Raw genomic sequence first — 57,671 nt, forward strand, 5'->3', positions numbered from 1 at the left:
GGGCCCAGGCGAACCGGACGGACGGCCGCCCAGGCCTCCCCCACTTCCGGGCCGACAGCAGGACGACTCCGGCGAGCAGACAGGCGAGCGCGATGCCGGCACTCCAGCCCGGCGGAGCATCGAGGACCAGGGCAGCCGTCGCCCAGGCCGCGAGTGCCGACGGCACCAGGCGGAGGTCGGTCGGGGCCGGTGGCTGCTGCTCGGCGGGGCCGCTCATGGCCGCACCATGGTCCGCAGGTCGGCGAAGCGGCGGTCGCCGATGCCGTTGACCTGGCGCAGCTCGTCCACCGAGCGGAAGCCGCCGTGTCGGGTGCGGTAGTCGATGATGTGCTGGGCCAGCACGGGACCGACTCCGGGCAGGGTGTCGAGCTGGTCCGCGGTCGCCGTGTTGAGGGAGACCGGGGCCGTGGGTCCCGTCCCCGCCACTCCTGGGCCCGCACCGCTGCCGGGTCCGGGCGGGGCGGCCGCCGCTCCCGCGGACGCACCGACCAGGACCTGTTCGCCGTCCACCAGGAAGCGGGCCCGGTTGAGCCCCTCGGTACTCGCACCCGGCCGCACCCCGCCCGCCGCCCGCAGCGCGTCGGCCACCCGCGAGCCCGCCGGCAACCGCCGGATCCCGGGCCTGCGGACCTTGCCGCTGACGTCCACGACGATCTCCCCGCCCGGCGTCGCCGAGGCGCTCACGGCGCCACCGGACTTGGTGTCCTCGTCCCTCCTGGCGAACGGTGCCTCGGCGCGCACCACTTGGGGAGCGCTCACGGTCTGCGTCCGGCCGGCCCAGAAGTGCTGGACGGCGAACACGGCGGCCACCAGCAGCACCACAGCGAGCGCGACCACTCCCCGCCGCTCCACCCCGCACCGCACCTGCAACCACACTGGCAACCGCTCCCGGAGAGCGAGCCCGGCCCGCTCCCGCAGGCCCGGCACGACAGGTTCCGCTGTCTCCGAGTGGCCCGCCGGGCCGTCCAGTTGCTCCTCGGACACCCTGGCCGGACCTGACCGAGTGGACAGCGTGCGTGCCCCGCCGAGTCCGGGCAACGCCGTACTCACCCCTGGCGCCGCCCCCGTCGCGGTCCTCAACCCGGGCGCCACCCCCGTCGCCGTCCTCAACCCGGGCGCCGCCCCCACCGCCATCGCCGTACGCGCGGGCGACTGCCCGTCCGGCGGAGCATTGCCCGACTCCCGCCATTCCACGGCTCGTTCGCCGAAGAGAATTTCCGCGCGACGGCGCAACTCCTCCGCGGGTGCGGGCATGCGGTGGCGGGCGTGGCGCCGGTCGGTGGAGCGGCGGCGGATGCGCCCGTCGGAGGTGGGGCCGCGGCCCGGCCCGCTGGTCGGGGTGGCGGTGCGTGACCGTGATCGAAGTGCCATGCGACGAGGATGGGGCATCTCGCCGCTTCGCGATGATCTTGGTCAATTCCCGGGGATTACTGCCCAGTTGTGGAAAACTCCACCACTCACACGAGTGACGGCAGCCCGCGAGACGAGGGCGTCAGCGCGGCGAGACGACCGCTCCCAGCAACCCGGGCCCGGTGTGTGCCCCGATCACCGCCCCGACTTCGCTGACATGCAGATCGGCCAGTCCGGGCACCCGCACCCGCAGCCGGTCGGCGAGGGCGGCGGCCCGCTCGGGGGCGGCGAGATGGTGGACGGCGATGTCGACCTCGGCGCCACCCGCACGGTCGGCCACGATCTCCTCGAGGCGGGCGATCGCCTTGGACGCCGTACGGACCTTTTCGAGAAGCTCGATGCGGCCACCGTCCAGCTGGAGCAGCGGCTTGACGGCCAGTGCGGAACCTAGCAGGGCCTGCGCGGCGCCGATGCGACCGCCGCGGCGCAGATAGTCGAGCGTGTCGACGTAGAAGTAGGCGGAGGTGCCCGCGGCCCGCTTCTCGGCGGCCGTCACGGCCTCGTCCACCGTGCCGCCGGCCTCCGCCGCCTCGGCCGCGGAAAGCGCGCAGAAGCCCAAGGCCATCGCGACCATCCCGGTGTCCACCACCCGCACCGGCACCGGCGCCTCACGCGCCGCGACGACCGCCGCGTCGTAGGTGCCGGACAGCTCGGCGGACAGATGCAGGGAGACGATGCCGCTCGCGCCGGACTCGGCGACCCTGCGGTAGGTCTCCGCGAACACCTGGGGGCTGGGACGGGAGGTGGTGACCGGCCGCCGCTTCTGCAGCGCCTGGGCCAGGGAACGGGTCGAGATCTCGGTGCCCTCTTCGAGCGCCTGGTCGCCGAGGACGACGGTCAGGGGCACCGCTGTGATGCCGTGGCGCTCCATCGTCCGCGGCGGCAGGTAGGCCGTTGAATCGGTGACGATCGCGACATGGCGGGACATGAGCTGGAGGTTACCTGCCGTAGCGCTCGTGCGGCAGCCCGGCCCCTGTCTGCCGGTCCGGGAGCGGACAGGTCATGTGGTGCTCTCCGGGCGCGGCTTCTTCTCCCAGGGGTAAGCGGGGCGCTGTGTCGGCGGGGTGATCGCGGGGGCCGTCGGCTCCTTGGCGGTGCGGGAGCCGGGCGTCTCCTGCCAGGTCTGCCGCTGTCCCTCCGGACCGCCGGCGGCGGCCGGGGCCTCGGGCCACGGCGGGGGCGCCGGGGTGGGTTCGGCCCGCGTCCAGTGGCGAAGGGCCCCTGCCTCGACGTCGATCTGGGCGCTGAGCGAGTCCAGGTCGTCGTCGGAGAAGCGGCGGGCCCGGTCGCGGGCGGCCCAGCGCAGGGAGTCGGCGGACTCGGTGATGCGCTCGGTGCGGCCGCGCAGCTCGGGCAGTCGCGCGGTGAGCGTGGCCCGGTCCGGCTCGGACTCCAGACGCTTGAGGTCGGCGTCCAGCTCGTGACCGTGCGCGCTGAGCCGCTCGAAGAGGCCGAGGGACTCCTTCAGCGACTCGTCCTCGGCTACGCCCGCGTGCAGCGCGTCCTGGGTGGCGCGCATCGAGGTGCGCAGCCGGAGCCGCAGCTGGGCGATCTCCCCGGCCGGGCCGAGCTGGGCGAAGGACTTGGCGCGCAGGGTGTGGTCCTCGACCGTGCGTCTGGCCTGCGCGATCGTACGGTCCACTCCGCGCTTGGCGGCGCCGACCGCCTTGACCGTGGCGTAGGCGCCGAGGCCGATGAAGAGCAGGAAGAGCAGGGCGAACACGGTGATCACTGTTTCCATGACGCTCCTCCTCCGCACGATGCGGCACGAGCCGCTGTGTTCTCCACGGTAAACGCAGCGGGCAGGCCCGGAGTTCCAGAAAAACCCCGAACCTGCCCGTAGGGGACTACCCCGATGCTCGCGCCGGACCCGTGCTTACGCCGGAACGATGCCTGCACGGGAGCGATCCTTATCGAAACGACGCTTACGCCGGAACGATGTTGACCAGCTTCGGCGCCCGCACGATCACCTTGCGGATGCCCGCGCCGTCCAGCGCCGCGACGACCTTCTCGTCGGACAGCGCCACCTTCTCCAGCTCCTCCTCGGAGATGGCCGGCGGCACCTCCAGACGGGCCTTGACCTTGCCCTTGATCTGGACGACGCAGGTCACGGTCTCGTCCACCACGTACCGCGGGTCGGCGACCGGGAAGTCCTGGTGGACGACCGAGTCGGTGTGGCCCAGCTTGCGCCACAGCTCCTCCGCGATGTGCGGGGACAGCGGGGCGACCATCAGGACCAGCGGCTCGGCGACCGACCGAGACACCGCGCCACCGGCCTTGGTCAGGTGGTTGTTCAGCTCGGTGACCTTGGCGATGGCGGTGTTGAAGCGCAGGCCCTCCAGGTCCTGACGCACGCCGTCGATCGCCTTGTGCAGGGCACGCAGCGCCTCCTCGTCGGGCTCGGCGTCGGTGACGGTGACCTCGCCGGTGTTCTCGTCGACGACGTTGCGCCACAGCCGCTGCAGCAGCCGGAACTGGCCGACCACCGCGCGCGTGTCCCAGGGACGGGAGACGTCCAGCGGACCCATCGCCATCTCGTACAGGCGCAGCGTGTCCGCGCCGTACTCGGCGGCGATCTCGTCCGGAGTCACCGCGTTCTTCAGGGACTTGCCCATCTTGCCCAGCAGCCGGGTGACCTGCTCGCCCTCGTAGTAGTAGGCGCCGTCGCGCTCCTCCACCTCGGCGGCCGGCACCGCGATGCCGCGGCTGTCACGGTAGACGTAGGCCTGGATCATGCCCTGGTTGAACAGCTTGTGGAACGGCTCCGCGGAGGAGACGTGCCCCAGGTCGTACAGGACCTTGGACCAGAAGCGCGCGTACAGCAGGTGCAGCACGGCGTGCTCGGCGCCGCCGACGTACAGGTCGACACCGCCGTGCGGCTGGCCCTCGCGCGGGCCCATCCAGTACTGCTCGATCTCGGGGTCGACCAGCTTCTCGCTGTTGTGCGGGTCCAGGTAGCGCAGCTCGTACCAGCAGGAACCGGCCCAGTTGGGCATGGTGTTGGTCTCGCGGCGGTACTTCTGCGGACCGCGCCCGTCGCCCAGGTCCAGGGTGACGTCGACCCACTCCTCGTTGCGCGACAGCGGCGTCTCGGGCTGGGTGTCGGCGTCGTCCGGGTCGAAGGTGCGCGGCGAGTAGTCCTCGACCTCCGGCAGCTCCAGCGGCAGCATCGACTCGGGCAGCGCGTGGGCGATGCCGTCCTCGTCGTAGACGATCGGGAAGGGCTCGCCCCAGTAGCGCTGGCGGCTGAACAGCCAGTCGCGCAGGCGGAAGTTGACGGTGCCCTCACCGATGCCCTTGCGCGCCAGCCACTCGGTGATGCGCGCCTTGGCCTCGGCCACGGCCATGCCGTCCAGGCTGATCTCGTCGTTCGACGAGTTGATGATCTTCGCGTCGTACGACCCGAAGGCGTTCTCCCACGTCGAGGTGTCGGTGCCACGGCCGTCGGTCGGCTCGACGATGCAGTGGATCGGCAGCTCGAAGGCGCGCGCGAACTCGAAGTCGCGCTGGTCGCCCGCGGGGACGGCCATGATCGCGCCGGTGCCGTAGCCCATCAGGACGTAGTCGGCGATGAAGACCGGGATCCGGTCGCCGTTGACCGGGTTGGTCGCGTACGCGCCGATGAAGACGCCGGTCTTGTCCTTGGCCTCGGCCTGGCGCTCGACGTCGGACTTCGAGGCGGCCTGCGCGCGGTAGGCGGCGACGGCCTCGGCCGGGGTGGCGTGACCGCCGGTCCACACCTCGTGCGTGCCCTCCGGCCAGGCGGCCGGGGTGAACTTCTCGACCAGCGGGTGCTCGGGGGCCAGCACCATGTAGGTCGCGCCGAACAGGGTGTCGGGGCGGGTGGTGAAGACCGTGATCCGCTCGCCGTCGATCGGGAAGTCGACGCGGGCGCCCTCGGAGCGGCCGATCCAGTTGCGCTGCTGCAGCTTGATGGCCTCGGGCCAGTCCAGCTCCTCCAGGTCCTCCAGCAGCCGGTCCGCGTAGGCGGTGATGCGCATGTTCCACTGGCGCAGCTTGGACTTGAAGACCGGGTAGTTGCCGCGCTCGGAACGGCCGTCGGCGGTGACCTCCTCGTTGGCCAGCACGGTGCCCAGGCCGGGACACCAGTTGACGGGCGCGTCGGAGGCGTAGGCCAGGCGGTACTCGCCCAGGACGTCGGCGCGCTCGGTGGCGGTCAGCTGGTTCCACGCGCGCCCGTGGTCACCCGGTACGGCGCGCTCACCGGACTCGAACTGGGCGATCAGCTCGGAGATCGGGCGGGCCTTGCCGGCCTCGTCGTCGTACCACGAGTTGAAGATCTGCAGGAAGATCCACTGGGTCCACTTGTAGTAGTCCGGGTCGATCGTGGCGAACGAGCGGCGCTTGTCGTGGCCCAGACCCAGCCGACGCAGCTGGACCTTCATGTTCTCGATGTTGGCCTCGGTCGACACGCGCGGGTGCGTGCCGGTCTGCACGGCGTACTGCTCGGCGGGCAGTCCGAAGGCGTCGAAGCCCAGGGTGTGCAGGACGTTGTGGCCGGTCATGCGCTGGAACCGGGCGTAGACGTCGGTGGCGATGTAGCCCAGGGGGTGGCCGACGTGCAGGCCCGCACCCGAGGGGTACGGGAACATGTCCATGATGAACTTCTTGGGCTTCGCGGCCAGCTCCGGATCGCCGGCCAGGTCACCCTTCGGGTTCGGCGCCGCGTAGGTGCCGTCGACGTCCCAGAAGTCCTGCCAGCGTGCCTCGATCTCGGCAGCCAGGGCGGCCGTGTAGCGGTGCGGCGCGGCCACCTCGGCGGTGGCAGCGGGGTTCGTCTCGCTCATGATCCTCAAAGCTCCATCGATCGTCTCTGCCTGCAGAAATGAAAAATCCCCTCGCACAGGAGGGGACGCCGCGCCGATGCCGACCCACCCGGTTCGACCGGGGGTCGGTACTGATCAGCGCGGCCCGCTAAGCAGAAGGCGTACGGCACGCATGGCGCTAGGGTACCGCAGCCCTTGAGCAAGCTGCGACGGACTTCCGTATGCCTTGTGGACATGCCACGAACCCGACCAGAGCTGAACGAAGGTCAAAGATTACTTCGCGTAACACCCGCTAAGGGACATCGACACAGTCGCATTGTCCTTTGATAACAACGCAATAACTCAAACCTCGTACTGATCGGTATGGCGCCACTTAGAGTTCGGCAGCGGGACCGCCTTCCCGAAACTGCTCGGAGTTGCCCCCATGAACCCTCGTCGTAGTAACAGCTCGCTCCCCAAACCGGGCCGGTCGGCCTATGGGGTGGCGTCCGCCGTCGTCCTGCTGCTCATACCCGTGGTCGTGCTGGTGGGAGGCAGCCAGTTCCGCGACTTCCTGAACTTCGGCGCGGGCGTACTGTCCCTCGTCTCGCTCAGCTGTTCGGTGATCTGGGGACTGTTCGCCCAGGACCGGATCTTCCTGAACACGCGCCAGCGGATCGTCGGCCAGGCAGTGCACCGGACGACCGCGGTCGCCTCGATCGCGTTCCTGCTGCTGCACATCACCACCAAGGTCGCGCTCGGCCACACGCAGCTGATCGCGGCGATCATCCCGTTCTCGCTCGGCGTCACCGGAATCGGCGGCCTGATCGGGCTGGGCTCGCTTGCGGGCCTGCTGATGATCTTCGTGGGCATCACCGGCGCCCTGCGCAGCAACTTCGCCACCCCGGCCCCCGTCGCCGCCCGCTGGCGTGCCATGCACATGCTGGCCTACCCGGCCTGGTGCGCGGCGCTGATCCACGGTCTCTACGCGGGTCGCGCGGCCAAGCCGATCTTCGTGATCCTCTACAGCCTGTCCCTGCTGGGCGTCATGGGCGCCCTCGCGCTGCGCGCGGCCCCGCGCCCCGTCAAGCGCAAGGTCGCCGACCGGCTCGTGACCCTGCTGGGCAGCTCGGAGCGGTCGGCACTCGACGACCTGGACGCGAGCCGCTCCCGGGTCGCCGAGTCCGGCCTGGCGGGCTTCGAGGGCCGGCGCGAGCCGAAGGCCTCACCTGCCGACTCGCCCGCCCCCGCCTCACCGCTGTACCAGACGCCCGCAGCCCCGGCCCCCGAGCCCGCCTCCGGCTTCGCGGCGGCCTACCGCGCCGTGTCCACTCCGGGCCGCCCACAGCAGCCGTTCGCGGCCGGCCAGACCACACGCATGGACCTGCCGCTGGATCTGCAGGCCACGGAGGCGGTCCCGCGCGTGGACGGCCCGTCCAGCACCTCGGGCAGCTGGCCGATCCCGTCCCCGCCGCCGGTCGGCGAGGCCCCGCCGTCGGCGTACGACCCGCTCCAGGACACCGGATACAACATCCCGGTCTACGGCAATTCGGGCACCGGCGGATACGGCGGAAGTGACATGTACGACACCGGTGAGACGAACAACCTGTACGGCACGTACAACTCGGGTGACACGTACAACAGCGGTCCCGCCACTGAACCAACCCCCGGCACCTCGTACGAGACGCCGGGTTCGGGCGAACCTTGGAACACGCCTTCCGGAGGCTATAGGTGAACGAGGCCCTGCCCGACGTACCCGAAGTCCGCGTGGTCGGTCTTCCCCAGCTCACGTCGGGCTTCGACCTTGTGGAGCGGCTCGACCTGCCCATGCACCTGAAGGTGCACGGGCCGCTCGACCCGCTGGGCGGCGAACAGCTCGCCCAACTCGCCGAGGCCATCAACCTCAAGGGCCGCGGCGGCGCGGGCTTCCCCTTCCACAAGAAGCTGCGCTCGGTCGCCGAGTCGGCGATCAAGCGGGGCGTGCGGCCGGTCGTCGTCGTCAACGGCAGTGAGGACGAACCGGCCTGCCGCAAGGACACGGTGCTCATCAACCGCGCCCCGCACCTCATCCTGGACGGCGCCCTGCTGTGCGCCGAGGCCCTCGGCGCCCGCACGCTGGTGATCGGGGTCACCCGGGAGTCCACCCAGCGCTCCATGGAGGCCGCGCTCGCCGAACGCGGTCTGAGCAACAGCCGCAGATCGGCACTGCGCGCGTGGGTGCAGCGCAACCCCGTGCGCATGGTCACCGGCGCCGCCGCATCGCTGATCCGCTCGATCGACGGCGGCCCGGCGGTCCCGCCCGGCCGCAAGATCAGCGCCTCGCAGACCGGCGTCGGCGGGGCACCGACGCTGCTGTCGAACGCGGAGACATTCGCGCAGCTGGCCATCGCCGCCCGCATCGGCCCCGAGCGCTACGGCAACACCGGCCTGTACGACGAGCCGGGCACCGTCATGCTCACGGTCTCCGGCGCGGTCGCCCGCCCGATGGTGCTGGAGGTCCCCACAGGCGTCCCGCTGCGCTACGTCCTGCAGCTGGCCGGCGCCCCGCCGGTGCCGCAGGGCGTGCTGACCGGCGGCTACCACGGCAAGTGGATCGACGCGGCCACCGTCAACGAGGCGATCGTCTCCCGCAACTCGCTGGACGCGGTGGGCGGTTCGCTGGGCGCGGGGGCGATCCTGCCGATCAGCCAGGACACCTGCCCGCTGGGCGAGTCGCTGCGGGTGGCGCAGTGGCTGGCCGAGGAGAGCGCCGGCCAGTGCGGCCCCTGCTATCTCGGACTGCCCGCCGCCGCGCGCGGTATGGAGGACATCCTCAATGGCGGCGGACCCGCCGCGCTGGAGGCGCTGAAGCAGGTCGCGAAGAACGTGAAGCGGCGCGGGGCGTGTTCGCACCCCGACGGCTCCGCGATGTTCCTGGAGTCGACCATCAAGGCGTTCACCGACGACCTGGCCGCGCATGTCCTCGGAAACGGCTGCGGACGGCCCGTGGAAGGCGTTCTGCCGCTCTTCGAGGGGGGCAGGGCCCCTTCGGGCATCCCGGGCGGCGGAGAGCCCGAGGAGACCGGCTCCAGCCGCCAGAAGATCTACGTCGACTGGACGCTGTGCCGGGGCCACGGACTGTGCGCCGACATCCTGCCGGAGGTCTTCGAACTGGGCGCGGACGGATTCCCGACCGTGGCGCAGGCGCAGGTGCCGCGCTACGCGGAGGCGAAGGCCCTGCGCGCGGTGCGCCGCTGCCCGGCGCTGGCGCTGCGCCTCGAGGAAGACACGCGCGGGCAGGCGCCCTCGCGCAACCTTCCCGTCCTCTCCCAGGGCCGCGGCCGCCGCGCCCTCGGACGCTGAGCACACGAACGGCGGGTCACCCGAGCCGGGTGACCCGCCGTTCGTATCGCGCCTTTCGCATGCTCCGGAACACGCCGAAGGCGGACCTTCCGTTCGGAAGGTCCGCCTTCGACTTCTGTGGAGCTAAGGAGAATTGAACTCCTGACCTCCTGCATGCCATGCAGGCGCTCTACCAACTGAGCTATAGCCCCTTGCTTTGGTCCGCCCGGTTTCCCCGGCGGCGACGCCAACATTACACGGTCACCGGGGCGCAGTACCAAATCGGTTTCCGCTCTGCCCTCATACGGGGGCTAATGTCTGCTTTCGTGACCCTGATCGCGTTCTCCGGAGCCCGGCGCCGGGTGCCGGTGGCCGTGGGTGCGTGCCTGGTGTCGTTCACGGCGTTCTGGCTGGCCCAGAGGGCTGCGCACGTGACGATGATCGACCTGATGGTGTACCGGGCCGAGGGGGCCACCGTCCGCGCGGGGGGCGACCTGTACGCGCTGCGGGCCACCGCCGCCCACCTGCCCACCACCTACCCGCCGTTCGCGGCCCTGCTGTTCACCGCGCTGACCCTGCCGGACAGGCCGACGCTGCGGGTGTTGGCGACGGCAGGAAATCTCGCCCTCCTCGTGGTGTTCGTGCGGCTGTCGCTGAAACTCGTCGGCCACGCGCGCGTGGAGAGCGTCTGGTGGGTCGCGGCGGTGGCCGTGTGGTGCGAGCCGGTGTGGACGACGCTGCGGTACGGCCAGGTCAACCTGCTGCTGGCCGCCCTGGCGCTGTGGGACCTCACCCGCCGCCCCGCCGGCGGGTACGACCGACTGGCCGGGGCGGGGCTCGGGCTCGCCGCCGCGGTCAAGCTGACCCCCGCGCTCTTCCCGGTGTTCCTGCTCGCCGCGGGTGTCGTGGCCCGGCTCAGGGGCGGGGACGGGGGGCCGTGGCTGCGGCACGCGCGCGGGGCGGCCGCCGCGTTCGCCGGGGCGACGCTGCTCGCAGCCGCCGCCCTGCCGTACGACTCGTGGCGGTTCTGGACGGACATGGTGTTCCACGCGGACCGGGCCGGGCATCCCGAGAGCAGCGCCAACCAGGCCCTGCGCGGCGTTCTGGCCCGCCTGCTGCACACACCCGACCCGGGAGCCCTCTGGGTCGCCTCCGCGGCCCTGGCGGCCACCCTGGGGCTCGCGGTGGCGGTCACGGCCGAGCTGCGGGGGATGCGGCCCTGGGCGGTGTGCGCCTGCGCGGTCACGGCGCTGCTGATCAGTCCGGTGTCGTGGACGCACCACTGGGTGTGGTGCGTACCCCTGGTGCTCCTGCTGTGGACGCGCGGACGCCGGGCGGCCGCCCTGGGCACGGCGCTGGTCTTCTGCTCGTACGCCCCGTGGTGGGTGCCGCACGGCCCCGGACGGCCCGAACTGCAGCAGACAGGCGTCCAGTTGACGTTGTCGGCCCTCTACGGAGGGGCCGGTGCGCTGTTCCTCGCGCTGGCCCGGACATCATTGCCGAGGCCCCGGCCGCGGTCAGCAGCGCGTCAAGCGGTCACGAAGGAGTAGAACCTCTTGAGCGTGCAGTGCTCCTCGAGCAGCCGGCCGTAGATCGGCTCGCCCTCCAGCTCGCGGTAGGTCTCGATCGGGTCGCCTTTTATGATCAGCGCCCGCGCGCATTCCTCGCACCAGTACTGGTAGTCGGGATTGATCGGTTCCATGTCACGGACGATCGGTGTACCGCTCCCACACCAGTCGCACTTTCGCCTGTGTGCACCCATCGATCAGCTCCAGCTGTGGCCGCAGGCCGTGCACACGTAGGAGATTCCGCCGTTGTCGCCAAGAACCTGGGCCACACGCGCGGAACCGCAGGAAGGGCAGCTGAGCCGGGTGGTCGTATCCCGTATCAACGCCGCACCGAGGAGGTGGCCGCCCTCCTCAAGGATGCTCGCAGGCATCGCTACTCCCTCCCGTCGGGCCGCGCCCCCTTCCGGCCGTTTGATTCTGCCACGGCCGGACCAATACGGTCAGCGACGCCTCAGTACCAGTCCGGACACGGCCCCCACTGCGGCCGTTCCGGCCAGCGCCCAAGCACACACCGAGAACGCCTCCGCAGAGGTATACGCCCGCAGAGCCCCGAGTGACTCAAGCCGGTTCAGGAACAGTGTGCCGAACGCCGCCACCCCGATCAGCTGACCGAGCTGGACGACAGTCGCCAGCAGCCCGCTGGCGTCCGCGGCGTCCTCCGGCCGCACAGTGGCCAGCGCGCCGGTGAGGGTCGGGCTGAAGGCCAGCGCGAGACCGACCCCCACTCCGGCGTACCCGACGTACAGCAGCGCTCCCCCGTCGCCGCCGTCGCGGAAGGCCAGCCCCACCACGGCCGCGGACACGGCCGTCAGCGCGAACCCGGCCGGAGTGAGCGCCCGCTGCCAGGCTGCGGGCCACTTCCGCCAGGTCAGGCTGACGGCGCCGAAGACGACCGCGGTCGGCGCGAAGCTCAGACCGGCTCGCAGCGCGCTGTAGCCGAGACCGCCCTGGACGTGCAGGGTCAGTGCGAAGAGGAAGCCGGCGTTGACCGACATGACGGCCAGGATGCGGAACACGGCCAGGCCGATGCCGGGGTGACGCAGGACGCGCAGTGCGATGAGCGGGGCGCCGCCGCGCCTGGCCAGCCGGGATTCATAGCCGCAGAACACCGCGAACAGAACCACGGCGGTGGCCAGCGACAGCCAGGACCACAGCGGCCAGTCCTCCTCCTGCCCGAGCACCAGCGGCACGGTCAGCAGTGACACGGCCGCGCCCAGCAGGACGAGTCCGGGCAGGTCGAGGTCGCGCGCCCGCTCGGCCTCCGCTCCGCGTCCCGGCGGCAGCACCCGCCTGCCCAGCACCAGCAGGAACACGCCCACCGGCACGTTGACCAGGAACACCGGACGCCAGCCGGTGCCGAACAGGTCGGCGCTGACCAGCACGCCGCCCACCACCTGCCCGGCCGCCGCACCGACCGCGAGGACCGCCGAGTAGGCGCCGAGCGCCCGGGCCCGGGCCTCGCCGGTGAACGTGCGCTGAATCAGGCTGAGCACCTGCGGGATCATCAGCGCCGCGCCGGCGCCCTGCACCAGCCGGAACACGATCAGCTCGGTCGAACCCTGCGCCAGGCCGCAGGCGAGCGAGGCCGCGGTGAACAGGGCGAGTCCGGCGAGGTGGACCCGACCGTGGCCGACCCGGTCGCCGAGCCGGGCGCCGGTGATCAGCAGCACGGAGTAGGTGATGGCGTAGCCGGCGACCACCAGCTGCAGGTCGGCGCCCGAGGCGTGGAGATCGGAACCGATGGTGGGCGCCGCGACGTTCACGATGAAGACGTCCAGGGCCGCCATGAACAGGGCGGTGAGCAGGACCGCGAGCAGCAGCCGGGGCCGGTTGTCAGTGGCGGGTGCTTCACTGTGAGTGACGGGGGATCCATCGTCGGCGGCAGCTTCCGCACTGTCGGCGGTGGGGACCTCACTGTCAGTGGCGAGTGCTTCACTGGTCGCAGGGTTGGGAACGGGTGCGGGACTCGGCCCGGTTCGAGGTGTCGTCGTCATGACGTCGAGACTGACGACGGACCGGTACGGGTGCCGAGTGCCCTTTGATGCTGGTACTGGCAGCACCTGGCAGTACCAGCAGCGGGTGCCGACGATGGGGACGGGACGACGGGGGACGGGGGACTGACAATGGGGACGACGACACAGCGCCGCAGGCCGGAGCTGGCCGCCTTTCTGCGCAGCAGGCGGGCCAGGGTGACACCGGCCGACGTGGGCATGCCGCCGGGGCTGCGGCGACGCACGCCCGGGCTGCGCCGGGAGGAGGTCGCCCAGCTCTCGGGCGTGGGGGTGACCTGGTACACGTGGCTGGAGCAGGGCCGGCCGATCAACGCCTCGTCGCAGGTACTGGACGCGGTCGCACGGACGCTGCGGCTGGACCCGCCGGAGCGGGAGCACCTGTACCGGCTGGCGGAGGTGCCCTTCGAGCCGGCACCGGAAGGCCTGACCCGGCGGGCCGGTCCGGAGGTCCAGGGCATCATCGACGCCCTCGACCCGCTGCTCGCGGTGGTCTACAACTCGCGGTACGACATCCTGGCCACCAACCCGGCCTACCGCGACCTGTTCGCGGTACCGCAGACCCTCCGGATCGGTGTGCCGAACGTGCTGTGGACGTTGTTCACGCTGCCGGAGGAGACGTGTCCGGTGGTGCACCGGGACCGCGAGCTGCCGGTGATGGTTGCCACGCTGCGGTCGGCGTACGGCAGACATGTGGGCGAGCCGGCCTGGGAGGACTACATACGCGGCCTGTCGGCCGCGAGCCCCCACTTCGCGTCGCTGTGGGCGAGTGGCGAGGTGACGCCTCCGGGGCCGCGGGTCAAGACGTTCCGTCACCAGGTGGTGGGCGAGATGCGGATGACCTCGCAGTCGCTGTCCATCGACGGGATGCCCGAGTGCCGGATCGTCGTCTACACACCGGAGGACGAAGAAGCTCGCGCGAAGGTCGCATTGCTCAGAGAACAGAGGCAGCGGCTGTGGCCGCCGACGGACGGGGAGGCCGCCGAGATCATTCGTCGATGGAACACAGAAAATCCCGCCCCCTGAGGGGACGGGATCCTCATCACCGATCTTTGACAACTCAACAGAGTGTCGATCCGTGGAGCTAAGGAGAATTGAACTCCTGACCTCCTGCATGCCATGCAGGCGCTCTACCAACTGAGCTATAGCCCCTTGTGTTCTTCCCGCTCGGCGGGGGCGAACAAGAAGAACTCTAGCCTGTGACCTGCCGGAAAGTGAAATCCGGGGTCAGGGGTCAGTCGTCGTCGCCGAGGACGGGCTCCGGGAGGGTGCCAGCGTTGTGCTCCAGCAGGCGCCAGCCGCGGGCGCCCTCGCCGAGCACGGACCAGCAGCAGTTGGAGAGGCCGCCGAGGCTCTCCCAGTTCCGGGCCTCCAGGCCGAGGAGCCGGCCGATGGTGGTGCGGATGGTGCCGCCGTGGCTGACCACCACGAGGGTGCCGTCCTCGGGCAGCTTCTCGGCGTGCCGCAGCACGACGGGGGCGGCGCGGTCGGCGACCTCGGTCTCCAGTTCGCCGCCGCCGCGACGGACCGCCTCGCCACGCTTCCAGGCAGCGTACTGCTCGCCGTACCGGGCGATGATCTCGTCGTGCGTCAGCCCCTGCCAGACGCCCGCGTAGGTCTCCCGGAGGCCCTCCTCGCGGACGATGTCGAGGCCGGTGAGGGTGGCCAGCTCGGCGGCCGTGTTCGCGGCCCGCTGCAGGTCCGAGGAGACGATCGCGTCCGGGCCCAGGGAGGCGAGCAGCCGGGCGGCGCGGCGGGCCTGACCGAGGCCGGTCTCGGTCAGCTCGACGTCCGTGGTGCCCTGGAAGCGGCGCTCCACGTTCCAGGAGGTCTGGCCGTGCCGCCACAGGATGACGCGGCGGCCCCGGCCGGTTCGGTCGCTCACCTCGCCGGTGGCGCTCATCACCACTCCCCGGCCGGCTCGTCGGCGGCCTCGGCGGCCTGCAGCTCGGCGTGCTCCTTGGCCTTGCCGCGGGTGGCCTTGGCGTCAGCGGGCAGTTCGAGCTCGGGGCAGTCCTTCCACAGCCGCTCCAGGGCGTAGAAGACCCGCTCCTCGCTGTGCTGGACGTGGACGACGATGTCGACGTAGTCGAGCAGGATCCAGCGGGACTCGCGGTCTCCCTCGCGGCGTACCGGCTTGGCGCCGAGATCCTTCAGCAGGCGCTCCTCGATCTCGTCGACGATCGCCCTGACCTGGCGGTCGTTCGGCGCGGAGGCCAGCAGGAATGCGTCCGTGATCGACAGCACGTCGCTGACGTCGTAGGCGATGACGTCGTGGGCGAGCTTGTCGGCCGCTGCCTGGGCGGCGCTGTTGATGAGCTCAAGGGAACGATCAGTGGCGGTCACTACATGGCTTTCCGTCAAGGGGTCACTTGACATCAAGGGTCTCACGGACCGCAGGGCGCACCCCATGTGATTAACGGATCACATGGGGTGCCCCGGCCGCTGTCAGGAGGAAGCGGGCTTGTAGTCGCCGCCGAGGACGACCAAGACGTCGGCGCCTGAGGAGACCGTGCCCTTGGTCACGGAGCCGGCGGGCAGGCCAAGGGTCTTGGCGACCTCGGTGGCGTTCGCCTTGTCGGCGGCGTCGGCGTAGAGCACCTTGGAGGTGGCCTGGGTTCCGGACGCGGTGCCGCCCTCGAGGAAGGTGAAGCCGCCGTTGAGGAGCACCACGCGGGCCTTCTCTGTGTCGTCCTTCACACCGGTGGCGTTCTGGACGGAGACCCGCACCGCGGAGCCCGCGTCGGGGCTCTTGGCGGTGCCGCCGAGGATGTCCTTCACCACGCTGTCACTGGTCCTGGCGCTCAGTGTGCCGTCGGACTGCACGGGCAGCAGGGCCGTCTTGTAGTCGCCGCCCTTGGCAAGGTCGGCGAGCCTGGCCAGGAAGGCGCCGAGGTCCTTGTCGGTCAGTGGCGGGTCGAGGATCTGCGCGAGGGTCTGCACGGTGGTCGTGGCGCCCGTCGGGTCGGAGGACATCTTGCGCAGCACCCCCTGCATGACCTGCCCGAACCGCTCCAGCTGGGCGTTCTGGGCCTCGCCGGAGGCACGGTAGGTGGCGTAGGCGACGGCCATCTTGCCGCTGAGGGTCTGGTCCTTGCCCTGGTGGACCAGGGGCGAGGTGCCCTTCTTCTTGGCGTCCGGGTCGGGTACGTCGGCGTTGGTGTCGATGTCGATGCTGCCGACCAGGTCGACGAGGTTCTGCAGATACGGGGTGTCCAGGCGCCAGGTGCCCTGGATGTTCGTGCCGAGGACGGTGTCGAGCTGGTCGCGGGTGCCGGAGGCGCCGTCGTCGTCGACCGACTTGGCGAGGGTCGTCGTGGTGCCGTCGTCGCCGGTGAGCGCGAGGGAGTTGGGCATCAGGACGGTCGTGCCCTGCTTGGTGGTGGTGTTGTCGACCAGCAGCGCCGTGGAGGTGCCGCCCTTGCCGGTGTTGTGCAGGTGGACGACGATCACGTCGCGTTTCTGGGCGGCCGCCGGTGTCGCCGTGCCCGACTTGGAGCCGGAGGAGGACAGGCCGGGCAGCTTTCCGGCGTACCAGAGGTAGCCCACACCGCCGACGGCGACGAGGGCGAGGACGACGAGCAGGGCGATGGTCCGGCTGCGGGCGCGGCGGCGGGCCTCCTCGCGGCGCTCGGTGCGGTTCTCGGTGAAGTTCAGCCAGTCGATGACGTCTTCGGAGTCGTCGGTCGGCTCTTCCACGAAGGCGAACTGCTCGGTGTGGTAGTCGCGTTCGTGGTCGGCCGCGGGTTCCGGCTCCTCGGCCTGACCCGCCTGCTGCGGGACCGGTCCGGTCTGCTGCGGGATGTACGCGGTCTGCTCGGCGACGCGCGGCTGCTGCCCGCTGGTCGCGGTCTGGCCGTAGGGGTCGTACGTGTTCGCCGCGCCCCTGCCGCCGTAGGAGTCGTAGGAGGGGGCGGGCGCCTGGTGGCCGGTGTCGTAGGGGTCGTAGGAAGGGGCGGCGGCCTGGTTCCCGGTGTCGTAGGGCTGAGCCGACTGCTGCCCGGTGGCGTACGGGTCGTAGCCGTAGCCCTGCTGGGCGTACGGGTCGTAGGGCTGCTGCGGAACCTGCTGCTGTGGAATCTGCTGTGCCGGGATCTGCTGGTACACCGGCTGGCCGTACTCGTCGTAGCCGACGAGTTCGTACTGGCCGTCTCCGTACCCCGCGTCGTATCGGTCGTTCACCGGTGCCCCTCTCGGCTCACTCGCCGCGGTACAGCTCGCGCTTGTCGATGTAGCGCACGACTCCGTCCGGCACCATGTACCAGATGGGCTCGCCCTTGGCGACTCTCGCGCGGCAGTCCGTGGAGGAGATGGCGAGCGCGGGCACCTCGACGAGCGTGACTCCGCCTTCCGGCAGACCGGGGTCGGTCAGGTGGTGGCCGGGCCGGGTGACGCCGATGAAGTGCGCGAGGGAGAACAGCTCCTCCGAGTCGCGCCAGGTCAGCAGCTGGGCGAGGGCGTCGGCGCCGGTGATGAAGAACAGGTCGGCGTCGGGGTTGAGGGCCCGCAGATCGCGCAGGGTGTCCACGGTGTAGGTGGGGCCGCCGCGGTCGATGTCGATGCGGCTGACGGAGAACTGCGGGTTCTCGGCGGTCGCGATGACCGTCATCAGGTAGCGGTCCTCGGCCGGGGAGACCTTGCGGTGGGACTTCTGCCACGGCTCACCGGTGGGCACGAACACCACCCCGTCCAGCTGGAACTGCGCGGCGACCTCGCTGGCCGCCACCAGGTGTCCGTGGTGGATCGGGTCGAAGGTTCCGCCCATGACGCCGAGGCGGCGCTTGCCCGAGTGGGCGGGGCCGTTGCCCGGCGCGTAGGCCGGGGTCTTCACCGTGCCTGCCGCCGTTCCGGCGTGCCCGGCGGCTTCGCCGGCCGCGTGTGCGGCCGTGTCGTTCGCCGGGCCGGTAGGCATGTCCTGCTCTCCCATGCGTGCAGACCCTACCGGCCTCGGCTGAGGGCCCCGGCGGCGGACAGGGTCCCGGGTCAGCGGTCGCGGTTGAAGCGGGTGGTGATCCACAGGAGCAGCAGCAGGATGACCAGGGCGCTGCCGCCGGTGATGGCCGGGTTCAGGCTGTTGTGGTTGCCGCCGTGCTCCTCGCCCTCGGCGGCGAGAGTGACCAACTGGGCAGCGGCGCTGTGGAAGCTCATCTTCGGCAGGACCTATCGCGTGTGGGCGGGATAAAGACGTCGGCTCATCGTAAGCGGGCGGCCCGGCGGCGATCACGCCGACTCCGCCGTTGGTGCGGGCGCGGGGCGCGGGTTGACCGTCGGCAGGGAACTTTCGCCGTCGGTCAGTCGTCCTTCCTCTTGTAGCCGCGCAGCAGGAACCATGCGGTCAGTGCGCAGCCAAGGAACATCACGATGAGGACGACCCGGAGCAGATTCCCCGCCCCGTGCTGCTGGACGGCGCTCGTGGCGGCCTCGGTCAGCCAGGCGGCTGCGGGCTGGTGCTCCATGACATGGACTCCTTCGGCTGTACTGCCCGTCCACGGTATCTCCGCCTAGGCTGGCTCCTGCCTCGGGGGCACAGTGAGGCACTCACACGCACATGGGGGAAGACATGTCCGACGACGGCCGCGAGCAGACAGGGCACGAGCGCGTGCCGAGCAGGCAGCGCAGGCGCTTCCCGGGGATCTCCTCGCGTGCGTACGAGCACCCGGCCGACCGGTCGGCCCTGGTGGCGCTGCGCAAGCTGAGCGGTTTCGACACCGTGTTCAAGGCGCTCAGCGGGCTGCTTCCGGAGCGGAGCCTGAGGCTGCTGTTCCTGTCCGACTCGGTGCGCGTCTCCGAGCGGCAGTTCAAGCATCTGCACGACATGCTGCTGGACGCCTGTTACATCCTGGACCTGGAGAAGGTCCCCCCGATGTACGTCAACCAGGACCCGCAGCCGAACGCGATGTGCATCGGGCTGGACGAGCCGATCATCGTGGTCACCACGGGGCTCGTCGAGCTGCTCGACGAGGAGGAGATGCGGGCGGTCGTCGGGCACGAGGTGGGGCACGCCCTGTCCGGGCACGCGGTGTACCGCACGATCCTGCTGTTCCTGACGACCCTGGCGCTGAAGGTCGCCTGGATCCCGCTGGGCAACCTCGCGATCATGGCGATCGTGACGGCGCTGCGGGAGTGGTTCCGCAAGTCGGAGCTGTCCGCGGACCGGGCCGGGCTGCTCGTGGGGCAGGACCCGAAGGCCTCCATGCGCGGCCTGATGAAGATCGCGGGCGGCAACCACCTGCACGAGATGAACGTGGACGCGTTCCTGGAGCAGGCCGAGGAGTACGAGGCCGGGGGCGATCTGCGCGACTCCGTGCTGAAGATCCTCAACGTGCTGCCCCGCTCGCATCCCTTCGCCACCATACGGGCGGCCGAGCTGAAGAAGTGGGCCGAGTCCCGGGACTACCAGCGGATCATGGACGGGCACTACCCGCGGCGCACCGAGGACAAGGACACCTCGGTCAGCGACTCCTTCCGCGAGTCCGCCGCGAGCTACGCGGACGACGTGAAGACCTCCAAGGACCCGCTGATGAAGCTGGTCACGGACCTCGCGGGCGGCGCCGGTGGCCTGGGCGGCCGCGTCCGCCGAGGCTTCGACGGCTTCAAAAGCCCGGCTCCCCCGAAGGACGGGCCCAGCGACACCCCGCCGCAGGACGAGGAGTAACCGGTCCCACGGGAACGATCGAGCAGGGCCCAGCCCTTCCTTCCCCAGGGGCGCGGGGAACTGCGCGAGAACCCCCCACCCACCCGCACCCGCCAACGCACCCCGTCAGCCCACTCACCCCTTCGGCTGAGCCCCAACGGCCAGCGTCCCGCACAGGGCGGTGGCGCTGTCCGTCGCATACGGGTCTGTGCCTGCCGGGCCGCCTGTCCTGGCGGTCTGGCCGGACAGGAGGGGGTGGAGGTAGGAGGTGGCGTCCTCCGCGCAGGACATGGGGCCGGCCTGGGCGTAGGAGGTGACCAGCTGGAGCTGGCCCACGCGCAGGTCGTCGCGGTCGAAGCGGAAGGTCATCTCACGGCGGACCGTGAACAGGGACACGGGCGCGTCGGCGGCGGCTCCGGTCGGGCGCAGCGCGTAGACGAAGATCGTGTCGGCGGTGACCTCCAGCGTGGCCGAGTCGGTCTCGTCGGCCTGCAGGGTGCCCTGGACGCGGATCCGGTCGTCGGCCAGTTGCGCGCGGGAGGGGTCGAGGCGGACCAGCCAGCCGGTGGGGGCGTGGCGGCCGTCCGCCGCGGGGTGGTCGAAGCTCTGGTCGAACTGGTCGAGCTGGTCGCCGTCGAGGAGGGCACGGGCCTGGCGGACCTGGCGGCCGGTGAGCACGTCGGGGTCGAGGGAGGAGCGGACGAGGTAGGTCCTGGCGATGCTCAGGGCGGCCGTGACCTGGCTGTCGGAGAAGTGCGGGGTGTTGCGGGTGGCCGGCAGCGGGATCCCGGCGGCGCCGACCTCGAACTGGGCGGCGGGACTGTGCGCGTACAGCAGCTCGGCGTCGGCGCCGCCGGGCACCTTGCCCTGGGGGGCGAGCGGGATGACGGTCATCCGCAGGGCCTCGACGGAGCGCCGGGCCTGCGGGGAGCTGTAGGGGTGGCGGAGGCCCATGTAGATCGCGGTGCCGAAGGCGACGGCGAGCAGCAGGGCGAGGATCAGGAGCTGCCGGGTCAGTCCCCGGCGCAGGGCCGGGCGGCGGCGCACGGCGGGGGCGTGGTCGCCCATGCGCTCCTGCGCGGAGTACTCCTGGAGGCGGGCAGCGCGGACGAACGACTCGTCGAACACGACGGATCGGTACTCGTCCTCTCCACCTCCGGGGCCGCCCTCGGGTGTCCCCTCCGGTGGGTCTCCAGGCCCGCCCATACTTTCAGAGTAGGTCTCGTGGGCCTCGGGTAAACGCCCCGCTACGCGACAACTTCTGACAGGTTCTCAACAGGTGCGCGCGTGAACGTTCAGGGGGTTCGTGGGAAAGCCGAGACGGCCGGCGGGTAGGAGTCGGCGGAGGCCGAGGGGGGCGAGGCCGCGCCCTGCTCCAGGCCGGTCGAGGCGGGGGACGGCACCCGGTCGCGGGTGTTCGAGGAGGCGCCCCGGTAGACCGCGGCGAAGGCCAGCGCGACCATGCCGATGCCCATCACGAGGGCGAGCACCCAGGCGACGGGCCGGTGCCAGCGGACCTGCTTGCCGTGGTTCCCGAAGACGCCGCCACGGTCGCCGAGGACGTAGGCGTCGTCCAGTTCGTCGTCGTCCCGATCATGACCGAAATCGGTCCCTTCGGGGCCGTACCCGTCGTCGTAGCGCTCGCCTCTGGCGTGGGCTCGGCGGGCTTCCGCCTCGGAGGCCTCGGCTCTGGCCTGCGCGGCGGCCAGGAGGCGTTCCACGGCGGTCGGCTCGTGCACCACGGCCGCCTGTACGAAGGCCTCGTCGAAGACCACGGAGGCGAACTCTTCGTCCGACACCCCGTGGTCGTGGTCGTCGTCGGGCTCCCAGCCGTCAGGGAACGGCGTGCCCCCCACGTCCTCCGGCACGGATCCAGAGTAGACCTGGGGGGTCAATTTGGGCAGACGGTATGGAAATTCATCCGCCTGCTGAGACGCCTTTGGGCCAGGGCCGTCAGCGGCGCACGTGTCCGTCGCCGGTGACGATGTACTTCGTGCTGGTCAGCTCCGGCAGGCCCATCGGGCCGCGGGCGTGCAGCTTCTGGGTGGAGATGCCGATCTCGGCGCCGAAGCCGAACTGGCCGCCGTCGGTGAAGCGGGTGGAGGCGTTCACGGCGACGGTGGTGGAGTCGACCAACTGGGTGAAGCGGCGGGCGGCCTGCTGGGAGGTGGTGACGATCGCCTCGGTGTGGCCGGAGGTCCACAGCCGGATGTGCTCGACGGCCTTGTCCAGCGAGTCGACGACGGCGGCGGCGATGTCGTAGGAGAGGTACTCGGTCTCCCAGTCCTCCGGGGTGGCCTCGACCACGGTGGCCTTGGAGTCCTTGGCGTAGGCCAGCACGCGCTCGTCGGCGTGCACGGTCACGCCGGCCTCGGCGAGGGCGTCGAGGGCGCGCGGCAGGAACTCGGGGGCGATGTCCTGGTGGACCAGGAGGGTCTCGGCGGCGTTGCAGACGCTGACCCGCTGGGCCTTGGAGTTGATGAGGATCTCGATCGCCATGTCGATGTCGGCCTGGGCGTCGACGTAGACGTGGCAGTTGCCGGTGCCGGTCTCGATGACGGGGACCTTGGACTCCATGACGACGGTCTGGATCAGGGAGGCGCCGCCGCGCGGGATGAGGACGTCGACGAGGCCGCGGGCGCGCATCAGCTCGTGCACGGACTCGCGGCTCTCGCCGGGCACCAGCTGCACGGCGTCGGCGGGCAGCCCCGAGCCGCCGACGGCGTCCCGGATCACCCGGACGAGGGCGCTGTTGGACTCGTAGGCGGAGGCCGAGCCGCGCAGCAGGACGGCGTTGCCGGACTTCAGGCAGAGGGCGGCGGCGTCGACGGTGACGTTCGGGCGGGCCTCGTAGATGATGCCGACCACGCCGAGCGGGACGCGGACCTGGCGCAGGTCGATCCCGTTGGGGAGGGTGGAGCCGCGGACGACCTCGCCGACCGGGTCGGGCAGCTTCGCGACGTCGCGGACGTCGGAGGCGATGGCGCGGATCCGCTCGGGGGTGAGGGTGAGCCGGTCCACGACGGACTCGCTGGTGCCGTTCTCCCGGGCCTTGGCCACGTCCTTGGCGTTGGCCTCCACGATCTCGCTGGTCCGGACCTCCAGGGCGTCGGCGATGGCGAGCAGCGCGTCGTCCTTCACGGCGCGCGGGAGCGGCGCGAGGTCGGCGGCGGCGGCCCTGGCCCGGTAGGCGGCCTGGGTGACCGGGGACATGGAGTCGTACGGCGAGAGCGTGGTCATGAGGGAAGGGTAGTGCGCCGGACGGGGCCGTCCACCGCTCGTTCCACACCCCGAGACGGGATCAAAGGGGTGGAAACCCCTGTACGGGGTCAGAAGGGATGAACCCCTACCGGGGTCGCGGGCGGCGGGCCGTAGCCCTCGGCGATGCGCTGGTGGTAGGTCCCCCGGTCGATGACCTCCAGGCCGACGATCTCCCAGGCGGGGAGTCCGGCCGTCTGGCGGTGCTCACCCCACAGGCGCAGGGCCACGGCGGCGGCGTCGTGCAGGTCGCGGGCCTCTTCCCAGTAGCGGATCTCCGCGTGGTCGTTCGCGTATCTGCTGGTCAGCAGGAAGGGGTGGTCATGGGCCAGCTGTTCCAGGGCGCGTCGCAGATCCTTGAGGGGGACCTCCTGCCCGGAGACGCTGAGGGTGACATGCCACAGGCGGGGCAGGTCCCTGGGCTCCTCGTAGGTGTCCCCGGCCACGACGCTCGTCAGAGCACCGCGGGACGCCGCCGCCCCAGGGCGCACTCGTCTCACGACGACCTCCTTCACCCAGCGCTCGGGAACGTGTTCCTGAGACAAAGTTGAGCAGGCCGCAAGGCTTCGCGGGGCGGTTTTACGGAACGTCCCCCACCGGGGGCGGTCGTTACGCCCCGTTTTACGGGTGCAGGAGCACCAGGTCGTCCCTGTGTACGACCTCGCGTTCGTACGCCGGGCCCAGCTCGCGCGCCAGCTCCCGGGTCGAACGTCCGATCAGCTGGGGGATCTCCTTGGCGTCGAAGTTGACGAGCCCGCGGGCCACCGCGCGGCCGGTGCCGTCCCGCAGTTCGACGGGATCGCCGGCGCTGAACTCGCCCTCCACGGCGGCGATTCCGGCGGGCAGCAGCGACTTGCGCCGCTCCACGACCGCGCGGACGGCGCCGTCGTCCAGCGTGAGGGAGCCCTGCGGGGTGGAGGCGTGCTGGAGCCACAGCAGCCGGTCGGCGGAGCGCTTGCCGCTGGGGTGGAAGTAGGTTCCGGTGTCGCCGCCGCTCAGCGCTTCCGCGGCGTGGACGGCGCTGGTGAGCACCACCGGGATGCCCGCGGCGGCGGCGATCCGCGCGGCCTCGACCTTGGTGACCATGCCGCCGGTGCCGACGCCGGCCTTGCCCGCGGTGCCGATGTCGACCCCTGCGAGATCCTCGGGCCCCCGCACCTCCGCTATCCGCGAGGTCCCCGGCTTGCTGGGGTCGCCGTCGTAGACGCCGTCGATGTCGGAGAGGAGCACCAGCAGGTCGGCGTGGACGAGGTGGGCGACGAGGGCGGCGAGGCGGTCGTTGTCGCCGAAGCGGATCTCGTCCGTGGCAACGGTGTCGTTCTCGTTGACGATGGGGAAGGCGCCCATGGCCAGCAGCTTGTCGAGGGTGCGGGAGGCGTTGCGGTGGTGGGCGCGGCGGCTCATGTCGTCGCTGGTGAGCAGGACCTGGCCGACGCGCACGCCGTAGCGGGCGAAGGAGGCCGTGTAGCGGGCGACGAGCAGACCCTGGCCGACGCTGGCCGCGGCCTGCTGGCGGGCCAGGTCCTTGGGGCGGCGGCGCAGGCCCAGCGGAGCGAGGCCCGCGGCGATGGCGCCCGAGGAGACCAGCACGATCTCCCGCTCTCCCCCGCTGCGGATCTTGGCGAGGACGTCGACCAGCGCGTCGACGCGGTCGGCGTCCAGGCCGCCCGCGGCGGTGGTCAGCGACGAGGAGCCCACCTTGACGACGATCCTGCGGGCCTCACCCACGGCCTGCCTAGCCCTTGCCACCTTGCCTGCTGTCCCCTCGCCCGGTTCCGGCTGCCTGTGCGGCAATCTACGCGAAGGGGGCCGTGCGGTGCGCACCGGTCCAGCCCCCGGACAGGCGGGATGTCATCGTTCGCTCACGGAGCGAGCACGGCAGAGCGGGCAACCTGACACTTCAAGGACGCGTGCTAAAGAGGGCCCCTCAGGCCGCCGCCGCCCCGAACCCCCCGCTCGGCAGCATCCGCCGCACCTTGCGGAGCGCCCGGCGCAGGAAGGAGTTGGCGGCGGCCTCGCGGTAGCCCTCGAAGGCGCGGGCCTCGCGGGGTTCGGCGAGGTAGACCTGGTCGGGGATGCCGGCCGCCTTGGAGCGGAAGTGCGGGTAGACGAGGTAGAGGCGGGTGCCGCGCTTCTCCAGGACGGCGGCGGCCTGCTTCTTCGCCTTGACGAACTTCACGACGTCCAGCAGCAGTTCGGGCCGCTGTATGGCCACCAGGTGCAGCCGCAGCCGCTCGTGGACCTTCAGGCGGCGGGCCACCCCTGGGGTCCAGTAGGCGTCCATCAGCGGCTTGGCCAGCTCGAACTTGTGCCTGCGGACCTCTTCGCCGTCCGTGAGGAACTTGGGCCCGAACTGGGGCAGCAGGGTGATGAGGAAGGGCCGGATCATGAGGGTGTCACGCTTGGCACCCGCCGGGACCATGTCGGCGATCAGCGCCATCAGGGCGCGCGCGGAGTCGAAGCGGAGCGTGTAGCTGCCGGTCTTCGTGACGTGCTTGCCGTCCTCGCGGCCGACCAGGTAGTAGCAGGGGTAGTCGGCGACCACCGAGACGCCGTCGGCCCGCAGATAGGCCTCCATCGTGAACAGCGCGTCCTCGCCGGTCCACAGGGACTCGTCGAAGCGCATGCCGTGCTTCTCCAGCAGCGCGCGGCGGAACAGCTTCTGCGCGCTGAGGGTGAACTTGATGTTGGACGAGAAGACGTCGGTCCGGTCGAGGGTCTTGCCCCACATGGACTTCGGCGGGATGCGGTTGATGCCCTCGACCTTGCCGAGCACGACGTCGGTGCCGTTCTTGTCGGCCATGGCGACCATGCGCTCCAGGGCCTCGGCCCCGAGCCGGTCGTCGGCGTCCAGGAAGAAGACGTAGCGTCCGGCCGCCTTGCCGAGGCCGACGTTGCGCGGGCCGCTGGGGCCGCCGGAGTTCTCCTGGCGGATGACGGTGACCGGCATGGGGGCGCGGGCCGCGAACTCCTCCAGGTACTCCCCGGTGCCGTCCGTGGAGCCGTCGTCGACCGCGATGACCTCCATGCGTGCCGGGTCGATGGTCTGCGCCTCTACGGATGCCAGGCACTCGACCAGGTACGGCATCGCCTCGTACGCCCCGATGATCACGCTCACATCAGGCTGCGTCACGACGGTCACGGTTCCCCCTTGCTGCTTTCCCGCTGGTCAACGGACATTTCCCGCGTATCGCGTCATTAGCAACCTGATAGACGGGCACCCGTGGGAAGCGGTTGCCTCACTGCGGGTCATCAGTGGCGCACCTCACACACCGTCACCCTCACAGGAAGCGGACAGAATCGGAGCACGGTGGGCGGTACGAGACAGTACGCAGCCGGAGTAAGAGCCGTTCAGGGGCGGTTAAGAGCCGGGCAAGACGGCACCGGACACGGCAACGGCCCCCGAGGAGTGGTCCTCGGGGGCCGTGGGCAGGGTGGCGGGTCAGCCCGCGGTCACGCCGTCCGTCTCACCGGCGGACGCCCCGCGCTGACCCGGTACCGCGTTGGTCAGCTCGGCCGTGTCGGCGTCCCCGGCACCCAGCCGGGACTCCTGGCCGACGTTGCGGGCCTCGGCCTTGAGGCCCAGGTCGGCGACCGCGGTGTTGAACTGGTCGATGGACTTCGGCTCGTCCGGGCCCAGCAGGTACCGCTTCAGCTCGCCCCGGTCCTCGGCCAGCGGGTCGTTGGAGGGGTCGCGTACGGCGTTCAGCAGGCCGCCCAGCTCGGCCGCGCTGTTGGACAGGATCGTCGCGGCGCGCACGGCCGTGTTCTGCCGCTTGAACTCCTCCACGCCGAGATCGGCGGAGTCGGTGACGGCGTACGGCTTGCCGCTCGCGATGAAGTCGGAGACCACGGAGGAGATGTCGGAGACCATCGCGTCCGAGACGTTGAAGCAGTCGTACAGGCGCGGCTCGGCGCCCGTGATGACGCGGTGCTCGTAGGAGGGGAAGGAGCGCCAGTAGGCGTCGTTCCACTCGGCGCGCAGCCGGGCGATCTCCTCGTGCTTCTCGGGGTCGACCACGCCGTCGCGGCTGGCCTCGGCCTCATCACCCTTGTCGCCGCCGACGGCGGCCAGCTCGGCGAGGCGGGCCTCGATGCGGTCCAGCTCGGCCTGGGCCTCGGCCTGGGCGGTGGCGTCGGCAGTGAAGCGGGAGTCGGCGGCGCGCTCGGCGGCGGCCTGCTCGACCAGGGCGGTGATCCGCCGGTGCGCGGCACCCGCCTCCTTGCTGACGGTTCCGGTGAAGGGGTGCGGCTTGTACAGGACACGGACCGGCGGGTCGGCCTGCACCAGCTTGTTCAGGATGTTCTCGCCGGCGAGCACGATCGAGGTGTTGCCCGGGTTGCCGTCCCAGCCCTCCCAGGTCGGGGCGTAGAGAACAGTGGCGATGCGCCCCTCGGGCACGCCCTGCCAGCTCTGGATGGGCGCCAGCTGCGGGCGGCCGACCTCGACGATGTCGTCGTCGCGGACGCCGACGTCGGCGATGGCGTAGCGGTCACGCCCGGCCCGGCCGGCGGTCCAGACCTCGTCGTACACCTTGCTGTACGGGTTGACGCTGGCCAGCTTGTCGCTGTCGCCGTGGCCGACGAAGACGTGCTTCATGGTGGGTACGCGCAGCAGGTGGATGTTCTTGCCGACGTTGGCCGCGTACAGGGCGACCCGCACGGTCGACAGGTCCAGGTTCATCAGGTGCACCCCTCCGGGCACGCAGATGACGGGGACCGTGGTGGGCGCGAGGTTGTTCAGGATGGCCCGCTCGCGCAGGATGATCAGCGGCCGGGTCTCCAGCTGCTCCATCGTCTCCAGCCACATGTTGACCTGGTACGCGGAGTCCTTGGAGCCGGAGAAGTACAGCACCGTCTCCGGCTTGTAGCCGGCCAGCCAGTCGTCGACGGCGGCGAGCACGTCGTCGGCCTTCGGCGGGATCTTCCGGCCGCGCACGTACGGCACCAGCACCAGGACGTAGAGGCAGCCGAGGCCCACGGTGAGGCCGATGCCCACGAAGCCGGCGACGGCCGGGCCCACGACGGCGGAGACCAGGATGCCGACCATGGCGAACAGGTCGAGGTGGAGGATCTTCTCCGCGGAGCGGTGCAGCAGGCCGCGCGGCGGGGCGTCCGGGATACGGATGCGGGACTTCAGGTCGACGTTGCGGGTCGCGACCGGCATCTTGCGGCGGTTGCGGATGAGGGTGACCAGAGCGCCGTGCGGGGCCTGGAGGCCGTAGAAGGCGATGAAGCAGGCGACCGCGCCGTAGAAGATCAGGTCGTTCGCGTGGGACAGCCGCGCCAGCAGCAGGATCAGCAGCAGCTGCCGGATCAGGAACCGGATCGACAGGCCGGCCCGGACCTTGCTGAGGCGGTTGATCAGGTAGCTGCCCTTGCGGTGCAGATAGTGGTCCGCCAGGTACGTCACGGCAGCGGCGGCCGCGAAGGCGTACTCGCTCGGGACGAGCGCGGCCAGCATCAGCGCCGGGAAGCCCATCATCACGAGGGCCGCCGCGGCCAGCTCGGCCGCGCTGCCCACCCGGGCGACGCGAATAGCGGTGGATATCACGGAGAAACCTGCTCTGGGAGGGGGAGTGCCGGTTTTGTTCAGTAATGCCGGAGGTGACGTTAATTCGCGATGGGTAAGGATTCAGGCCCCTGCGAAGGCCCGTCGAATGGGCGGCCGCAAAGGCCTGAATTCCTAAAAGCTAATTACCCGCAATTATTACATGCCGTCCTGACGGTCCAGAACCGAGGCCAGCGCCTGCTCGAATCCGGAGGCCTTGGCGGCGCCCGCCGTCGGGTCCTGCTGGCGCACGTCGATGACGTGCCCGGTCAGCTCCGACAGCAGCACGTCCAGGGAGGTACGGGCCACGGCCTCGGAGGAGAGCAGCGAGCCCGACGGCTCCTGGCCGAAGGCCTTGGTGCGCATCGGGGTGGCGGTGCGCTCCGGGTTGATGCAGTTGACGCGGATGCCGTCGCCGGCCCACTCGTCGGACAGCGCCTGGGTGAGGTTCACCATCGCGGCCTTGGTCGAGGAGTAGAGGCTGTACTCGGCGCGGCCGCGGGTGTAGCTGCTGGAGGTGTAGAGCAGCAGCTGGCCCTTGGTCTCGGCCAGGTACTTGTACGACGAACGGGCGATCTGCACCGGGGCCAGGTAGTTGACCTTCAGCGCCTCCTCGATGGTGGCGTTGTCGGTCTCGGCGAGCTTGCCGATGCGCAGCACACCCGCGGTGTTGACCACGTAGTCGATCCGGCCGGTCTCCGCGTACGCCTTGGACAGCGCGTCGTCGACCTCCTCCGGGTTCTCCACGTGGGTGCCGGTGGTGGAACGGCCCAGCGCGTAGACGTTCGCGCCGTAGGACTCGGCGAGTTCGGCGATGTCCTTGCCGATGCCGTAGGAGCCGCCGAAGATCACGACGGTCTTGCCGGTGAGGAGTTCGCGGTAGGCCTCCTCGCTCACCTGCTCGGGGGCGGCCGTGGAGGCGAGCTGGAACAGCTTGTCGGCGATGAAGACGTCGACCGGCTGCGTCACCTTCATGTTGTACTCGTCGCCCGCGACGACGTGGATCGGCACGTCCGGCAGGTACTTGAGCACGACGGAACAGTCGTCCGTGGCCTGGAAGTTGGGGTCGCCGGCGGCGACCTCGTAGGCGCGGCGGATCGTGGACAGCTTGAAGGCCTGCGGGGTCTGGCCGCGGCGCAGCCGGGAGCGGTCCGGGATCTCGGTGATGAACTCGCCGTCCTCGCCGTGCGTGCGCGTGACGATGATGGTGTCGGCGGACGGAATGGCGACGTCGACGGCCTGGTAACGCTCCAGCGCGATCACGCAGTCGTCGATGACGCGCTGCGACAGCAGCGGACGTACGGCGTCGTGGAAGAGGACGTTGCGGTCCTCACCCTCGGCCAGGCCCTCACCGAGGGCGGAGATGGCGCGCTCGGTGGTCTCGTTCCGCGTCGAGCCGCCCTCGATGATCCTCTTGACCTTGGTGAAGCCGGCCTTGGCGACGATCTTCTCGATGTCCGGCACATAACCCGGCGCCATCAGCACGATGACGTCGTCGATCGACTCGGCGTTCTCGAAGGTGGTCAGAGTGTGCTCGATGACTGCCTTGCCGGCGATCTTCAGCAACTGCTTGGGGATCGACAGACCCACCCGCTGACCGGTGCCACCGGCCAGGATCACTGCGGTGGTTCGGGGCTTGGCTATGTGCTGGGACACAGGCTGACCTACCTTGTGGCGACAGGGAACCGTGAAAGCGTCCCACTTCGGGCAACCGCAGTGCAAGGTGAGTGACGTCCCCCGCATATGTGCGCGCCACCTCTCATTCACCTTGCGCTCCTGGTGATTGGGTGGGGTTGCCTTGAACCCCCATGAATTTGTTGTGAGTAAGTCCACAAGTGGTGTTCAGGTTGCGTTCAGGTTCCCTTCAGCGCCGCCCGAGCCGTTTCAGACAGCGGTGACCGAGCACCCGGACCAGCTCCTTCGACGAGGTCTGGTGCACGGTCCGGGCGGGGGCCGCGCCGGGGGGCGCCGAGGCGGCCGCGGCGAGCGCGCCGTACAGGGCCTGGGCCGCCGCTTCCGGGGAGATCCGGGGCTCCGGCGAGGCCGGTGGCGGCTGCTCGGGCACCGCCGAGAGCAGGGCCGGATCGCCGATGATCCGCACGCCGAGCGCACCGATCCGCTGGGCCGTCTCCGCGCCGATCTCACCGGCCGCCTCGACGGCCCAGCGGGGGGTCGAGATATTCACGTCCCGGGGCGTGGGGCTGCACGAGTTCTTCATATGCAGCACCGCGCCGTTGCGCACGAGCCGGGAATACAGCTCGTCGGGGAGTCCATTGCCGCGGAATTCCACATTGAGATTCCGCAGCATTTCGGTCTCGGCCAGAGTGAGTGACCGATTCGCGGTGTCCGGAACCGGTTGCAGGAGATTCCCGGGCAGTCCGAGCAGCGCCTCGAAGGTGCGCATCAGCCCGCCTCGGTCCCGGTCGTCCACCACGACCACGGTGACCTTCCCGGGCCCGACGACCCGCGCCCAGCGCTCGACCAGCCGGTCGTGCCGGTGCCGCTGCCAGAAGCTGGGGTTCGGCTTCTCGTACGGCGGCTTGCGGAGCATGTGCTCCAGCCAGTCCTCGTAGCCCATGCGCAGCCCGTTCTGCACGTACTGCTGCCACTGCGAGGGCATGATCTTCGCCAGCGGACGCAGCGTGACCAGGACGTGCGCACGGTCGCCGCCGAGCTGCTCGACGATCCGGGTGATCGTCCCGTCGTCGGGGGCGTCGGCGAAGAACTCGCTGCTGATCACCGAGGTCTGCGTCCCGGTGGCCCGCACCTGCGCCAGCAGCCGGGTCCAGTGCCGGTCGGTCGGCCGGGTGTCCCCCATCATCGCGGGCCGGGCGCAGGCGGCGAGGGCGGCCTCCATCGGGTGCCTGCTGTGCGCCGGGAACGCCACGCCGTACTCGGGCAGCCGGTCCTTCGCGGCGAACAGCGCGCCCTGGACGGCGGTGGTCCCCGTCTTGTGCGGGCCGATGTGCAGCAGCCGGGTGCCGGCGGGCAGGGGCGCGGGGGTGTCTCTCGTACAGTCCGTCTCCATGGTTAACGGACGGTAAGAGTTCTTCCTTGGGCGGAGCTGAGAGGAGCCTGGGACACAGATGAGTCCCAGGCTCCGGTCACCCAGACGTCACCCGCCGTCGCGTCACACGACCTGGACGCCCGGCTCGTCCGACTCCACCCGCAGCCGCACCAGCGTGCTCGCCGTGGCCTGCGGTTTGACGACCGTGTCGACGACCCGGACCTGGGCGTCGATGCCGTCGCGGCGGATGTCGAAGAGGTGGTAGCCGCGGTGGGCGTCGATCACCTTCCAGTGCGGGTTGTCCGCCTTCAGCGGGTCCCACTGGGCGTGGAAGGCGGCCTGGTCCTGGTCGCCGTTGCTGGAGATGGAGGTGCCGACGAACTCCGCGCCGACGACGTCGGAGTCCGGGTCGGCGAAGTCCTCCTTGAGGTCGCTGATCATCGTCAGGTGCCGGTCGCCGCTGAGCACGACCGGGTTGCGGATGTCGGCGAACTCCTCCAGCAGGGCGTTGCGCTCGGCCTGGTAGCCGTCCCAGGCGTCGTAGTACCAGAGCTTGCCCTCGCCGAGCAGCAGGTCGGTCTCGGCCATCATGATCTGCGAGGCGATCAGGTTCCAGCGGGCCGGGGAGTCGCACAGCCCGTCCAGCAGCCACTGCTTCTGCTCGGCGCCGAGCATGGTCGTCGACGGGCTCTCGGCGCCCTCCTGCGTGGTCGCCTGGTCGGTGCGGAACTGCCGGGTGTCGAGGACGTTCAGGCGGGCCAGGCGGCCGAACTCCAGCCGGCGGTACATCTGGATGTGCGGGCCGTCGGGGATCGCGGTGGCGCGGACCGGCATGTGCTCGTAGTACGCCTGGTAGGCCGCGGTCAGCCGGGCCACGAAGGCGTCGTGCGACTGCTTGTCGGGGTCCTGCGGGATCTCGCCGGCGAAGTCGTTGTCGACCTCGTGGTCGTCGAAGGTGACCACCCAGGGGGCGTTCGCGTGCATCGCGGCGAGGTCGGGGTCGGTGCGGTACTGGGCGTAGCGGTTGCGGTACTGGACCAGGGTGTACGGCTCGTCGCTGCCCTCGTGCCGGCGTACGGCGGTGGCGGAGGGCTTGGACTCGTAGATGTAGTCGCCGACGAAGAGCACGAGGTCGGGGTCCTGGGCGAGCATGTCGGCGTACGGGGTGAAGTAGCCGTGCTGCCAGTTCTGGCAGGAGGCGAGCGCGACGCGCAGCGAGCCGCCCCTGCGGTGCGGGTGCGGGGCGGTGCGGGTGCGGCCGGTCGGCGAGAGCTGGCCGTCGGCGCGGAACCGGTACCAGTACGGGCGGTCCGGGCGCAGCCCCCGCACGTCCACGTGCACGCTGTGCCCGTACTCGGGCCGGGCCTCGGCGGTGCCTCTGCGGGCGGTTCTTCCGAACCGCTCGTCCTCGGCGATCTCCCACTCCACGGGCACGACCGCGTCGGGCATGCCGCCGCCGTGGAGGGGGTCGGGGGCGAGCCGGGTCCACAGCACGATGCCGTCGGGCAGCGGATCGCCGGAGGCCACGCCGAGGGTGAACACACCGTCGGGCAGCGGGGTTTCGGCCGCCCGGGCGGCGGTGGCCGGCAGCCAGAGCTGGGCGGAGGCCGCGGCGCCGAGGACGGCGGCACCGGCGGTCAGAAAGCGGCGGCGGTCGGGCGGTAATGCTCCGGTCATTCGCTGACTCCCTTGCCACAGAAGCCTCTTGGGCTTCGACCTTCGGAAGCTCCCACGGCCGGACGGCCCGTCCGCTGAACGAGAGCATTCGCGTGCATGACAAACAGGCAGACAACAGAAGACCCGCTGCGACACGGGAACCACTGTGGAACGTGCCTTGCCGCAACGGGCCTTACTGAGTGTCAGGAGACAGCTACTGTAACGGGGGTCAGTAGGCGAATCCCGAGCCGATCCGGCCATTCACCGCAGGTGAGGCGAGAAACGGCTCGGGTGGTACGACCGCCTACTCGAACGGGTCGAACTCGTCGTACTCGCGCAGCGTCTCGTCCCGCTCGGCCTCCTGGTCGCGGCGGCGCTGCGCCGCGGGCCGCGGTGCGTCGAAGCGGTGGTCCTCGCCACGGCGGCCGAGCATCTCCGCGCCCGCCATCACCGTCGGCTCCCAGTCGAAGACGACCGCGTTCTCCTCGGGCCCGATGGCGACACCGTCGCCGGCCCGGGCGCCCGCCTTCATCAGCTCCCCCTCGACACCGAGGCGGTTGAGCCGGTCGGCGAGGTAGCCGACGGCCTCGTCGTTGTTGAAGTCGGTCTGGCGGATCCAGCGCTCCGGCTTCTCGCCGCGCACCCGGAACAGCGGCTCCCCGCCGACCTCCTCGCGGGTGACCGTGAAGCCCGCGTCGTCCACGGCCTTGGGCCGGATGACGATCCGCGTCGCCTCCTCCTTCGGCTTCGCGGCGCGCGCCCCGGCGACCAGCTCACCAAGGGCGAACGACAGCTCGCGCAGCCCGATGTGGGCCACCGCGGACACCTCGAAGACGCGGTAGCCGCGCGCCTCCAGGTCGGGGCGGACCATCTCGGCGAGGTCCTTGCCGTCGGGCACGTCGACCTTGTTCAGGACGACGATCCGGGGACGGTTGCCGAGGCCGCCGTACTGCCGCAGCTCCTCCTCGATGATGTCGAGGTCGGAGACCGGGTCGCGGTCGGACTCCAGGGTCGCGGTGTCCAGCACGTGCACGAGCACACTGCACCGCTCCACGTGCCGCAGGAACTCCAGGCCGAGGCCCTTGCCCTGACTGGCGCCCGGGATCAGACCGGGCACGTCGGCGATGGTGTAGACGGTCGAGCCGGCGGTCACCACGCCCAGGTTCGGGACGAGGGTGGTGAACGGGTAGTCCGCGATCTTCGGCTTGGCCGCGCTGAGCACGGAGATCAGCGAGGACTTGCCCGCGCTCGGGTAGCCCACCAGGGCCACGTCGGCGACCGTCTTCAGCTCCAGGACGATGTCCTGCAGGTCCCCGGGCACGCCCAGCAGCGCGAAGCCGGGCGCCTTGCGGCGGGCGCTCGCCAGCGCCGCGTTGCCGAGGCCGCCCCGGCCGCCCTGCGCGGCGATGTACGAGGTGCCGTGGCCGACCAGGTCGGCGAGCACGTTGCCCGCCTTGTCCAGCACGACCGTGCCGTCCGGCACCGGCAGGACCAGGTCCTCGCCGTCCTTGCCGGAGCGGTTGCCGCCCTCGCCGGGCTTGCCGTTGGTGGCCTTGCGGTGCGGGGAGTGGTGGTAGTCGAGAAGCGTGGTGACCGACTGGTCCACGGTCAGGATCACGTCACCGCCGCGGCCGCCGTTGCCGCCGTCCGGGCCGCCGAGCGGCTTGAACTTCTCGCGGTGGACGGAGGCACAGCCGTGGCCCCCGTTACCCGCGGCGACATGCAGTTCGACGCGGTCCACGAAGGTGGTCATGGTTCAGTGCCTCCAGATACGTACGGGAATCTCTACTGCGTAACACGCGAAAGGCGGACCCGCCTTCCCGACCGGGAAGTGAGGTCCGCCTCGCGAAGTGAACGTTCGGGTCAGCCGACCGGAACGATGTTCACGACCTTGCGGCCACGGTGGGTGCCGAACTCCACCGCACCGGCCTGCAGCGCGAACAGCGTGTCGTCGCCGCCACGGCCGACGCCGGCGCCCGGGTGGAAGTGGGTGCCGCGCTGACGGACCAGGATCTCACCAGCGTTGACGACCTGACCGCCGAAGCGCTTCACGCCGAGCCGCTGGGCATTGGAGTCGCGACCGTTCCGGGTGGACGATGCGCCCTTCTTGTGTGCCATGTCTCCTCAGTCCCTTACTTCGCAGCCGCGGGGATCGACGTGACCTTGATCGCCGTGTACTGCTGGCGGTGGCCCTGACGACGGCGGTAGCCGGTCTTGTTCTTGTAGCGCAGAATGTCGATCTTCTGGCCCTTGTGGTGGTCCACGACCTCGGCCTGGACCTTGATGCCGGCCAGCACCCACGGGTCGCTGGTCACAGCGTCGCCGTCGACAACGAGCAGGGTCGAGAGCTCGACCGTGTCGCCAACCTTGGCGGTGGAAATCTTGTCAACCTCAACGATGTCGCCGACAGCAACCTTGTGCTGGCGACCACCGCTGCGCACGATGGCGTACACGCGGATCTCTCTTTCGCTCGAAGAAACGGCACCCCCGAAGGCCAGCCGCCCAGGAACAGCAGGAACGACCTCTCCCGGCCAACCGTGTGCCCGGGAGGAAGAGGTTTACGGGGATGTGGCGTGTTCAGTGGACACGCCGACGGTCAAGGTTACGGGGCCACGGCCGAAGGGGTCAAACCGGGCCGGGCCCCCGCGGTATGCGGCCGGTCACACGGACCGGCCGCACACCGCTCAGCGGGTTCAGCCCTCGTCGGTGGCCGCGGAGACCGTGGTGGTCTTCTTCGCCGTCGACTTGGCGGCGGCCGTCTTGGCGGTCGTGGCCGCCTTCTTGGCCGTCGTCTTCTTCGCGGCCGTCTTCTTGGCCGCGGTCTTCTTGGTGGCGGCCTTCTTCGCCGTGGCCTTCTTGGCCGCCTTGCGGGCGGTCTTCTTGGCCGGCACGGCCTCCTCGACCGCCGCCTCCTCGGCAGCGGGCGCCTCGGCGACAGCGGCCTCCGGCGCGGCGGCCGGAACGACCACCACGGCCGTCTCCTCGGACGCGGTCGGCGCGGTGGCCTTGCGCACGGCACGGCGCCGCGGGCGGGCCGGGGCGGCGCTCTCGGGCGCTTCCTCGACCGGAGCGGCGACCGGAGCCGCAGCCGGGGCCTCGGCCTCGGGCTGCTCCACCGGCGCCTCGGGCGCGGTCTCGGCGACCGTCACCACGGCCGCCTCCGCACCCGCCGGGGAACCGGCCGGCGCCGACACCTTCCGGGTCGCGCGACGACGCGTACGCCCCTTGGGCGCGGCCTCCTCGACGGCGGGCTCCGGGGCCTCCACGGCGACCGGCTCGGCCTGCGCCTCGGCCACCTGGACCACCGGCTCCGGCTGCGCGGGAAGCACGGCCTCCTCGGCGACCGGGACGACCTCGGCGGCCTGTGCGGTCTCCGCGGTCTGGGTGACCTCCGCGGCCTTGCGGCGCTCGGCCCTCCGGCTCTCGGCCTTCGGCGCACCGGCCGGAGCCGAGGCCCGACGGCTGACGCGGCGCCGCGAACGGCCACGGCCGGCCGCCGCCTCCGCCTCGGCGACGCTGCTGTACAGCTCCTCGTCCGGCGCGAAGTCCGGCGCGGGCAGGGCGACCGGCTCGGCGATCTCGGCCGCGACCTCGACCACGGTCTCGATCTCCGGCTCGACGGCCTCGCCCGTCTCCACGGCCTCGGCGGCGATCTCGTGCTCGGGCAGCTGCCCGTCACCGCCACGCCCGCGCTTCTTGCGCTTGCCGCCACCGCCGCCGACCGCAGTCGGCTGCTCCATGTGGACGATGACGCCACGGCCGTTGCAGTGGACGCAGGTCTCGGAGAAGGACTCCAGCAGGCCCTGGCCGACCCGCTTGCGGGTCATCTGGACCAGGCCCAGCGAGGTCACCTCGGCCACCTGGTGCTTCGTACGGTCGCGGCCCAGGCACTCCAGCAGGCGCCGCAGCACCAGGTCCCGGTTCGACTCCAGGACCATGTCGATGAAGTCGATGACGATGATGCCGCCGAGGTCGCGCAGCCGCAGCTGGCGCACGATCTCCTCGGCCGCCTCCAGGTTGTTCCTGGTGACCGTCTCTTCCAGGTTGCCGCCCTGACCGGTGAACTTGCCGGTGTTGACGTCGACGACGACCATCGCCTCGGTCCGGTCGATCACCAGCGAACCGCCGCTGGGCAGCCAGACCTTGCGGTCCAGCGCCTTGGCGAGCTGCTCGTCGATCCGGTAGGTGGCGAAGGCGTCGACCTCGGAGGTCCACTTCGACAGCCGCTCGGCCAGGTCCGGGGCCACGTGGGAGACGTACCCGTGGATCGTCTCCCAGGCCTCGTCACCGCTGACGACGACCTTGGAGAAGTCCTCGTTGAAGATGTCGCGCACGACCCGGACGGTCATGTCCGGCTCGCCGTACAGCAGCGTCGGAGCGTTGCCGCTCTTGGCCTTCTTCTGGATGTCCTCCCACTGCGCCTGCAGCCGCTCGACGTCCCGGCGCAGCTCGTCCTCGCTCGCGCCCTCGGCGGCGGTGCGCACGATGACGCCCGCGTCCTCGGGGACGATCTTCTTGAGGATCGTCTTCAGCCGCGCGCGCTCGGTGTCGGGCAGCTTGCGGCTGATGCCGGTCATCGAGCCCTCGGGGACGTACACGAGGTAACGGCCCGGCAGGGAGACCTGGCTGGTCAGACGGGCGCCCTTGTGCCCGATCGGGTCCTTCGTCACCTGGACGAGGACGGACTGGCCGGACTTCAGGGCGGACTCGATACGGCGCGGCCCGTTGGCCATGCCGAGCGCCTCGAAGTTGACCTCACCGGCGTACAGGACGGCGTTGCGTCCCTTGCCGATGTCGATGAAGGCGGCCTCCATCGACGGCAGCACGTTCTGGACCTTGCCCAGGTAGACGTTGCCGACGTACGAGGTGGCCTGCTCCTTGTTGACGTAGTGCTCGACGAGCACACCGTCCTCGAGCACGCCGATCTGCGTGCGCTCGCCGTGCTGGCGCACGACCATCACGCGCTCGACGGCCTCGCGGCGGGCCAGGAACTCGGCCTCGGTGATGATCGGGACGCGACGGCGGCCCTGCTCACGGCCTTCGCGGCGGCGCTGCTTCTTCGCCTCCAGACGGGTCGAGCCCTTGATGGACTGCACCTCGTCGGACGGCTCGGCGGGCTTGCGGGGCTCGCGGACCTTGACGACCGTGCGCTCCGGGTCGCCCTCGTCGGGCTCGGTGTCGACGGAGGTGTCACCGGCGCGACGACGACGGCGACGGCGACGGCGGCTGCCGGCGGAGCCGCCGGCCTCGTCGCGCGCCTCCTCGGCGTCCTCTTCCTCCTGCTCGGCGGTGTCCTCGGTGTCCTGGGCGGCCTGCTCGGCGGCCAGCTCGTCCTCGGCGTCCGCGCCCTCACCGGCCTCGCCCTCGCCGGCGTCACCCCGGCGACGGCGACGGCCGCCCCGGCGACGACGGCGGCGCGAGCCGGCCTCCTCGGTCTCCTCGGCCTCGTCGCCCTCGGCGAGGTCCTCGGCGGCGGCCTCCTCGGCCTCCTCCGGCTCCTCGTCCTCGGCGGCGGCCTCGACGGCCGGCGTCTCCTCGGCGGCGCCCCGGCGGCGACGGCGACGGCGGGAACCGGCCTCGGCACGCTCCTCGGCGTACGCCGTGGTCTCCTCGGTCTCCTCGGGCTCCTCCACCTCGGCAGCGGCCTCGGCGGCGGCCTGGGCGGCGGCCCGCTCCGGGGTCTGGAACCTCGGCTCGGCGAACACCGGCGCCTGGAACACGGCCACGGCGGGCCGGGCCGGGCGACGCGGTGCCTCGGCCTCGGACTCGGCGGCCCCCTTGTGCGCGGGCGCGGAGAACCCGGTCGCGGCCTGGCGCACGACCCGGCGACGACGGCGCGGCGCACCCTCGGCGGGGGCCTCGGCAGCGGGAGCCGGCACCTCGGCGGCGGCCTGGACGGTGACGGGCTCGGCGATCTCGGTCTCCTCGGTGGACTCGGCGGCGGCCGCAGGGGCCTCCTCGACCGCGGGAGCGCCGACGGGCGCGGCGACCTGGCGGGTGGCACGACGGCGGGTACGGCGCGGAGCGGCCTCTTCGGCGCCCTCGGCGGCCTCGGCAGCCGTGGGCTCCTCCGCGGCCTCGACGGCGGCGGGCGCGGCGGCGGCCGGTACGACGGCCTCGGCGGCCTCGGGGGATCCGGCGGGCGCGGACGCCCGGCGGCTGGCACGACGACGCGTACGGGCGGCCGGCACGGCCTCCGCCTCGACGGCCGGCGCGGCTTCGGCGGCGGGCGTCTCCACGGCGGGGGCGGTTTCGGCGGCGACCTGCGCTTCCGCGCCGGGCGCGGACTCGGGCGCCTCGGTGACCTGCGGCGCACCGGCGGGGGCGGAGGCGCGGCGGGTGGCACGGCGACGCGGACGGGTGGCGGCCTCGGCCTCCGGCTGCTCCACCTCGGACTCTGCCTTCACCTCGATCTTCTCTTCTGCCTTCTCTTCTGCCTTCTCCTCCGCCTTCACCTCGGCCTCGGCCGGGGCTCCGGTCGGCGCGGACGCACGGCGGGTGGCCCGACGGCGGGTACGAGGAGCGGGCGCGGCCTCCTCAACGGTCTCGGCGGTCTCGGCAGCCTCAGCCGGCTCAACGGCCTCGGCAGCAGCGGCCGTAGCAGCCGGTACGACCGTCTCGACGGCCTCGGCGGCCGCGGGTGCCCCGGCGGGCGCGGACGCGCGCCGCGTGGCACGGCGGCGAGTACGCGCGGCGGGCGCGGGCTCCTCGACAGCGGCGGCCGCAGGGGCCTCCTCGGCCTCGGCCTCGGCCGGCTCCTGCGGATCGGCGAGTTCGTCGGCCTCCACTGCCGGTATGGCCGGCACGGCGACCTCGATGGCGGCCTCGCCCGCGGCGGGCGGGCCCGCCGGGCGCGAGGCGGCACGGCGACGCCTGCGCGGCGGCAGGGTGTCGCTCGGAGTGTTCAGTTCGGAACCCTCGAGGGGTTCGGTCGGCTCGAGCATGCGGGCGGTTCTCCCGTCAGGCTCCCGGGCGCCGCGCCTGGTCCGGCGCCGGTCTCCAAGGACCGTCCGCCGTTGACGTCCGCGGCCCGCGCGATGCGCGATGGCCGCCGTCCGGGGCGCGGGCGCCGCACGGGAGCACTCTGTGTCCTGTCTCGCCGGTTCCGTACGCCTTGTCGGTACGGCCTGGCGAAAGTCTTCTGGTCGGTGCGCTGCCCGACCCAGGTGGCTCCCGAGTACGAGGGCTGCGCTACGACGTCCGTCCCTACGCGGAACCTTCCGGCGTCGGCGCCGTCGCGGCGGCAGCCGGTTGGGCCGTCAGGGCCTCGGCTGCCTCGCGGTCGGGCGCGAGCGGGTCGGTCACCGTGCCGGTCTCTTCATCGAACAGCCCCTGCGCCAGCCTGGTCACCGCTGCGGGGACCGGCGGCGCCAGGTCGGCCACGGCGCGGAGACCGGACAGGACGTCGTCGGGTCGTACGGCAGGCGTCACGTGCCGAACAACCAGCCGCAGTATCGCACAGGGCTGGTCGGTCGGCCTATCAGCAGGCGAACTGTGCGTTGTCAGCTCGGCGACCGCCGGGCGGGCGTCGAAGGTGCGAACACCGTTCTTGGTCATGCGCTGCACCTCGACGGTGTCGGCCTTGGTGAAGGCCTCGACCGCTCGCTGTGCGTCGACCGGGTCGACTCCGTCCAGCCGCAGCTCCCAGACGGAAGCCGTGAGCCGGTCGGCGAGGCCCGAGGTCCGTGCCTCGACCGCGTCGACGATGTCGAGCCCGGCGGGCAGCGACTCGTCGAGGAGGCCGCGCAGGGTCTCGGGGTCGCGCGGCGCGGTCAGCGCGATCTCCAGGTACTCCGCCTCACTGCCCGTGCCGGTGGGTGCGGCATTGGCGTACGACACCTTCGGGTGCGGTGTGAACCCCGCCGAGTACGCCATGGGTACCTCGGCGCGGCGCAGCGCACGCTCGAAGGCGCGCTGGAAGTCACGGTGGCTGGTGAACCGGAGGCGGCCGCGCTTGGTGTAGCGCAGTCGGATGCGCTGCACCGCGGGTGCGGGCGGCGGGCCTTCGGGCTGTCGCTTGCCCAGTGTCCTAGTCCTTCGTGAGAGCGGTCGTACTGCTACCAAGAGTACGTGTGTCGCGCCCCGCGGGTTCCCGCCGGTCCACCGCGACCAGCTGCCGGGGCTCGCCGAAGAGCATCCGCCTCAGGTCCGCGCGGGCCTGCCGTACGGTGTCGCGGGCGGTGGTCAGCGCCTGCCGCGCGGTCCGCCCCACCACGCGCGCGGCCTCGGCGACGGGCCGCAGGACGAGGTCCCGTACAACGTGTCCGACGGGGGTCAGGACGGTGCGGTACACCCAGCGCAGCGGCTCCACGAAGATCCACCGGAAGAGGGTCCCGAGCGCCCGCCCGACCGCGCGGGAGATCCGCCCCGCGACCCGCCAGGCGTGCCCGAGGGCCTCGCCCACCTCTCGCGCGACGACGGCGAGGAACCGGCCGACGGGTGCGAGGACCCAGCGCCACAGGGCGAGGGCGGGCAGGACGATCAGGACGCGGGTCGTCCAGTACAGGACCGCGCCGATCCCGGTGACGACGGCGCCCGCGACCCAGGCCAGCGCCCGCCCGACCGGGGCGAGGACCCACGCGTACAGCCACCGGGCGGGGACGACGAGCAGGTACCGCACCAGCCAGGCCACGGCGGCGTACACGCCCGCGCCGACGGCGGCGAGCAGGATGCCGGCACCCTTCAGCAGCCAGAGGATCCCCCGGCCCACCGGTGCGAGCACGCGCGCGTACAGCCACTCCAGGCAGGCCCCGATCCCCCGCGCGACCCAGGCGACGGCGTGCCCGACCGGGGTCAGCACGTAGGTGTACAGCCACCGCAGCGGCACCACGACGAGGACGTGCCCGAGCCATCCGAGCGCCTTCCCGACGGGCACGAGGACCCAGCGCCACAGCGCCACCCACGGCCACACGAAGACTGCCCGGCCGACCCACAGCAGCGCGCGCCCCACCGGCCGCAGCACGGTGTCGGTGAGGAACCGGCCGCAGACGACCAGCGCGTCCCACGCCATGCGCACGGGCAGCACCAGCACGAGCACGACGATCCGCACCGGGATGCGGATGGCGACGGCGAGGCACCCTTCGGGGTACTGCGGCTCGGGCGGGGGCTTCTGTAGATCCATACCGGCTTAGACGCCCGAGCAGCCCCTACGGATGCAGTCGCCTGTTGGTCCGATGCAGTTCGTCCGTTAGTCCAATCTACGGATAAACCGGCGAGTTCCGGCGTGACACACACGGAGTCAGGACACAAAGGGTTCAACCTCGCACTCGGGTTCGGGACGCCTCCCGGACCGGACGAGGCAAGGAGCACGTTGATGAGTCCTGAGTACAGGACGTCCTCACTACTCGGGCCGCTGGCGCGAGAGAGGTTCAAGAAGGCCGGGATGGTGGCCTCGCTCACGCTGGTCATGGCGGCCGGCGTGGCGAGCCCCGCCGTCGCCGCGGCGCAGAACGTGTCGAATCGCGAGGCCCTGGCGAGCCTGCACGCCAGTGACTACTGGATGGGTCGCTACGGCGGCGACGACCACTGCAAGGACGAGCCGGAGAAGCCGGGCAAGCCCGACAAGTCGAAGTCCGGCCTGAAGTCGGCCGCGGCACTGGGCGGCGACGGCGACTATGGCAACGAGTGCCGGGGCGCGACGGGCGCCACCGGCGCGACCGGAGCCACGGGCGCCACCGGGGCCACGGGTGCGACCGGAGCCACGGGTGCCACGGGTGCCACAGGAACAGGTGCCACAGGAGCCACGGGTGCCACCGGCGCAACGGGCGCGACCGGAGCCACCGGCGCCACTGGTGCCACGGGCGCAACAGGTGCCACCGGTGCTCCCGGCCCGTGCGCCGAGATCGACGCCCAGCAGGACTCGGGCAACTTCGAACTCCGCGCCGCGATCACCCCCGGCACAGGGACCGGCGCGCCAAGGACGTTCGCAGGCATCCGGGACCTCAGGGGCGCCCCGAGCGCGGACCACACCGTGCGGTGGACCGACCTCAGCGGCCTGACGGGGTACCCCACCGACCCCACGACAACCGGCCTCGCCTGTGGGGTCTCCATCAACGCCCATGACCACGGCGGCGACAACGACGACAACAGCGTCAAGATCGACGTGGTGACCACCGCGGGGCAGGTCTTCGAGATCGGCTGTGCCGAGCACAGCAGCCAGCATCCGGCCACCATCACCTGTTCCGCCCCCTGGGTCCTCCTGATCCATCAGCCCACTCCCGGCACCGTCAACGACGGAACGCCGTGACCGGCGTGCCGTACACGGCATGAGGGGTGTCCGCCGGGTCGTGCCAGACCCGGCGGACACCCCTCGCGCATGGGCCGACCGTGGGAACGGGCCCGCTGCGCCCTCCGACATCGGCGAGGGCGACCGGAGCGACGAGTAGCTTGCGCGCATGACCGCCGACTCCGCAGTCGTGGCCGGCACGTCAGGTGCCGCGGCCACGCGTGTCCCGCTCAAGGGGCGCCTGCCGTACGACGCCTGTCCTCTCTGCTCCAGCCGTGGCCTGTCCACGCTGCGGATCGGGGACTGCTCGCGCCACCCGCTCTATCGGCCGGTCGTCGATCCGACGATGACCTGGATGCGCTGCCCCGACTGCGAACACGTCTTCACCGACGGCTACTTCACGTCCGACGCGGCGGCGGTGATCTTCTCCTCGACCAACGGGCACCAGCAACCGGGCGCGGGGTTCGAACAGAGCCGCGCCGTCTCGGCGCGCATCGTCGAGCGCGTCTCCCATTACGTGGAGGCAGGGGCCTGGCTCGACGTCGGATTCGGGAACGGCTCGCTCCTGTTCACCGCCGAGGAATGGGGGTTTGAACCGATGGGTCTCGATCTCCGGCCTTCGAGCGTCGAGGGTCTGCGACACCTTGGCTTCGAGGCGCGCTGCGTGGATGTCACGGACCTCGACGAGCCCGGACGTTTCGCGGTGATCAGCATGGCCGACGTACTCGAGCACATGCCGTATCCGCGCGCGGGCCTGGCCGCCGCGCATCGTCTGCTGCGGCCGGACGGCATGCTCTTCGCGTCGATGCCCAACTACGACTGCGCCGCCTGGCGACTGCTGGACGCCGTCGACGCCAACCCCTACTGGGGCGAACTCGAGCATTTCCACAACTTCAGTCGCCGGCGTCTGTACGCGCTCCTGACCGAACACGGCTTCGAGCCCGTCCACTACACCATCAGCGAGCGCTACCGCATCTGCATGGAAGTGATCGCACGCCGGGTCGACGTCTGAATCACAGAGCCGACGCCTGAATCACAGACGCCTGAATCACAGAAAAGAAAACGCCATGAAAACGGTCTGCCTCAACATGATCGTCAAGAATGAGGCGCATGTGATCCGGCGCTGCCTCGAATCCGTGCGCCCTCTCATCGACACCTGGGTGATCCTCGACACCGGCTCGACCGACGGCACCCAGGACGTCATCCGCGAAACCCTCGCCGACCTGCCCGGGGAGCTGCACGAGAGCCCCTGGAAGGGCTTCGACGTGAGCCGCACCGAGGCGATCGGGCTGGCACGGGAGCGCGCGGACTATCTCCTGTTCATCGACGCCGACGACGCGATGGAGACCGTCCCGGGCTTCACAATGCCGGAACTGACCCATGACTGCTACGACTTCGAGATCCGCCACAACACCGTCGTCCACTGGCGCCCGACGCTGGTGTCGACCCGCCTCCCGTGGCGGTACGTCGGTGTCCTGCACGAGTACCTGGAGTGCGACACGTCCTTCAGCCGGGCGACCTTCGCCGGCGCGCACATGGTCATCATGGGCGGCGGCGGGCGTCTGCAGGGCAGCCAGCGCAAGAAGTACCTGCGCGACGCCGCGATCCTCAAGGACGGGCTCGCCAAGGAGCCGGAGAACACCCGGTACGTCTTCTACCTCGCCCAGAGCTGGCGCGACGCCGGCGAACCCGCGAAGGCGCTCGCCGCCTACGACCGGCGGGCTGTGATGGGCGGCTTCGGCGAGGAGGCGTTCTGCGCCCGGCTCTACGCCGCCCGTATGGCGGTGCTGCTCAAGCGCCGGATGCCCGAGGTGACCGCCCGTTTCCTGGACGCGCACGAGTACCGGCCCACCCGCGCCGAACCGCTCGCCGAGCTGGCCTACCTGTCCCGGGTGCACGGAGAGCGCTGGCCGCTCGCCTACCTGTTCGCGCGGCGCGCGGTGGACATCCCGCAGCCGGCTGACACCCTGTTCGTGGAGCACCACTGGTACGAGTGGCGGGCGCTGGACGAGCTGGCGGTGGCGTCGTACTGGCTGGGCGAGTACCGCGAGAGCCTGGAGTGCTGCGAGAAGCTGCTCGACAGCGGAAAGGTGCCCGACGCCCACCGCGAACGGGTCCTCGCGAACAGGGACTTCGCCCGGGCCAAGCTGCGCCTGGGCGCCGCGGCGGGGTCGAGAGCACTCGTCGGCGCCTGACAGCCTGTCCTCGGCCGGCCGGACACCCGCCCGGCCGCTGCCGACGAGGCCGGATCACCGAACGGCAGCGGCCGGGTAACACATTGACCCGCGCACGCCAAAAACATGGTTTCCGGTCAGCCTGACTGATTCCATGGGTGACCAAGCACACGATTCCCAGGGGGGACGAGGCAAATGCACTGGTATGTGGACGTACTCAAGAAGTACGCGGTGTTCAGCGGCCGTGCGCGGCGGCAGGAATACTGGATGTTCTTCCTGTTCAACCTGATCATCAGCATCGTGCTGACGGTCGTCGACCGCGCCATCGGCTCGAACGTCCTCAGCCTCATCTACACGCTGGCCGTCCTGCTCCCGGGCCTCGGTGTCGCGGTCCGCCGGCTGCACGACACCGGCCGGTCCGGCTGGTGGATCCTCATCGCCCTCATCCCGCTGGTGGGCTCGATCATCCTGATCGTCTTCCTCGCCACCGAGGGCAAGTCGGAGCCGAACCAGTACGGCCCCAACCCGAAGTACGCCCCGGCCCACTGAGCCGACGTCAGCGAAGCGGCCCGCCGGAGTTCTCCGGCGGGCCTTTCCCGTCGCGGCCTACTCGACGTCGATGCCGTGATCGCGCACGAGCTGTGCCAGACCGCCCGGGTATCCCCGGCCGCCGACGACGAAGTCCCAGTCGCCGCCGGCCCGGCGCCGGAAGGAGCCGAGCACCAGGGCGGTTTCGTGGGGCCTGCCGTCCGAGACGTCCAGCCGGCCCAGCTCCGTCATCGCGGAGTCCAGCAACCGGATGCCGGCACCGGTGAACCCGGACAGATCGGCGTGCGGGGCGGCCTCCGGATCGATCGCGGCCACCAGCACCAGCCGGTCCGCGCGATCCGGCAGCGCGTCGAAGGCCACCCTCAGGGCGGCCCGGTCGGGCGGCACGGCCGCCACCGTGCGCACCGAACCGTCGGGCGTGGCCGGGTTGTTGAAGAAGACGAAGTGCTCGTCGCTCAGCACCCGGCTGCCCGTGCAGACCAGCGCGCAGACGTCCAGCGCCACGTCACCGGACCAGGACATCCCCAGCACGTTGTAGTCCTCGCGTGCCGCCGGCTCGGGCCTCGCGGCGGGCCGGCCCCGCTCCCCCAGGCGGCCGCGGAGCCCGTGCCGGTGCAGCAGGTCGACTAGTTCGGTGCCGGAGATCAGCTCAAGGGGCTTGCCCTGGGCGAAGGTGCGCGAGCCGGGTCCGAAGCCCGACGTCGTGACCAGCACCCCCTTGTTCGCTCCGACGTCCTGCACCGTCCCGTACAGGTCGCGCACCGCCGTGGGCGGCACCGTGTTGCGGTAGCGCTTCACCTGTACGACGATCTTGCCGCCGCGGATCGGAGTCGGATCCACCGCGTCGACGTCCACCCCGCCGTCGTTCGAGCGCTCGGTCGTCACCGCCTCCATGCCCATGGCCCGGAACAGGTCGGCGACCAGGGACTCGAAGGCGATCGGATCCATGTCGTACAGATCCGGTTCCTCGTCGCCCCCGCGGGTGACCGGACGGTCCCGGACGTCCTCGGGCCGGCGGCTCGGCCGGACCGCGGCGAGCTGGTCCGGCCGGGCCGAGAGCTGCCCCCGCAGGGCCTCGGTCAGACAGCTGACCGGGTCCACCTGCTCCAGGTGCAGACCGGTGAACATGCCCCGCGGAGCCATGACGGTGGCCAGGCAGATGAGCGCCTGCCGTCCCGTCGCCGGATCGTGGTCGTCCACGACCCCGTTCAGCGCGACGGACTCCAGCGCCCCGGACTCGTCCGCCGCGAACAGCTGGTGGACGGCCAGCAGCACGCTCTGCGCCAGCACCTCCCGGTACAGCGCACGGCGCTGCCCCACGGGACGCGGGGTCTCCTTGTCCTGGTCCAGCGTGGGCATGTACCGCACCGACTTCGCCTCGGGGACGACGCCGTAGCCGGGCAGCTCCCAGTCCAGCACCAGCTGCCGGGCCGCCGGGTCGTAGGCCGCGGAGACCTGCCGCGGAAACCCCTCCGGCCAGGTCGTGGCGGCGTACAGGACGGCCGAGAAGTACTCGACCACCGCCTCGGGGTCGCCGCTCCTGACACCCTCGGTCAGCTCGGTGACCCCGGCGTTGTGCCGCCGTACCTCCGACAGGTGGGCGCCGGTCCGCTGCTCGTACTCGTGCCGGTGGGCGGCGAGTTGCTGCTGTCGCTGCGCCTCGGCGGCCTGGGCGGCATACCAGTCGTGCTCGAACCGGGCCCGGGCCTCGGCCTCGGCCTGCGCGCGCCGGCCGGCGGTCCAGCCACCCTGCGGCTGGTACTGCGCCGGATCCGGCATGCGCACCGGCCAGGCGAGGGGCCCCGGGTCGAACGCCTGGACCTCCTCGGTGCGCAGCAGCGCCGCCGCCCGGAAGGCCGGGGCGCGGCACCCGGCGGCCAGCAGCCCCTGCAGGGACGCCACCCGGTCGTCCAGCTCCGCCGTGCGCCGCCCCGCCTCCGCCTGCCGGTACTCACGTTGGTTCTGGGCGAGTTGCCGCTGGTGGGCCCGCGCCTGCCGTTCCTGCTCCCTGCGCTGCCGGGCCTCGGCCTCTCTCTGACGCTGCTGCTGCCGCTGCACCTCGGCCCAGACCCCCACCAAACCAGCAGAGCGACGACTCATCCGCTGTATGCCCTCCCCAGGACGTCGGCATCGCCGACCGAACTCCGGCCGCCCCCACAACCGGTCGTAACCGGACGACTTTATCCGGCATGTGCCGTCCCGCACATGCCGGAAACGAAATGCCTCCGTCGGCCCTCACATGGCACCATCGCCCTTCACCGATCGGAAGACCCGGGGGATTCATGGCGAACGAGCTGCTCACCGTCTGTCTGCCGCCGGACGCCGGGCCGGATCTGCGTGCTGCCGTCGCCGCCGCGCTCGCGCCGTACGACATGAACGGAACGCACAAGCCCTACCAGGGTGAATGGGACCACTGGCGGATCGGGTGCCCGGGTTCGGAGTTCATGGTGGTCCCCGGGCACGAGGACGATCCACGGTTGATCCGGGACACGGAGAAGTTCCGTGGCGAGGTCCGCGAGTGGGTTCCCGGGTTGTGTGACGGGGGTCCTCGGAGGTTGCTCGACTTCGGGGCCATGCGGGCGCGGACGGACGCGGTGACCGCGGACCACCTGCTCACCCTGGAAGGGGCCTGGGCCTACGACTACACCCTGGACATGGACTCCTACCTCGACGACCTGCCTCCCGACACGCTGCTGGTACGCCTACGGATCCACTGCTGACCTGACGGTTCCGTTCACCCGCCTCGGGTGAAGCCGGCCCGCGCCTGCCGTGCCCAAGCTGGCGCAGTGAGATCGGCTTCCAGCCGGGCTCCCGTCCTGTGGGCCCGTTCGGCGCTGCTCGCCCTGCTGGGCAGCGTGGCGGTTCCGCTTGTCGTCGCCGGGCTGAAGAGTGTGCTGTGGGTGCTGGTCGGGGTGGCGGGGCTGGTGCTCACCGCGGTCGGGGTGTGGTGGGCCCTCGCGCACACCGGAGTCGTCCGGGCCGTGGGGACGCTGGTGTCGGTGGCCGCGCCGCTGGCGGTCCTCGCGCTGTATGCCGTGCACGACCTGTTGTGGCCTGCTTGCGTGTCGCTGGGCCTGTGGGTGCTCGCGGTCGTGGCCGCTCGGATCGCCCTGACCCCTGCGGGCGCGGATTCCGGGCGCCGCCGTGCCCGGGGCCCCGTTCAGCCGCCGCGCCGGCCGTGGATCCTGATGAACCCGAACTCCGGCGGCGGCAAGGTGGCCCGCTTCCACCTGGCGGAGCGGGCACGGGCGGCGGGCGCCGGGGTCGTCCTGCTGGACCCGGCACGGCACCAGGACGTGGCGGAGCTGGCCCGGCGCGCGGTGGCGGAGGGCGCCGACCTGCTGGGGGTGGCCGGCGGGGACGGCACGCAGGCCCTGGTCGCCGAGGTCGCGGCCCGGCACGGCCTGCCCTTCATCGTGATTCCGGCCGGCACGCGCAACCACTTCGCCCTGGACCTCGGCCTGGACCGGGACGATCCGGCGGCCGCCCTGGAGGCGCTGACCGACGGTGACGAGTTCCGGGTCGACCTCGGGTTCGCCGCCGACCGGGTGTTCGTCAACAACGTCTCCTTCGGCACGTACGCGGCCGTGGTGGCCGATCCCGCCTACCGGGACCAGAAGGTCCGCACCACCCTGCGGGAGCTGCCCGATCTCCTCACCGGCGACAGGGCCCCCAGCCTGCGGATGCGGGCCGGCCGGACGCGGGCCGAGGGCCTGCAGGCGCTGCTCGTCAGCAACAACCCCTACCGGCGTGCCCTCGACGTCGACCGTCCGGGGCGCAGGGTCTGCCTGGACTCCGGGCGGCTCGGCGTGCTGTGCGTGCACGTCGGCGGCACCGCGCAGGCGGCCCAGCTGGTACGCGGTCCGGGCGCGCCGGGGCTGCGACGGCTGACGGCGCGGGAGGTGGTCGTGGAGACGGACGCGGCGACCGTCCCGGCCGGGATCGACGGGGAGCACGTCATGCTGCCCGTACCCGTCGTGTGCCGGATCGTCCCCGGCACCCTGCGGGTCCGCGTGCCGCGCCACCGTCCCGGTTCGCCCGTCGCCAGACCGGCGGCCGACTGGCCGAGGGTGGCACGGCTCGCGCTGGGGAGGTGACGTCACCCGGCGCCGGTGGTCCACTGCGCGCCGGTGCGCAGGCGATAGGCGGCGACGGCGGCCTCGACCGTGGGGAAGAAGTGGTCCGGGTCGATGGTGCGGGTGAGCCCGTACCGTTCGATCTTCCGCCGCACCGGGTCCTTCAGCTCGGCGAACACCAGATGGACGTGGGCGGCGTTGAGGTCCTCGTCGAGGCCCTCCAGGACGTCGGCGGCGGTGGTGTCCACGTCGGTCATCGGCTCGGCCGCGACCACGATCCAGCTCGGCGGCGGGTCTCCCCGGGCGAGCCGGCGGACCTGGTCGCGGAAGGTCCTGGCGTTGGCGAAGAAGAGCGGGGCGTCGAACCGGTAGATCACCAGACCGGGCAGCCGCTGTGCGCCGGGGTAGGAGCGGATGTCGTGGTAGCCCTCCAGTCCCGGCACCCGGCCCAGCACGGTGTCGTACGGCCACCAGGCGCGGCGGAAGACGTTCAGGACGGACAGCGCGACCGCGATCGCGATGCCGGGCAGCACGCCGAGGAACGCGACGCCGAGGAAGGCCGTGATCGACAGCAGGAACTCGACGCGGCGCTGCCGCCACAGCCGTACGGTCCCCGGGACGTCGGCGAGGGACAGGGACGCGACGATCACCACGGCGGCCAGGGCGGGCTGGGGCAGGTTCCGGAACAGCCCCGGGACCAGCACGAGCATGAGGACGATCAGGGCCGCGCCGACGACCCCGGTCAGCTGGGTCCTCGCGCCGGCCCGCTCCGCCACCGCCGTGCGCGAGCCGCTCGTGCTCACCGGGAAGCCCTGGAAGAAGCCCGCCGCCAGGTTGGCCGCGCCGATCCCGGCCATCTCCTGGTTGCCCCGGACCTCCTGCCCGGTGCGGGCCGCGAAGGCCGACGCGTTGGAGATGGTGTCGGCCAGGGAGACCACGGCGATGCCCAGGGCGCCCGCGGACAGCGGACCGAGGTCGTCGAGCCGGACGTCGGGGACGGTGAACGGCGGGAAGCCCTTCGGCAGCACCCCGACCAGGCCGACCCCGTGCTCGTCCAGCTCGAACACGGCGGCGGCGCCGATCGCCAGCACCACCATCACCAGCACCGCGGGCACCTTCGGCAGCCGGCGCTGCAGCACCAGCAGCAGCACGACCCCGCCGATCCCCACCGCGGCCGCGGCCGGCACGACCGCCCCGGCGGCCAGCTTCTCGACGAGGCCGACGCACTCCCCGATCAGGGTGTCCGCCTCGACCTTGAAGCCGAGCAGCTTGGGCAGCTGGCCGATCAGGATGGTCAGGGCCAGCCCGTTCATGTAGCCGATCATCGTGGGCCTGGAGATCAGGTCGGCGACGAAGCCGAGCCGCGCCACCCGGGCCAGGATCATCACCAGCGCGACCATCAGGGCGAGCATCGAGGCCAGGGCGACGGCCCGGTCGGGGTTACCGCCCGCCCCGGCCAGCGGGAGCACGGTGGCGGCGATCATCGGCCCGAGCGAGGAGTCCGGTCCCAGCACCAGGATCCGGGACGGTCCGCACACCGCGTAGCCCAGCAGGCACAGGATCGACGTGTACAGGCCGGTGATCGGCGGCAGGCCCGCGAGTTCGGCGTACGCCATGCCCTGCGGCACCAGCAGCGTCGTCAGGACGACTCCGGCGACCAGGTCCTTGGCCAGCCACTCGCGCCGGTACGACGACACGGCGCGGACGCCGGGGACGGCGCGCAGCCCGGACAGTACCCGCTGGGTGGCGTGCCGGGTCGCCATCTACGGCCTCTCACGTCCTGTCGCCATCTACGGCCTTCCCCGTCCCGTCGCCGTCCACGGCCTTTCACGTCCTCGCGGCCCGCCTGGCGACAAGCTTGCCCAGCTCCCACAGGCCGAGCAGAACCAGCGCCGGCACCAGCGCCCAGCCGAACTGCCGCACGTTGATCTGTGTCGTGCCCAGCAGCCGCCGGAACCCGTCCAGCTGCGTGACCAGCACCGCGAGGACGAACTCCACGAGCATCGCCCAGTTCATCTGCTTGCTGTCGAAGCTGTCGGCGGTCAGGACGGTCGCCGTCTCGCTGCGGCATTCGAGCGCGGCCACGATCAGGCAGAGCGCGAAGGACGTGAACGCGATGGACTGGCCGACGGCGGTGCTGCCGTAGTGCGACTCGCCGAGCTTGATCAGGGCGAGCAGGCCGATGGTGATCGCCAGCCCGGAGAGCCCGACCGTGATCATCACGCCCCTGGTCAGCACCGGTTCACCGCGCGGACGCGGCCGGCGCTCCATGAGTCCGGGGCTCTGCCGGTCGAAGCCGAGCGCGAAGCCGAAGGCCGCGTTGACGAAGAAGTGGATCCACAGCACCTGGGGCGGGGTGAAGGGTTCGCCCGCCGCGATGTTGAACAGGGTCGCGCCGAGGAAGGTCAGGACGAACACCACGAGGAGGACGAGGACGAAGCGGATGTACTTGGTGAGGTTGTCGTAGATCTTGCGGCCCTGCTCGACGGCGAAGACGATCGTCGCGAAGTTGTCGTCGGCCAGCACCATGCGCCCGGCGTTCTTGGCGACCTCCGTGCCGGAGCCCATGGCGATGCCGATGTCGGCCGCCTTGATGGCCGGGGCGTCGTTGACGCCGTCCCCGGTCATGGCCACCACGTGGCCCTTCTTCTTGAGCGTGTCGGCCAGCAACACCTTGTGTTCGGGGGCGACGCGGCCGACCACCCCGATGTCGTCGATCCGGGCGAGCCGCTCGCTCTCCGGCAGCGCGGCGAAGTCGGCGCCGAGGAGCGCCTCGCCCTCGATGCCCAGCTGCCGGGCGATGGCGGCACCCGTGACGACGTCGTCCCCGGTCACCATCCGCACCCGGATGTGCGCGGCCTGCGCGTCGGCCACGGCGGCCCGCGACTCGGCACGCGGCGGATCGACCATGCCGACCAGGCTCGTCATCTGCAGGTCGGTGACGTGGGCGAGCAGGTCGCCGTCCGGATCGAAGGCGGCGGGGTCGAGGTCGCGGCGCGCGGCGGCCATCACCCGCAGCCCCTCGCCGCCCATGCGCTCGACATGGGTCTGGGCCCGCTCACGCAGCTCCGTGTCCCAGGGGACGGCCGTACCGTCGCGCAGCGCGGTGGCGGCCCGGTCCATGACCGCGGGCGCCGCCCCCTTCACGAAGCACCGCACGACCGGCCGGCCGGCCGCGTCCGTGGCCGAGTGGAAGGTGGCCATCAGCTTGTACGAGGGGTCGAACGGCAGCGTGGCCAGCCGGGGCAGCCGCTCCCTGGTGGCGTCGATGTCCAGCCCGGCCTTGTGGCCGAGCACCAGCAGGGCGCCCTCGGTGGGGTCGCCGACCACGTTGCCGTCCACGAGCTTGGCGTCGCTGGCGACCAGGTAGGGCAGGATCGCGTCCTCGATGCCGGGCGTGCTGCCGACGGCGTGCTGGACCTGGCCCTCCAGGTGGTAGCCGGTGCCGGAGACGGTGTAGCGGTCGCCGGGATCGATCACCTCCACGACGGTCATCTGGTTCATGGTGAGCGTGCCGGTCTTGTCGGAGTTGATCGCCGAGGTGAACCCCAGCGACTCCACCGACGGCAGGTCCTTCACGATCGCCTCGCGCCGGGCCAGGTCGACCCCGCCGATCGACAGGATGGTCTGGGTCACCGTGGGCAGGGCCTCCGGAATGGCGGCGATGGCCAGAGAGACCGCGCTCACGAACAACGCGTCCCACGCCTCGCCGCGGCCGCGCCCCAGGACGAACATCACGATCATCGTCAGTCCGGCCGCCCCCGTGATCCACAGGGTGAGCCGGTTGAGTTCCTGGTCCAGGGGGGAGGCCTCGCGGGGTGTCGCCGACAGCATCCCGGAGATGCGGCCGAGTTCGGTGCCGACGCCAGTGGCCGTGACGATCACCGTCGCGCTGCCGTGCGTGACCGGCGTGTTCATGAACGCCATGTTCGTCCGGTCCCCGGGGCCCAGGTCGCCGTCGGCCAGGGTCGTCGCGTCCTTGACGGCGGGCACGCTCTCGCCGGTCAGTGCCGACTCGTCGATCTGCAGGGCGCTGGCCGTGATGATCCGGCCGTCGGCCGGGACCTCGTCCCCGGCGGCGAGGAGCACGACGTCACCGACGACGACCTCCTCGGCCGGAATCTCGGTCTCCGCCCCGCCCCGGCGCACCCGGGCGGTGGCCTTCAGCATCGACTTGAGCGCGTTCATGGCGCTCTCGGCCTTGCCCTCCTGCCGCATGCCGACAACCGCGTTGAGGACCGTCAGCACGACCAGGAGGATGCCCGTGCTCCACTCCGCGATCAGGAACGACACCACGGCTGCGGCGACCAGGACCAGCTGCATGTAGCTGCGGTACTGGGCCAGGTAGCGGCGCCAGCCCGGCAGGGGTTTCTCCTCCGGCAGCGCGTTCGGACCGTTCGCCCGCAGCAGCTCCGCCGCCCTCGCCGGGGACAGCCCCACGGCCGGATCCACCTCGAACGCGGCGGCGACCTCCGCCGCGGGACGCGCGTACCAGGCCCGGTCGTCCGTCGCCCCCTCGTGCGGGGCATCCGTCTGCGCGGTCATGGCGCGCGCCTCCTCTCAGCCGTTCCCGTCAGCCGTTCCCGTCAGCCGTTCCCGCCGGAGTGCTTGCGCTTCTTGCCGGACTTCCCGTTGCCGGACTTCTCTTCGGCGATCGAGGCGGCGTACGGGTCGGCCTCGGCACCCTTGGGTGCCTCACGCTCCAGCTCCCGCCTGACGTCGGCCAGCCCGCGCCGGGTCTCGTCGCTGACCTGCGGGTACTGGGGATCGATGTCGATCAGGGTGTGCGCCAGCACCGCGGCCGCGCAGACGCGCGCGAACCACTTGTGGTCGGCCGGTACGACGTACCAGGGCGCCCATTCCGTGCTGGTGGCGGAGAGCATCTGCGAGAACGCGCGCTGGTAGTCGTCCCAGCGGGCCCGCTCCCGGACGTCGGCGGGCGAGAACTTCCAGTTGCGCTCGGGAACGTCGATGCGCTTGAGGAAGCGGATGCGCTGCTCCTCCTTCGACAGGTTCAGGAACAGCTTCACGATCCTGAACCCGTTGTCGTTCAGGTAGCGCTCCCAGTCGTTGATCTCCCGGTAGCGCCGGTCCCACACGTCCGGGCCGCGCGTCGAGTCCGGCAGCCGCTGCCGGTCGAGGTTCTCCGGGTGCACCCGTACGACCAGGACCTCTTCGTAGTGGGACCGGTTGAAGATGCCGATCTCGCCGCGCCCCGGCAGCCGGACGGCGTAGCGCCACAGATAGTCGTGCCCGAGTTCCTCGGCCGAGGGCACCTTGAAGCTGTGCACCCGCACACCCTGCGGATTGATCCCGCTCATCACGTGGCGGATCGTCCCGTCCTTGCCGCCGGCGTCCAGCGCCTGCAGGCACACGAGCACTCCGTAGGTGTCCTGCGCCGCCAGCCGCCGCTGGTAGTCGGCGAGCAGCTCGACACCGGTGCGGAGCAGCTCGACACCCTCCTTCTTCTTCCGGATGCCCGCCTTGTAGCCGGGATCGAAGTCCTCCACCAGACGCACCTTGGCGCCGGGCTCGACCCGCAGCGGCCTGATGAACTTCGCTATGCGTTCGGCTGTGTCGTCGGCCATCGTCCGCCCGCCTTCCAGCCTGGCCCTCCCGACAGAGTCGACCCGATCGGTGCGGCCGGGCTCACCCTCCACGGGTGGTTGCGCTGCCCGGATCAGTGAAGGTGCGCGGGAGGTGCTACGGGCCCTCCCCCGGCTGCAGGTCCTGCTCGGTCCAGATCGTCTTGCCGGTCGGGGTGTAGCGCGTGCCCCAGTGGTGGGTCATCTGGGCGATGATGAACAGGCCCCGGCCGCCCTCGTCGTCGCTCGCCGCGTGCCGCAGGTTGGGCGTGGTGTGGCCGGTGTCGGAGACCTCGCAGATCAGGGTCCGGTCGCGGATCAGGCGTACCTGGATCGGGCCGCCGCCGGCGTAGCGGATGGCGTTGGTGGCCAGTTCGCTGACGATCAGCTCGGTGGTGAACGCCAGGTCGTCCAGTCCCCAGTCGCCGAGTTGCTTGCCGACGGCGGAGCGGATGGTGGCCACCGCCGCCGGGTCCGGGGCCAGTGCCCACTGGGCGAACTGGTTCCGGTCGAGCAGGCGGGTGCGGGCCACGAGCAGGGTGGCGTCCACGTCCACCGCCCCGGGGAGCAGGGTGGCCACCACGCTGTCGCACAGCTCTTCCAGGGACGTGCGGTCGCCGGCGAGTACCTGGGACAGCTGGGCGAGTCCGGCCTCACCGCTGTCGGCCGTCTGGAGGAGGCCGCCGGTGAAGAGGGCGATGAGACTGCCCGGGGGAAGCTCCAGGTCCGTGCTCTGGTAGGGCGGGCCGCCGATTCCCAGCGGCGGTCCGGGCGGCAGCTCGGGGCAGTCGACGACGCCCCTGTGCGGTACGACGACCGTCAGCACCGAGTCCCCGGCCCGTGCCAGTCTGCACTTCCCGGAGACGGGGTCGTACACCGCGTACAGGCAGGACACGCCCAGCCCCGGCCTCGGTTGGCCCGGACCGGCTCCGGTCCCGCCCTCGTGCGCGCTCTGCTCGACCAGGTCGTCCAGGCGCGACAGCAGCTCGTCCGGGGCCAGGTCCAGCCGGGCCAGGACGCGTACCCCCGTGCGCAGCTGCCCCATGGTCGCCGCGGCGCGCAGGCCGTGCCCGCGCACGTCCCCGACGACCAGGCCGACCCGGGTGCCCGACAGGGGGATGACGTCGTACCAGTCGCCGCCCACCCCGGACCCGTTGTCGGCGGGCAGATAGCGGCTCGCCGAGTCGACGGCGGCGTGCGACGGCAGACGGCGCGGAAGCAGGTTCCGCTGGAGTCTGAGGGCCACCGCGTGGCCACGGGTGACCACCGGCATCAGCAGGAGACCGATCAGCAGGGCGCCAAGCCCCAGGACGGTGACCCCGCCGGTCGGTCCGATCAGCGGCAGGTCGACGCTGGTCGTGCCGTACTCGGGGTTCGCGTAGACGACGAAGGTGGCGTAGACGAACAGCAGGAGCATGATCAGCCCGCCGAGCCCCGGGAACACGCCTTTGAAGACCAGGTCCCTGGCGCTGCGAGTGAGGTTCTTGCGGTGGTACCAGAGGCAGGCGAAGCCGGTCAGTCCGTACTGGAACGCGATCGCGAGCCCGACCGAGTCGATCGAGTCGGCCACGATGTTCTGGCTGAACGACGTCAGCAGGACCAACAGGGCGATCGAGGCCGCTCCCATCCCGATGGTCCCCCAGGTCGGGGTGAGAAACCTGCGGTGGATCCGGGCGAACCGGGCGGGGACGGCCTTGTGGACCGCCATGGAGAAGACGGTCCTGGCCAGGGGCAGGATGGTGGTCTGGGCGGAGGCCAGCGCCGAGGTCAGCACCATCAGGATGAGCAGTCTCGACAGGGCCAGCCCCATGTCGTTGCTCCCGAACACGGCGTCGCCGAGGCCGGAGAACACATCGTCCGAGTTGCCCGGGTTGCCGAGCCC

Annotated in this window: 46 protein-coding genes and 2 tRNA genes (2 of these 48 only partly in view); 11 read left to right on the forward strand and 37 right to left on the reverse strand. The window is 71.3% G+C overall.

Going from position 1 to position 57,671, the window contains the following annotated elements; genetic code table 11:
* The 5 genes from BEK98_RS36975 to leuS all read right to left on the reverse strand — a co-directional run.
* A protein-coding gene (locus BEK98_RS36975) for a ComEC/Rec2 family competence protein (RefSeq protein ID WP_094221140.1) crosses the window boundary here: on the reverse strand, positions 1-217 show its 5' portion. Its footprint begins 2,315 nt before the window's first position; only the first 217 of its 2,532 coding nucleotides appear in the window; it begins with the start codon at positions 215-217; the stop codon falls past the left edge of the window.
* On the reverse strand, positions 214-1,371 hold the full coding sequence (locus BEK98_RS36980; RefSeq protein ID WP_094221141.1) for a ComEA family DNA-binding protein: 1,158 nt from the start codon (positions 1,369-1,371) through the stop codon (positions 214-216). Before BEK98_RS36980 ends, BEK98_RS36975 begins: the two co-directional genes overlap by 4 nt.
* Before the next feature lie 121 nt (positions 1,372-1,492).
* Complete coding sequence (locus tag BEK98_RS36985; protein WP_094221142.1) at positions 1,493-2,338, reverse strand: DegV family protein; 846 nt, start codon at positions 2,336-2,338, stop codon at positions 1,493-1,495.
* A gap of 72 nt (positions 2,339-2,410) precedes the next feature.
* Complete coding sequence (locus tag BEK98_RS36990; protein ID WP_094221143.1) at positions 2,411-3,151, reverse strand: hypothetical protein; 741 nt, start codon at positions 3,149-3,151, stop codon at positions 2,411-2,413.
* A 184-nt stretch (positions 3,152-3,335) separates the two neighbouring features.
* On the reverse strand, positions 3,336-6,218 hold the full coding sequence (leuS, locus tag BEK98_RS36995; RefSeq protein WP_094221144.1) for a leucine--tRNA ligase: 2,883 nt from the start codon (positions 6,216-6,218) through the stop codon (positions 3,336-3,338).
* A gap of 403 nt (positions 6,219-6,621) precedes the next feature.
* Here leuS and BEK98_RS37000 point away from each other — a divergent pair, with 403 nt between their 5' ends.
* Both BEK98_RS37000 and BEK98_RS37005 read left to right on the forward strand, forming a co-directional pair.
* The gene (locus tag BEK98_RS37000; RefSeq protein WP_208643337.1) at positions 6,622-7,911 is read left to right on the forward strand and encodes a cytochrome b/b6 domain-containing protein; all 1,290 of its coding nucleotides are present in this window, start codon (positions 6,622-6,624) and stop codon (positions 7,909-7,911) included.
* Positions 7,908-9,518 (forward strand): NADH-quinone oxidoreductase subunit NuoF family protein, encoded by a 1,611-nt coding sequence (locus BEK98_RS37005; protein ID WP_094221146.1) that lies wholly within the window; start codon positions 7,908-7,910, stop codon positions 9,516-9,518. Before BEK98_RS37000 ends, BEK98_RS37005 begins: the two co-directional genes overlap by 4 nt.
* Positions 9,519-9,636: 118 nt before the next feature.
* Here BEK98_RS37005 and BEK98_RS37010 read toward each other — a convergent pair.
* Positions 9,637-9,709: transfer RNA gene (locus BEK98_RS37010), tRNA-Ala, on the reverse strand.
* Positions 9,710-9,811: 102 nt separating this feature from the next.
* Here BEK98_RS37010 and BEK98_RS37015 point away from each other — a divergent pair.
* The gene (locus BEK98_RS37015; protein ID WP_094221147.1) at positions 9,812-11,047 is read left to right on the forward strand and encodes a glycosyltransferase 87 family protein; all 1,236 of its coding nucleotides are present in this window, start codon (positions 9,812-9,814) and stop codon (positions 11,045-11,047) included.
* On the opposite strand, the gene BEK98_RS37020 is transcribed toward BEK98_RS37015, so the two are convergent.
* From BEK98_RS37020 to BEK98_RS37025, 3 genes are all read right to left on the reverse strand, one after another.
* Positions 11,026-11,259 (reverse strand): hypothetical protein, encoded by a 234-nt coding sequence (locus tag BEK98_RS37020; RefSeq protein ID WP_006136074.1) that lies wholly within the window; start codon positions 11,257-11,259, stop codon positions 11,026-11,028. The genes BEK98_RS37015 and BEK98_RS37020 overlap by 22 nt on opposite strands.
* Before the next feature lie 3 nt (positions 11,260-11,262).
* Complete coding sequence (locus BEK98_RS48160) at positions 11,263-11,436, reverse strand: hypothetical protein (protein ID WP_101373401.1); 174 nt, start codon at positions 11,434-11,436, stop codon at positions 11,263-11,265.
* A 69-nt stretch (positions 11,437-11,505) separates the two neighbouring features.
* A complete protein-coding gene (locus BEK98_RS37025; protein ID WP_094221148.1) occupies positions 11,506-13,059 on the reverse strand; it encodes an MFS transporter in 1,554 nt (517 codons plus the stop codon).
* Between the two features lie 129 nt (positions 13,060-13,188).
* Between BEK98_RS37025 and BEK98_RS37030 the strand changes: the two genes are divergently transcribed.
* Positions 13,189-14,100, forward strand: coding sequence for a helix-turn-helix transcriptional regulator (locus BEK98_RS37030; protein ID WP_094221149.1), 912 nt, complete (start codon positions 13,189-13,191; stop codon positions 14,098-14,100).
* A 53-nt stretch (positions 14,101-14,153) separates the two neighbouring features.
* Here BEK98_RS37030 and BEK98_RS37035 read toward each other — a convergent pair.
* The 7 genes from BEK98_RS37035 to BEK98_RS37065 all read right to left on the reverse strand — a co-directional run bounded on the left by BEK98_RS37035 (position 14,154) and on the right by BEK98_RS37065 (position 18,530).
* Positions 14,154-14,226, reverse strand: a tRNA-Ala gene (locus BEK98_RS37035).
* An 82-nt stretch (positions 14,227-14,308) separates the two neighbouring features.
* Positions 14,309-14,977, reverse strand: a complete 669-nt coding sequence (locus BEK98_RS37040; RefSeq protein WP_094221150.1) for a histidine phosphatase family protein — start codon at positions 14,975-14,977, stop codon at positions 14,309-14,311.
* Positions 14,977-15,420 (reverse strand): ribosome silencing factor, encoded by a 444-nt coding sequence (gene rsfS, locus BEK98_RS37045; RefSeq protein WP_094221151.1) that lies wholly within the window; start codon positions 15,418-15,420, stop codon positions 14,977-14,979. The genes BEK98_RS37040 and rsfS overlap by 1 nt, the downstream gene beginning before the upstream one ends.
* Before the next feature lie 102 nt (positions 15,421-15,522).
* Positions 15,523-17,256, reverse strand: coding sequence for an LCP family protein (locus BEK98_RS37050; protein WP_094221152.1), 1,734 nt, complete (start codon positions 17,254-17,256; stop codon positions 15,523-15,525).
* 16 nt (positions 17,257-17,272) lie between these two features.
* Entirely contained in the window at positions 17,273-18,001 is a 729-nt protein-coding gene (gene nadD / locus BEK98_RS37055) for a nicotinate-nucleotide adenylyltransferase (RefSeq protein ID WP_094221153.1), read from the reverse strand.
* Positions 18,002-18,057: 56 nt separating this feature from the next.
* Positions 18,058-18,222 (reverse strand): hypothetical protein, encoded by a 165-nt coding sequence (locus BEK98_RS49215; protein ID WP_094221154.1) that lies wholly within the window; start codon positions 18,220-18,222, stop codon positions 18,058-18,060.
* Between the two features lie 143 nt (positions 18,223-18,365).
* On the reverse strand, positions 18,366-18,530 hold the full coding sequence (locus tag BEK98_RS37065; RefSeq protein WP_094221155.1) for a hypothetical protein: 165 nt from the start codon (positions 18,528-18,530) through the stop codon (positions 18,366-18,368).
* Positions 18,531-18,634: 104 nt separating this feature from the next.
* Between BEK98_RS37065 and BEK98_RS37070 the strand changes: the two genes are divergently transcribed.
* On the forward strand, positions 18,635-19,729 hold the full coding sequence (locus tag BEK98_RS37070; RefSeq protein WP_094221156.1) for a M48 family metallopeptidase: 1,095 nt from the start codon (positions 18,635-18,637) through the stop codon (positions 19,727-19,729).
* Between the two features lie 114 nt (positions 19,730-19,843).
* On the opposite strand, the gene BEK98_RS37075 is transcribed toward BEK98_RS37070, so the two are convergent.
* The 16 genes from BEK98_RS37075 to BEK98_RS37150 all read right to left on the reverse strand — a co-directional run bounded on the left by BEK98_RS37075 (position 19,844) and on the right by BEK98_RS37150 (position 42,301).
* Positions 19,844-20,914 (reverse strand): SCO2583 family membrane protein, encoded by a 1,071-nt coding sequence (locus BEK98_RS37075; RefSeq protein WP_094221157.1) that lies wholly within the window; start codon positions 20,912-20,914, stop codon positions 19,844-19,846.
* A gap of 89 nt (positions 20,915-21,003) precedes the next feature.
* The gene (locus BEK98_RS37080) at positions 21,004-21,576 is read right to left on the reverse strand and encodes an SCO2584 family spore wall biosynthesis protein (protein ID WP_094221158.1); all 573 of its coding nucleotides are present in this window, start codon (positions 21,574-21,576) and stop codon (positions 21,004-21,006) included.
* An 85-nt stretch (positions 21,577-21,661) separates the two neighbouring features.
* The gene (locus BEK98_RS37085) at positions 21,662-22,948 is read right to left on the reverse strand and encodes a glutamate-5-semialdehyde dehydrogenase (RefSeq protein WP_094221159.1); all 1,287 of its coding nucleotides are present in this window, start codon (positions 22,946-22,948) and stop codon (positions 21,662-21,664) included.
* A gap of 89 nt (positions 22,949-23,037) precedes the next feature.
* Complete coding sequence (locus BEK98_RS37090) at positions 23,038-23,466, reverse strand: hypothetical protein (RefSeq protein ID WP_094221264.1); 429 nt, start codon at positions 23,464-23,466, stop codon at positions 23,038-23,040.
* A 121-nt stretch (positions 23,467-23,587) separates the two neighbouring features.
* Positions 23,588-24,694 (reverse strand): glutamate 5-kinase, encoded by a 1,107-nt coding sequence (gene proB / locus BEK98_RS37095; protein ID WP_094221160.1) that lies wholly within the window; start codon positions 24,692-24,694, stop codon positions 23,588-23,590.
* A gap of 199 nt (positions 24,695-24,893) precedes the next feature.
* Positions 24,894-26,108 carry a glycosyltransferase family 2 protein gene (locus BEK98_RS37100; RefSeq protein ID WP_279635496.1) on the reverse strand — a complete coding sequence of 405 codons (1,215 nt, stop codon included), beginning with the start codon at positions 26,106-26,108 and terminating at the stop codon, positions 24,894-24,896.
* A 300-nt stretch (positions 26,109-26,408) separates the two neighbouring features.
* Complete coding sequence (locus BEK98_RS37105; protein ID WP_094221162.1) at positions 26,409-28,490, reverse strand: hypothetical protein; 2,082 nt, start codon at positions 28,488-28,490, stop codon at positions 26,409-26,411.
* 186 nt (positions 28,491-28,676) lie between these two features.
* Positions 28,677-30,173 carry a bifunctional cytidylyltransferase/SDR family oxidoreductase gene (locus BEK98_RS37110; protein ID WP_094221163.1) on the reverse strand — a complete coding sequence of 499 codons (1,497 nt, stop codon included), beginning with the start codon at positions 30,171-30,173 and terminating at the stop codon, positions 28,677-28,679.
* 208 nt (positions 30,174-30,381) lie between these two features.
* A complete protein-coding gene (locus tag BEK98_RS37115) occupies positions 30,382-31,545 on the reverse strand; it encodes a hypothetical protein (RefSeq protein WP_094221164.1) in 1,164 nt (387 codons plus the stop codon).
* 102 nt (positions 31,546-31,647) lie between these two features.
* Entirely contained in the window at positions 31,648-33,201 is a 1,554-nt protein-coding gene (locus tag BEK98_RS37120; protein ID WP_094221165.1) for an alkaline phosphatase D family protein, read from the reverse strand.
* A gap of 283 nt (positions 33,202-33,484) precedes the next feature.
* Positions 33,485-34,933 carry a GTPase ObgE gene (obgE, locus tag BEK98_RS37125; RefSeq protein ID WP_094221166.1) on the reverse strand — a complete coding sequence of 483 codons (1,449 nt, stop codon included), beginning with the start codon at positions 34,931-34,933 and terminating at the stop codon, positions 33,485-33,487.
* 110 nt (positions 34,934-35,043) lie between these two features.
* On the reverse strand, positions 35,044-35,298 hold the full coding sequence (gene rpmA, locus BEK98_RS37130) for a 50S ribosomal protein L27 (RefSeq protein ID WP_094221167.1): 255 nt from the start codon (positions 35,296-35,298) through the stop codon (positions 35,044-35,046).
* Between the two features lie 14 nt (positions 35,299-35,312).
* Positions 35,313-35,633: a 50S ribosomal protein L21 gene (gene rplU / locus BEK98_RS37135; RefSeq protein ID WP_030749991.1), complete on the reverse strand. Its 321-nt coding sequence runs from the start codon at positions 35,631-35,633 to the stop codon at positions 35,313-35,315.
* A 240-nt stretch (positions 35,634-35,873) separates the two neighbouring features.
* Positions 35,874-40,124, reverse strand: coding sequence for an Rne/Rng family ribonuclease (locus BEK98_RS37140; RefSeq protein ID WP_208643339.1), 4,251 nt, complete (start codon positions 40,122-40,124; stop codon positions 35,874-35,876).
* 262 nt (positions 40,125-40,386) lie between these two features.
* Positions 40,387-41,163 (reverse strand): TIGR03936 family radical SAM-associated protein, encoded by a 777-nt coding sequence (locus BEK98_RS37145; RefSeq protein WP_094221168.1) that lies wholly within the window; start codon positions 41,161-41,163, stop codon positions 40,387-40,389.
* 46 nt (positions 41,164-41,209) lie between these two features.
* The gene (locus BEK98_RS37150; RefSeq protein ID WP_094221169.1) at positions 41,210-42,301 is read right to left on the reverse strand and encodes a hypothetical protein; all 1,092 of its coding nucleotides are present in this window, start codon (positions 42,299-42,301) and stop codon (positions 41,210-41,212) included.
* Positions 42,302-42,493: 192 nt separating this feature from the next.
* Between BEK98_RS37150 and BEK98_RS48730 the strand changes: the two genes are divergently transcribed.
* The 4 genes from BEK98_RS48730 to BEK98_RS37170 all read left to right on the forward strand — a co-directional run bounded on the left by BEK98_RS48730 (position 42,494) and on the right by BEK98_RS37170 (position 46,128).
* The gene (locus BEK98_RS48730; protein WP_143684208.1) at positions 42,494-43,426 is read left to right on the forward strand and encodes a hypothetical protein; all 933 of its coding nucleotides are present in this window, start codon (positions 42,494-42,496) and stop codon (positions 43,424-43,426) included.
* A gap of 148 nt (positions 43,427-43,574) precedes the next feature.
* Positions 43,575-44,417, forward strand: a complete 843-nt coding sequence (locus tag BEK98_RS37160) for a class I SAM-dependent methyltransferase (protein WP_094221170.1) — start codon at positions 43,575-43,577, stop codon at positions 44,415-44,417.
* 55 nt (positions 44,418-44,472) lie between these two features.
* A complete protein-coding gene (locus tag BEK98_RS37165; protein WP_094221171.1) occupies positions 44,473-45,600 on the forward strand; it encodes a tetratricopeptide repeat-containing glycosyltransferase in 1,128 nt (375 codons plus the stop codon).
* A gap of 174 nt (positions 45,601-45,774) precedes the next feature.
* On the forward strand, positions 45,775-46,128 hold the full coding sequence (locus BEK98_RS37170) for a DUF805 domain-containing protein (RefSeq protein ID WP_094221172.1): 354 nt from the start codon (positions 45,775-45,777) through the stop codon (positions 46,126-46,128).
* Between the two features lie 57 nt (positions 46,129-46,185).
* Here the strand turns inward: BEK98_RS37170 and BEK98_RS37175 are convergent, their stop codons facing one another.
* Positions 46,186-48,228 (reverse strand): restriction endonuclease, encoded by a 2,043-nt coding sequence (locus BEK98_RS37175; protein WP_094221173.1) that lies wholly within the window; start codon positions 48,226-48,228, stop codon positions 46,186-46,188.
* Positions 48,229-48,410: 182 nt separating this feature from the next.
* Here BEK98_RS37175 and BEK98_RS37180 point away from each other — a divergent pair, with 182 nt between their 5' ends.
* Both BEK98_RS37180 and BEK98_RS37185 read left to right on the forward strand, forming a co-directional pair.
* Positions 48,411-48,848, forward strand: coding sequence for a hypothetical protein (locus BEK98_RS37180; protein ID WP_094221174.1), 438 nt, complete (start codon positions 48,411-48,413; stop codon positions 48,846-48,848).
* Between the two features lie 66 nt (positions 48,849-48,914).
* The gene (locus BEK98_RS37185; protein WP_094221175.1) at positions 48,915-50,225 is read left to right on the forward strand and encodes a diacylglycerol/lipid kinase family protein; all 1,311 of its coding nucleotides are present in this window, start codon (positions 48,915-48,917) and stop codon (positions 50,223-50,225) included.
* 2 nt (positions 50,226-50,227) lie between these two features.
* Here the strand turns inward: BEK98_RS37185 and BEK98_RS37190 are convergent, their stop codons facing one another.
* From BEK98_RS37190 to BEK98_RS50320, 4 genes are all read right to left on the reverse strand, one after another.
* Complete coding sequence (locus BEK98_RS37190; protein WP_094221176.1) at positions 50,228-51,967, reverse strand: SulP family inorganic anion transporter; 1,740 nt, start codon at positions 51,965-51,967, stop codon at positions 50,228-50,230.
* A 64-nt stretch (positions 51,968-52,031) separates the two neighbouring features.
* A complete protein-coding gene (locus tag BEK98_RS37195; protein WP_094221177.1) occupies positions 52,032-54,749 on the reverse strand; it encodes a cation-translocating P-type ATPase in 2,718 nt (905 codons plus the stop codon).
* Between the two features lie 41 nt (positions 54,750-54,790).
* Complete coding sequence (locus tag BEK98_RS37200) at positions 54,791-55,792, reverse strand: polyphosphate kinase 2 family protein (protein ID WP_094221178.1); 1,002 nt, start codon at positions 55,790-55,792, stop codon at positions 54,791-54,793.
* 115 nt (positions 55,793-55,907) lie between these two features.
* Positions 55,908-57,671 carry the 3' portion of an amino acid permease gene (locus BEK98_RS50320; protein ID WP_244202131.1) on the reverse strand. It continues 861 nt past the right edge of the window, so the window shows 1,764 of its 2,625 coding nt (coding positions 862-2,625); its start codon lies off the right edge, out of view — the gene reads right to left on this strand; its stop codon occupies positions 55,908-55,910.

The organism is Streptomyces diastatochromogenes (genome assembly GCF_002242805.1).
GTDB lineage: Bacteria > Actinomycetota > Actinomycetes > Streptomycetales > Streptomycetaceae > Streptomyces > Streptomyces diastatochromogenes.

Excerpts from the sequence above, each read along its gene's own strand:
- BEK98_RS36980 (WP_094221141.1), bottom strand. The coding sequence starts at position 1,371 with ATGGCACTTCGATCACGGTCACGCACCGCCACCCCGACCAGCGGGCCG.
- BEK98_RS36985 (WP_094221142.1), bottom strand. The coding sequence starts at position 2,338 with ATGTCCCGCCATGTCGCGATCGTCACCGATTCAACGGCCTACCTGCCG.
- BEK98_RS36990 (WP_094221143.1), bottom strand. The coding sequence starts at position 3,151 with ATGGAAACAGTGATCACCGTGTTCGCCCTGCTCTTCCTGCTCTTCATC.
- leuS (WP_094221144.1), bottom strand. The coding sequence starts at position 6,218 with ATGAGCGAGACGAACCCCGCTGCCACCGCCGAGGTGGCCGCGCCGCAC.
- BEK98_RS37000 (WP_208643337.1), top strand. The coding sequence starts at position 6,622 with ATGAACCCTCGTCGTAGTAACAGCTCGCTCCCCAAACCGGGCCGGTCG.
- BEK98_RS37015 (WP_094221147.1), top strand. The coding sequence starts at position 9,812 with ATGTCTGCTTTCGTGACCCTGATCGCGTTCTCCGGAGCCCGGCGCCGG.
- BEK98_RS37020 (WP_006136074.1), bottom strand. The coding sequence starts at position 11,259 with ATGGGTGCACACAGGCGAAAGTGCGACTGGTGTGGGAGCGGTACACCG.
- BEK98_RS48160 (WP_101373401.1), bottom strand. The coding sequence starts at position 11,436 with ATGCCTGCGAGCATCCTTGAGGAGGGCGGCCACCTCCTCGGTGCGGCG.
- BEK98_RS37025 (WP_094221148.1), bottom strand. The coding sequence starts at position 13,059 with ATGACGACGACACCTCGAACCGGGCCGAGTCCCGCACCCGTTCCCAAC.
- BEK98_RS37030 (WP_094221149.1), top strand. The coding sequence starts at position 13,189 with ATGGGGACGACGACACAGCGCCGCAGGCCGGAGCTGGCCGCCTTTCTG.
- BEK98_RS37040 (WP_094221150.1), bottom strand. The coding sequence starts at position 14,977 with ATGAGCGCCACCGGCGAGGTGAGCGACCGAACCGGCCGGGGCCGCCGC.
- nadD (WP_094221153.1), bottom strand. The coding sequence starts at position 18,001 with ATGGGAGAGCAGGACATGCCTACCGGCCCGGCGAACGACACGGCCGCA.
- BEK98_RS49215 (WP_094221154.1), bottom strand. The coding sequence starts at position 18,222 with ATGAGCTTCCACAGCGCCGCTGCCCAGTTGGTCACTCTCGCCGCCGAG.
- BEK98_RS37065 (WP_094221155.1), bottom strand. The coding sequence starts at position 18,530 with ATGGAGCACCAGCCCGCAGCCGCCTGGCTGACCGAGGCCGCCACGAGC.
- BEK98_RS37070 (WP_094221156.1), top strand. The coding sequence starts at position 18,635 with ATGTCCGACGACGGCCGCGAGCAGACAGGGCACGAGCGCGTGCCGAGC.
- BEK98_RS37075 (WP_094221157.1), bottom strand. The coding sequence starts at position 20,914 with ATGGGCGGGCCTGGAGACCCACCGGAGGGGACACCCGAGGGCGGCCCC.
- BEK98_RS37085 (WP_094221159.1), bottom strand. The coding sequence starts at position 22,948 with ATGACCACGCTCTCGCCGTACGACTCCATGTCCCCGGTCACCCAGGCC.
- BEK98_RS37115 (WP_094221164.1), bottom strand. The coding sequence starts at position 31,545 with ATGGAGACGGACTGTACGAGAGACACCCCCGCGCCCCTGCCCGCCGGC.
- BEK98_RS37120 (WP_094221165.1), bottom strand. The coding sequence starts at position 33,201 with ATGACCGGAGCATTACCGCCCGACCGCCGCCGCTTTCTGACCGCCGGT.
- obgE (WP_094221166.1), bottom strand. The coding sequence starts at position 34,933 with ATGACCACCTTCGTGGACCGCGTCGAACTGCATGTCGCCGCGGGTAAC.
- rpmA (WP_094221167.1), bottom strand. The coding sequence starts at position 35,298 with ATGGCACACAAGAAGGGCGCATCGTCCACCCGGAACGGTCGCGACTCC.
- BEK98_RS37140 (WP_208643339.1), bottom strand. The coding sequence starts at position 40,124 with ATGCTCGAGCCGACCGAACCCCTCGAGGGTTCCGAACTGAACACTCCG.
- BEK98_RS37150 (WP_094221169.1), bottom strand. The coding sequence starts at position 42,301 with ATGGATCTACAGAAGCCCCCGCCCGAGCCGCAGTACCCCGAAGGGTGC.
- BEK98_RS48730 (WP_143684208.1), top strand. The coding sequence starts at position 42,494 with ATGAGTCCTGAGTACAGGACGTCCTCACTACTCGGGCCGCTGGCGCGA.
- BEK98_RS37160 (WP_094221170.1), top strand. The coding sequence starts at position 43,575 with ATGACCGCCGACTCCGCAGTCGTGGCCGGCACGTCAGGTGCCGCGGCC.
- BEK98_RS37165 (WP_094221171.1), top strand. The coding sequence starts at position 44,473 with ATGAAAACGGTCTGCCTCAACATGATCGTCAAGAATGAGGCGCATGTG.
- BEK98_RS37170 (WP_094221172.1), top strand. The coding sequence starts at position 45,775 with ATGCACTGGTATGTGGACGTACTCAAGAAGTACGCGGTGTTCAGCGGC.
- BEK98_RS37175 (WP_094221173.1), bottom strand. The coding sequence starts at position 48,228 with ATGAGTCGTCGCTCTGCTGGTTTGGTGGGGGTCTGGGCCGAGGTGCAG.
- BEK98_RS37180 (WP_094221174.1), top strand. The coding sequence starts at position 48,411 with ATGGCGAACGAGCTGCTCACCGTCTGTCTGCCGCCGGACGCCGGGCCG.
- BEK98_RS37190 (WP_094221176.1), bottom strand. The coding sequence starts at position 51,967 with ATGGCGACCCGGCACGCCACCCAGCGGGTACTGTCCGGGCTGCGCGCC.
- BEK98_RS37195 (WP_094221177.1), bottom strand. The coding sequence starts at position 54,749 with ATGACCGCGCAGACGGATGCCCCGCACGAGGGGGCGACGGACGACCGG.
- BEK98_RS37200 (WP_094221178.1), bottom strand. The coding sequence starts at position 55,792 with ATGGCCGACGACACAGCCGAACGCATAGCGAAGTTCATCAGGCCGCTG.